General features: G+C 63.1%; 56 protein-coding genes (1 of these 56 running past the window's edge). 25 read left to right on the top strand and 31 right to left on the bottom strand.

What is annotated here, in order from left to right; genetic code table 11:
• Together ABWI03_RS04970 and ABWI03_RS04965 are read left to right on the top strand one after the other, a co-directional pair.
• Positions 1–29, top strand: the 3' portion of a protein-coding gene (locus ABWI03_RS04970; protein ID WP_095971255.1) for a response regulator transcription factor. 676 nt of this gene lie to the left of the window's left edge; the window shows 29 of its 705 coding nt (coding positions 677–705); the start codon falls outside the window, past its left edge; the stop codon is at positions 27–29.
• The gene (locus tag ABWI03_RS04965) at positions 26–1,369 is read left to right on the top strand and encodes a sensor histidine kinase (protein ID WP_298777340.1); all 1,344 of its coding nucleotides are present in this window, start codon (positions 26–28) and stop codon (positions 1,367–1,369) included. Before ABWI03_RS04970 ends, ABWI03_RS04965 begins: the two co-directional genes overlap by 4 nt.
• Positions 1,370–1,374: 5 nt before the next feature.
• Here ABWI03_RS04965 and ABWI03_RS04960 read toward each other — a convergent pair whose 3' ends face one another.
• The gene (locus tag ABWI03_RS04960; RefSeq protein ID WP_298777339.1) at positions 1,375–3,651 is read right to left on the bottom strand and encodes a SulP family inorganic anion transporter; all 2,277 of its coding nucleotides are present in this window, start codon (positions 3,649–3,651) and stop codon (positions 1,375–1,377) included.
• 325 nt (positions 3,652–3,976) lie between these two features.
• Here ABWI03_RS04960 and mgrA point away from each other — a divergent pair, with 325 nt between their 5' ends.
• Positions 3,977–5,008: an L-glyceraldehyde 3-phosphate reductase gene (mgrA, locus tag ABWI03_RS04955; protein WP_166809357.1), complete on the top strand. Its 1,032-nt coding sequence runs from the start codon at positions 3,977–3,979 to the stop codon at positions 5,006–5,008.
• A 13-nt stretch (positions 5,009–5,021) separates the two neighbouring features.
• Here the strand turns inward: mgrA and ppk2 are convergent, their stop codons facing one another.
• Positions 5,022–5,987: a polyphosphate kinase 2 gene (gene ppk2, locus ABWI03_RS04950; RefSeq protein WP_298777338.1), complete on the bottom strand. Its 966-nt coding sequence runs from the start codon at positions 5,985–5,987 to the stop codon at positions 5,022–5,024.
• Positions 5,988–6,197: 210 nt separating this feature from the next.
• Between ppk2 and ABWI03_RS04945 the strand changes: the two genes are divergently transcribed.
• Both ABWI03_RS04945 and ABWI03_RS04940 read left to right on the top strand, forming a co-directional pair.
• Entirely contained in the window at positions 6,198–8,615 is a 2,418-nt protein-coding gene (locus ABWI03_RS04945; RefSeq protein ID WP_095971259.1) for a lysylphosphatidylglycerol synthase transmembrane domain-containing protein, read from the top strand.
• The gene (locus tag ABWI03_RS04940; RefSeq protein WP_143538659.1) at positions 8,588–8,698 is read left to right on the top strand and encodes a hypothetical protein; all 111 of its coding nucleotides are present in this window, start codon (positions 8,588–8,590) and stop codon (positions 8,696–8,698) included. Before ABWI03_RS04945 ends, ABWI03_RS04940 begins: the two co-directional genes overlap by 28 nt.
• A 339-nt stretch (positions 8,699–9,037) precedes the next feature.
• Here ABWI03_RS04940 and ABWI03_RS04935 read toward each other — a convergent pair whose 3' ends face one another.
• From ABWI03_RS04935 to ABWI03_RS04925, 3 genes are all read right to left on the bottom strand, one after another.
• Positions 9,038–9,187 (bottom strand): hypothetical protein, encoded by a 150-nt coding sequence (locus ABWI03_RS04935; RefSeq protein ID WP_185564593.1) that lies wholly within the window; start codon positions 9,185–9,187, stop codon positions 9,038–9,040.
• Between the two features lie 4 nt (positions 9,188–9,191).
• Positions 9,192–10,358, bottom strand: a complete 1,167-nt coding sequence (locus ABWI03_RS04930; protein WP_124567555.1) for an LLM class flavin-dependent oxidoreductase — start codon at positions 10,356–10,358, stop codon at positions 9,192–9,194.
• Between the two features lie 94 nt (positions 10,359–10,452).
• Entirely contained in the window at positions 10,453–11,262 is an 810-nt protein-coding gene (locus ABWI03_RS04925; protein WP_296552451.1) for a helix-turn-helix transcriptional regulator, read from the bottom strand.
• A gap of 85 nt (positions 11,263–11,347) precedes the next feature.
• Here ABWI03_RS04925 and ABWI03_RS04920 point away from each other — a divergent pair, with 85 nt between their 5' ends.
• Positions 11,348–12,559, top strand: a complete 1,212-nt coding sequence (locus tag ABWI03_RS04920; protein WP_095971262.1) for a low temperature requirement protein A — start codon at positions 11,348–11,350, stop codon at positions 12,557–12,559.
• A gap of 10 nt (positions 12,560–12,569) precedes the next feature.
• Here ABWI03_RS04920 and ABWI03_RS04915 read toward each other — a convergent pair whose 3' ends face one another.
• The 7 genes from ABWI03_RS04915 to ABWI03_RS04885 form a co-directional block, all read right to left on the bottom strand.
• A complete protein-coding gene (locus ABWI03_RS04915) occupies positions 12,570–13,808 on the bottom strand; it encodes a helix-turn-helix domain-containing protein (protein ID WP_298777337.1) in 1,239 nt (412 codons plus the stop codon).
• A 105-nt stretch (positions 13,809–13,913) separates the two neighbouring features.
• Complete coding sequence (lpdA, locus tag ABWI03_RS04910; RefSeq protein ID WP_200316388.1) at positions 13,914–15,311, bottom strand: dihydrolipoyl dehydrogenase; 1,398 nt, start codon at positions 15,309–15,311, stop codon at positions 13,914–13,916.
• Positions 15,312–15,317: 6 nt separating this feature from the next.
• Positions 15,318–16,835 carry a dihydrolipoamide acetyltransferase family protein gene (locus tag ABWI03_RS04905; RefSeq protein ID WP_298777336.1) on the bottom strand — a complete coding sequence of 506 codons (1,518 nt, stop codon included), beginning with the start codon at positions 16,833–16,835 and terminating at the stop codon, positions 15,318–15,320.
• 2 nt (positions 16,836–16,837) lie between these two features.
• A complete protein-coding gene (locus ABWI03_RS04900; protein ID WP_070385568.1) occupies positions 16,838–17,887 on the bottom strand; it encodes an alpha-ketoacid dehydrogenase subunit beta in 1,050 nt (349 codons plus the stop codon).
• A 10-nt stretch (positions 17,888–17,897) separates the two neighbouring features.
• Positions 17,898–18,821 carry a thiamine pyrophosphate-dependent dehydrogenase E1 component subunit alpha gene (locus ABWI03_RS04895; protein WP_353798868.1) on the bottom strand — a complete coding sequence of 308 codons (924 nt, stop codon included), beginning with the start codon at positions 18,819–18,821 and terminating at the stop codon, positions 17,898–17,900.
• 235 nt (positions 18,822–19,056) lie between these two features.
• Positions 19,057–19,518, bottom strand: coding sequence for an RNA polymerase subunit sigma (locus ABWI03_RS04890; RefSeq protein WP_124567560.1), 462 nt, complete (start codon positions 19,516–19,518; stop codon positions 19,057–19,059).
• A gap of 63 nt (positions 19,519–19,581) precedes the next feature.
• Positions 19,582–20,145 (bottom strand): hypothetical protein, encoded by a 564-nt coding sequence (locus ABWI03_RS04885; protein ID WP_298777334.1) that lies wholly within the window; start codon positions 20,143–20,145, stop codon positions 19,582–19,584.
• Between the two features lie 253 nt (positions 20,146–20,398).
• Between ABWI03_RS04885 and ABWI03_RS04880 the strand changes: the two genes are divergently transcribed.
• Genes ABWI03_RS04880 through ABWI03_RS04865 form a run of 4 tightly spaced genes read left to right on the top strand, consistent with a single transcriptional unit; the run spans position 20,399 to position 23,572 of the window.
• Positions 20,399–21,055, top strand: coding sequence for a hypothetical protein (locus ABWI03_RS04880; protein ID WP_234036852.1), 657 nt, complete (start codon positions 20,399–20,401; stop codon positions 21,053–21,055).
• Entirely contained in the window at positions 21,048–21,608 is a 561-nt protein-coding gene (locus ABWI03_RS04875) for a hypothetical protein (protein WP_095971269.1), read from the top strand. The genes ABWI03_RS04880 and ABWI03_RS04875 overlap by 8 nt, the downstream gene beginning before the upstream one ends.
• A 12-nt stretch (positions 21,609–21,620) precedes the next feature.
• On the top strand, positions 21,621–22,298 hold the full coding sequence (locus ABWI03_RS04870; protein WP_298777333.1) for a response regulator: 678 nt from the start codon (positions 21,621–21,623) through the stop codon (positions 22,296–22,298).
• Positions 22,295–23,572: a sensor histidine kinase gene (locus ABWI03_RS04865; protein WP_095971271.1), complete on the top strand. Its 1,278-nt coding sequence runs from the start codon at positions 22,295–22,297 to the stop codon at positions 23,570–23,572. The genes ABWI03_RS04870 and ABWI03_RS04865 overlap by 4 nt, the downstream gene beginning before the upstream one ends.
• Positions 23,573–23,636: 64 nt before the next feature.
• On the opposite strand, the gene ABWI03_RS04860 is transcribed toward ABWI03_RS04865, so the two are convergent.
• The 3 genes from ABWI03_RS04860 to ABWI03_RS04850 form a co-directional block, all read right to left on the bottom strand.
• Positions 23,637–25,352: a glycerol-3-phosphate dehydrogenase/oxidase gene (locus ABWI03_RS04860; protein WP_298777332.1), complete on the bottom strand. Its 1,716-nt coding sequence runs from the start codon at positions 25,350–25,352 to the stop codon at positions 23,637–23,639.
• Between the two features lie 48 nt (positions 25,353–25,400).
• Entirely contained in the window at positions 25,401–26,909 is a 1,509-nt protein-coding gene (glpK, locus tag ABWI03_RS04855) for a glycerol kinase GlpK (protein WP_200316396.1), read from the bottom strand.
• Between the two features lie 65 nt (positions 26,910–26,974).
• Positions 26,975–27,802, bottom strand: coding sequence for an MIP/aquaporin family protein (locus ABWI03_RS04850; protein ID WP_124567820.1), 828 nt, complete (start codon positions 27,800–27,802; stop codon positions 26,975–26,977).
• Positions 27,803–28,041: 239 nt separating this feature from the next.
• Between ABWI03_RS04850 and ABWI03_RS04845 the strand changes: the two genes are divergently transcribed.
• A complete protein-coding gene (locus tag ABWI03_RS04845; protein ID WP_095971275.1) occupies positions 28,042–29,025 on the top strand; it encodes a sugar-binding transcriptional regulator in 984 nt (327 codons plus the stop codon).
• Here the strand turns inward: ABWI03_RS04845 and ABWI03_RS04840 are convergent.
• Complete coding sequence (locus tag ABWI03_RS04840; protein WP_235170110.1) at positions 28,960–29,763, bottom strand: TetR/AcrR family transcriptional regulator; 804 nt, start codon at positions 29,761–29,763, stop codon at positions 28,960–28,962. The two genes, ABWI03_RS04845 and ABWI03_RS04840, sit on opposite strands and share 66 nt — an antisense overlap.
• A 93-nt stretch (positions 29,764–29,856) precedes the next feature.
• Here ABWI03_RS04840 and ABWI03_RS04835 point away from each other — a divergent pair, with 93 nt between their 5' ends.
• Positions 29,857–30,810: an ATP-binding cassette domain-containing protein gene (locus ABWI03_RS04835; protein ID WP_298777331.1), complete on the top strand. Its 954-nt coding sequence runs from the start codon at positions 29,857–29,859 to the stop codon at positions 30,808–30,810.
• Positions 30,807–31,568 (top strand): ABC transporter permease, encoded by a 762-nt coding sequence (locus tag ABWI03_RS04830; protein WP_298777330.1) that lies wholly within the window; start codon positions 30,807–30,809, stop codon positions 31,566–31,568. Before ABWI03_RS04835 ends, ABWI03_RS04830 begins: the two co-directional genes overlap by 4 nt.
• Positions 31,569–31,659: 91 nt before the next feature.
• On the opposite strand, the gene ABWI03_RS04825 is transcribed toward ABWI03_RS04830, so the two are convergent.
• From ABWI03_RS04825 to pdxH, 5 genes are all read right to left on the bottom strand, one after another.
• Positions 31,660–32,022, bottom strand: coding sequence for an FKBP-type peptidyl-prolyl cis-trans isomerase (locus tag ABWI03_RS04825; protein WP_003940440.1), 363 nt, complete (start codon positions 32,020–32,022; stop codon positions 31,660–31,662).
• A gap of 37 nt (positions 32,023–32,059) precedes the next feature.
• Positions 32,060–33,358, bottom strand: a complete 1,299-nt coding sequence (locus ABWI03_RS04820; protein ID WP_020908786.1) for a citrate synthase — start codon at positions 33,356–33,358, stop codon at positions 32,060–32,062.
• A gap of 368 nt (positions 33,359–33,726) precedes the next feature.
• Positions 33,727–34,674 carry an aldose 1-epimerase family protein gene (locus ABWI03_RS04815; protein ID WP_298777329.1) on the bottom strand — a complete coding sequence of 316 codons (948 nt, stop codon included), beginning with the start codon at positions 34,672–34,674 and terminating at the stop codon, positions 33,727–33,729.
• 41 nt (positions 34,675–34,715) lie between these two features.
• The gene (locus tag ABWI03_RS04810; RefSeq protein ID WP_095971281.1) at positions 34,716–35,981 is read right to left on the bottom strand and encodes an MFS transporter; all 1,266 of its coding nucleotides are present in this window, start codon (positions 35,979–35,981) and stop codon (positions 34,716–34,718) included.
• Positions 35,978–36,691 (bottom strand): pyridoxamine 5'-phosphate oxidase, encoded by a 714-nt coding sequence (pdxH, locus tag ABWI03_RS04805; RefSeq protein ID WP_298777328.1) that lies wholly within the window; start codon positions 36,689–36,691, stop codon positions 35,978–35,980. Before pdxH ends, ABWI03_RS04810 begins: the two co-directional genes overlap by 4 nt.
• Positions 36,692–36,935: 244 nt before the next feature.
• Between pdxH and ABWI03_RS04800 the strand changes: the two genes are divergently transcribed.
• The 4 genes from ABWI03_RS04800 (at position 36,936) to ABWI03_RS04785 (ending at position 41,189) form a co-directional block, all read left to right on the top strand.
• Positions 36,936–38,063, top strand: a complete 1,128-nt coding sequence (locus tag ABWI03_RS04800) for a citrate synthase 2 (RefSeq protein ID WP_003940025.1) — start codon at positions 36,936–36,938, stop codon at positions 38,061–38,063.
• A gap of 63 nt (positions 38,064–38,126) precedes the next feature.
• The gene (gene serC / locus ABWI03_RS04795; RefSeq protein ID WP_007733484.1) at positions 38,127–39,248 is read left to right on the top strand and encodes a phosphoserine transaminase; all 1,122 of its coding nucleotides are present in this window, start codon (positions 38,127–38,129) and stop codon (positions 39,246–39,248) included.
• A gap of 197 nt (positions 39,249–39,445) precedes the next feature.
• Positions 39,446–40,351 (top strand): septation protein SepH, encoded by a 906-nt coding sequence (sepH, locus tag ABWI03_RS04790; protein WP_200316400.1) that lies wholly within the window; start codon positions 39,446–39,448, stop codon positions 40,349–40,351.
• Between the two features lie 52 nt (positions 40,352–40,403).
• Positions 40,404–41,189 (top strand): DUF6928 family protein, encoded by a 786-nt coding sequence (locus tag ABWI03_RS04785; RefSeq protein WP_298777327.1) that lies wholly within the window; start codon positions 40,404–40,406, stop codon positions 41,187–41,189.
• A 20-nt stretch (positions 41,190–41,209) separates the two neighbouring features.
• On the opposite strand, the gene ABWI03_RS04780 is transcribed toward ABWI03_RS04785, so the two are convergent.
• The 3 genes from ABWI03_RS04780 to ABWI03_RS04770 are packed head-to-tail and all read right to left on the bottom strand — an operon-like array spanning position 41,210 to position 42,902.
• Entirely contained in the window at positions 41,210–41,470 is a 261-nt protein-coding gene (locus ABWI03_RS04780; RefSeq protein ID WP_095968839.1) for a DUF2537 domain-containing protein, read from the bottom strand.
• Positions 41,467–42,273: a TrmH family RNA methyltransferase gene (locus ABWI03_RS04775; protein WP_003939731.1), complete on the bottom strand. Its 807-nt coding sequence runs from the start codon at positions 42,271–42,273 to the stop codon at positions 41,467–41,469. Before ABWI03_RS04775 ends, ABWI03_RS04780 begins: the two co-directional genes overlap by 4 nt.
• Before the next feature lie 38 nt (positions 42,274–42,311).
• A complete protein-coding gene (locus tag ABWI03_RS04770) occupies positions 42,312–42,902 on the bottom strand; it encodes a TetR/AcrR family transcriptional regulator (protein WP_253252768.1) in 591 nt (196 codons plus the stop codon).
• 70 nt (positions 42,903–42,972) lie between these two features.
• Here ABWI03_RS04770 and ABWI03_RS04765 point away from each other — a divergent pair, with 70 nt between their 5' ends.
• The gene (locus tag ABWI03_RS04765) at positions 42,973–43,521 is read left to right on the top strand and encodes a hypothetical protein (RefSeq protein WP_124567571.1); all 549 of its coding nucleotides are present in this window, start codon (positions 42,973–42,975) and stop codon (positions 43,519–43,521) included.
• Here ABWI03_RS04765 and ABWI03_RS04760 read toward each other — a convergent pair.
• The 3 genes from ABWI03_RS04760 to ABWI03_RS04750 all read right to left on the bottom strand — a co-directional run bounded on the left by ABWI03_RS04760 (position 43,505) and on the right by ABWI03_RS04750 (position 46,871).
• Positions 43,505–44,812, bottom strand: a complete 1,308-nt coding sequence (locus ABWI03_RS04760; protein WP_095968888.1) for an MFS transporter — start codon at positions 44,810–44,812, stop codon at positions 43,505–43,507. The two genes, ABWI03_RS04765 and ABWI03_RS04760, sit on opposite strands and share 17 nt — an antisense overlap.
• A 107-nt stretch (positions 44,813–44,919) precedes the next feature.
• Positions 44,920–45,351, bottom strand: a complete 432-nt coding sequence (locus ABWI03_RS04755; RefSeq protein WP_003939901.1) for a MarR family winged helix-turn-helix transcriptional regulator — start codon at positions 45,349–45,351, stop codon at positions 44,920–44,922.
• Positions 45,352–45,416: 65 nt separating this feature from the next.
• Positions 45,417–46,871 (bottom strand): NCS2 family permease, encoded by a 1,455-nt coding sequence (locus ABWI03_RS04750; RefSeq protein ID WP_095968837.1) that lies wholly within the window; start codon positions 46,869–46,871, stop codon positions 45,417–45,419.
• Positions 46,872–46,973: 102 nt separating this feature from the next.
• Between ABWI03_RS04750 and ABWI03_RS04745 the strand changes: the two genes are divergently transcribed.
• Together ABWI03_RS04745 and ABWI03_RS04740 are read left to right on the top strand one after the other, a co-directional pair.
• Positions 46,974–47,231: a DUF2530 domain-containing protein gene (locus tag ABWI03_RS04745; RefSeq protein WP_095968836.1), complete on the top strand. Its 258-nt coding sequence runs from the start codon at positions 46,974–46,976 to the stop codon at positions 47,229–47,231.
• A gap of 161 nt (positions 47,232–47,392) precedes the next feature.
• Positions 47,393–48,385, top strand: a complete 993-nt coding sequence (locus tag ABWI03_RS04740) for an iron-siderophore ABC transporter substrate-binding protein (protein WP_298777326.1) — start codon at positions 47,393–47,395, stop codon at positions 48,383–48,385.
• Here ABWI03_RS04740 and ABWI03_RS04735 read toward each other — a convergent pair.
• From ABWI03_RS04735 to ABWI03_RS04725, 3 genes are all read right to left on the bottom strand, one after another.
• On the bottom strand, positions 48,375–48,926 hold the full coding sequence (locus tag ABWI03_RS04735; protein WP_095968835.1) for a phosphatase PAP2 family protein: 552 nt from the start codon (positions 48,924–48,926) through the stop codon (positions 48,375–48,377). The two genes, ABWI03_RS04740 and ABWI03_RS04735, sit on opposite strands and share 11 nt — an antisense overlap.
• Positions 48,927–48,932: 6 nt before the next feature.
• Positions 48,933–51,605, bottom strand: a complete 2,673-nt coding sequence (locus ABWI03_RS04730; RefSeq protein WP_298777325.1) for a sacsin N-terminal ATP-binding-like domain-containing protein — start codon at positions 51,603–51,605, stop codon at positions 48,933–48,935.
• Positions 51,606–51,673: 68 nt separating this feature from the next.
• Positions 51,674–52,495 (bottom strand): DUF3027 domain-containing protein, encoded by an 822-nt coding sequence (locus tag ABWI03_RS04725; protein ID WP_166809488.1) that lies wholly within the window; start codon positions 52,493–52,495, stop codon positions 51,674–51,676.
• A 38-nt stretch (positions 52,496–52,533) separates the two neighbouring features.
• Here ABWI03_RS04725 and ABWI03_RS04720 point away from each other — a divergent pair, with 38 nt between their 5' ends.
• The 3 genes from ABWI03_RS04720 to ABWI03_RS04710 all read left to right on the top strand — a co-directional run bounded on the left by ABWI03_RS04720 (position 52,534) and on the right by ABWI03_RS04710 (position 55,622).
• Positions 52,534–53,364, top strand: coding sequence for a glutaminyl-peptide cyclotransferase (locus tag ABWI03_RS04720; RefSeq protein WP_206028810.1), 831 nt, complete (start codon positions 52,534–52,536; stop codon positions 53,362–53,364).
• A gap of 69 nt (positions 53,365–53,433) precedes the next feature.
• Positions 53,434–55,128 (top strand): MFS transporter, encoded by a 1,695-nt coding sequence (locus ABWI03_RS04715; RefSeq protein WP_253252766.1) that lies wholly within the window; start codon positions 53,434–53,436, stop codon positions 55,126–55,128.
• Positions 55,128–55,622 carry a DUF2771 domain-containing protein gene (locus ABWI03_RS04710; RefSeq protein ID WP_206028809.1) on the top strand — a complete coding sequence of 165 codons (495 nt, stop codon included), beginning with the start codon at positions 55,128–55,130 and terminating at the stop codon, positions 55,620–55,622. Before ABWI03_RS04715 ends, ABWI03_RS04710 begins: the two co-directional genes overlap by 1 nt.
• Positions 55,623–55,709: 87 nt before the next feature.
• Here the strand turns inward: ABWI03_RS04710 and ABWI03_RS04705 are convergent, their stop codons facing one another.
• Positions 55,710–56,123, bottom strand: coding sequence for a cold-shock protein (locus ABWI03_RS04705; protein WP_166809487.1), 414 nt, complete (start codon positions 56,121–56,123; stop codon positions 55,710–55,712).
• A 215-nt stretch (positions 56,124–56,338) separates the two neighbouring features.
• Here ABWI03_RS04705 and ABWI03_RS04700 point away from each other — a divergent pair, with 215 nt between their 5' ends.
• Together ABWI03_RS04700 and ABWI03_RS04695 are read left to right on the top strand one after the other, a co-directional pair.
• Positions 56,339–56,566 carry a hypothetical protein gene (locus ABWI03_RS04700; RefSeq protein WP_095968829.1) on the top strand — a complete coding sequence of 76 codons (228 nt, stop codon included), beginning with the start codon at positions 56,339–56,341 and terminating at the stop codon, positions 56,564–56,566.
• Positions 56,567–56,599: 33 nt separating this feature from the next.
• The gene (locus ABWI03_RS04695) at positions 56,600–56,989 is read left to right on the top strand and encodes a YccF domain-containing protein (protein ID WP_003939919.1); all 390 of its coding nucleotides are present in this window, start codon (positions 56,600–56,602) and stop codon (positions 56,987–56,989) included.
• Positions 56,990–57,049 lie beyond the last annotated feature (60 nt).

The raw sequence follows: 57,049 nt of genomic DNA, 5'->3' as shown, positions 1-57,049 counted from the left end.
TCGGGTTCGTGCTTCGGGAGAACCCGTGAAGCGTCGCCGCTTCTCACTACGAACTCGCGTTGCCGCGGCCGCGGCACTGGGGGCGACGTTCATCGTCATCGCACTCGGTGTGGTCGTTGCACTGGCCATCGCACGAAACAACTTGGCTCAGTTGGACCGTCGACTCGAGACGGCATCGACGGTCATCGTGGCCAATGCAGCAACAGCGGGACCTTTTCTCGGCGCGTTCGGAGACGGCGGCGCATTTTCCGTGACCATCCGCTCCGACACCGACGGAACCGTCAAATCCAGTACCCCGACGCGACTGCCCGAACTGCCGGTCGGTTCGGCGACCGTCGACGTGGACGGTACGAAGTACCGGGCATATACCGCCGAGGCCGACGGGATCAACGCCCTTGTCTCGCTGGCGGTTCCCTACGCCGAAGCGCGGGACATCACGGTCGATCAACAGCGTCAGGTTGCGTTCTTCGGCGTCGGGGCCGTGGCGGCCGCAGCTGCGTTGGGATGGTTGTTCGGTGGCCCGGCGGTGCGCCCTCTCGTGGAATTGACCCGTCGGATCGCCCGGCGAGATCCCGATCTCGCCACCGAGGTTTCCGGCATCCGTGAAGCGGACGAGCTTGCCGCAGCAGCAGAGTCGATGCTCAGCGACGTCGCCCGGGCACAGGCCGCGACCAACTCGGCCCTTGCTGCCGCTCGGGACTTTGCTTCCGCTTCGGCTCACGAACTCCGAACTCCGTTGACGGCGATGCGAACCGACATCGAAGTGTTGTCCATTCACGACCTCGACCACGAGCAGCGACGTGAGATCCTCACCGATCTCGCCCGCGCACAGGGCCGTGTCGAATCAACTCTGCGAGACCTCGAGCGCCTTGCAAAGGGTGAACTCTCGACGGCCGAGGATTTCAAAGACACGGATCTGACCGAGGTCTGCGACATCGCTGCCGACGACGCACGCCGACATCATCCTGGGCTCGACGTCAGCGTCGTCACGGTGGATTCCCCACTCCCCTATTGCATCCGGGCACTTCCTGGCGGAATCCGGTTGATCCTCGACAACGCGATCACCAACGCAGTCCGCCACGGCGGCGCGAGCACGGTGCGCATCACTCTCGCGCGCCCGGTCGATTCACCGGACACCGTCACGATCACCATCGACGACAACGGTTGCGGAATACCGGCCGAGGAACGCTCGAGCGTCTTCGAGCGCTTCACTCGCGGATCGACGGCAGGCAAGACGGGTTCCGGTTTGGGCCTGGCACTGGTGGCGCAGCAGGCGGCCCTGCACGGCGGGCGGACGACATTTCACGACAGTCCGCTCGGCGGGGCTCGCCTGCTGGTCGAACTCAGGGATCACCCCGGACCCGAATAGCCCCTTCAGGTCTCGATCAACTCGCCGATCCCTGACGCTGTCACTTCGATGACCCGAGCCGAGCCGATGTCGAAGAACAGTCCGGCGATACGCAGGCGACCATCCACACGGGCCTGACCGACCAGAGGATGGCGTTCGAGAGTCTGCAATTGGACTGCAACGTTGACCATTCCGAGCTGATCGACCTCCGAGAAACCCGCCTCGGCCGCAGCACGCGCCACCGGATGGCCACTCGTATATGCCTGCAAGCTCGTCTCCGCATGCCTCAGCCATTCACCGACAACTCCCGATTCCGACGAACTGTTCGTCAGGAGTGCCTGCATCGCGCCGCAGCCCGAATGTCCGCACACGATCACCGAACTGACACCCAACTCGTCGATCCCGAAGGCCAGTGCCGCTTCCACCGACGTATCGCGGCCGCCGGCAGGAACCAGGTTTCCGACGTTGCGCACCGTGAACAGGTCGCCTGGGCCACTGCTCGTGATGATGTTCGGCACCACTCGCGAGTCTGCGCAGGTAAGGAAAAGGGAGTCCGGATTCTGGCCGTCGCGCAACTGATCCATGTGCGGCCGTATCGCTTCGGCGCGATGGCGATGATAGTTGGACACCCCGTCCAGAATGGGCCGCAAGGCTGGCGGGCTGCTCAGATTCCTTCCCGAAGCCTGTGGTTGCCAACTACCCCAAGGAGCGAGCAATCCGCGCAGGTCGGTGACTGCGGCGCCGCGCTTCGGCGGACCGGTGGTCGCGCTCTCCATACTCACCGAGCCGACTTCGTCGATGATCACCGAACCACCTGCCAACTCGTACTGCCTCGCCCACTCTTCGATGACGTCGAAGACGGCATGGTCGAGGAAGTCGACGGACAACTCGACTGTGACGTCGGACCGTGGTGGGATTCCGGCGAGCACCGACGTGAGCTTGGGCAGCACCAGGAAGGTGCACGAGCCCTCGACCAGGACGCGCCACTTCCCGGAATCGTTGTCACCCAATTCTTCTGCGGTGACAGTTGCACGGATGACTCGCCACACCAGGAGGGCGATGGCCAGCGCCAATCCGATCAGCACACCCTCGAGCAGATTCAAGAACACGACGCCGACAACCGTGATGCCGTACACCCATAGATCACCGGTCCGTCGCGCCAACCGAATGTGCGCCAGCTTGACCAGTTGAATACCGATGACGATCAACAGTCCGGCCAGCGCAGACTTCGGAATCTGCTGCACCAACCCGGCCAGCGCAGCCGAGAACAGCAGGATCCACAGGCCGTGCATGATCGACGACGCTCGTGACCTCGCACCGGCTTCGACGTTGGTGGCGCTGCGTACGATCACACCCGTGACGGGCAGACCTCCGATCGCCCCTGACACCATGTTCGCAGTACCTTGGCCGAGCATCTCGCGGTCGAAGTTCGAACGCGGGCCCGAATGCATCTTGTCCACGGCCACAGCCGAGAGCAGACTCTCCACACTGGCGATCAGGGCGATGGTCAGGATGCCGGTTGCGACGCCGAGCCACTGTCTGTCCGGCAGCGCAGGCAGTCCGATCGAGTCCAGCAGGGACCCGTCGAGTGCAATACGCTCGACGCCGATCGGCAGCACGAGCGAAGCGAGAGTTGCCAATACGATGCCGACCAACGCGGCCGGAACTTTTCGGACGCCCGCGGGGAGATAGCGCCACCCGAGAAGAGTGGCGATGACGACGAGTCCGATCATCAAGTCCTCGACGTGCAAGGCACCGATCTGAGCGGGCAACTGCCGTAGATTGTCCAGCGCCGAGCTGGCCGAGCTTCCACCCAACAACACGTGAACCTGTTGCAGCGCAATGGTGATGCCGATTCCCGCGAGCATCGCATGCACGACCACCGGCGCAATAGCCAGTGCTGCACGGGCAATTCGACTGAGCCCGAACACGATCTGCAGAAGACCGGCGCCGACGGTGATCAAACAGGTGACCTTCCACCCGAACTTGCCGATCAGTTCGGCGACCACCACGGTCAGACCGGCTGCGGGACCACTGACTTGCAGCGGAGAACCTCCCACCGCTCCGGCCACCACTCCGCCGACGATCGCGGCGATCAGACCTGCCATGATCGGCGCCCCGGAGGCGATCGCAATTCCCAAGGACAGGGGAAGTGCCACCAGGAAGACGACCAACGACGCCGGCACGTCGTATCTGATCAGTTGCTCGAGATACCGCCGGCTTCCACCACCCGGCGGAGACGAATCCCCCAGGACGCTCTCGTCTGCGGATGATTGTGCGTGCACTACGGACTGCGTCGACATAGATCTCCTCGCCGGACCCCGGATCCGGCTGCTGGGCAACATGTTCGAAGCGAATCGGCGATCGGTATCGCCGATCGACTGTGACCATGGTAACCGCGATTCCTTACCGTCCCCTTAGATGCGAGCCTGGACGTGGTCGACGTCACCGCCGCCCGGCACTGTGACTCGAACCTGAACATCGGTCCAAAAGATCGATCGAATTGCTTTAAACCGCAAGCATTTTGACTGAGACACCTCCCAGCGACCAGCACACCCGAGCGCCATCGGCGATAATGGTCGGGAGTGAACGCTCAACCGCAAACACAACGATGTGAAGGCAGGCACCATGTCCGATCAGTACGTCGCCGCGCAGGACCGTTACGAAGCCATGCCGTACCGCCGAACCGGTCGGAGCGGTCTCAAACTCCCAGCCATCTCGCTGGGCCTCTGGCACAACTTCGGCGACGACGTACCGATCGAGAACCAGCGCGCAGTACTTCGGCGGGCATTCGATCTCGGAATCACCCACTTCGATCTGGCCAACAACTACGGGCCCCCGTACGGAAGCGCCGAGACGAACTTCGGCAGGATCCTGCGTGAGGATTTCTCTTCGTACCGCGAGGAATTGGTCATCTCGTCCAAAGCCGGCTGGGACATGTGGCCCGGCCCCTACGGATTCGGCGGTTCCCGCAAGTACTTGTTGTCGTCCCTCGATCAGTCGCTCGGCCGACTCGGCGTCGACTACGTCGACATCTTCTACAGCCATCGCCCTGACGCCGAAACTCCGATCGACGAGACCGCAGGCGCCCTGATCAGCGCTGTCCAGCAGGGCAAGGCCCTGTACGCGGGTATCAGTTCGTACTCGCCGGAGCGCACCCGCGAAATCGCCGCACTGCTCACCGCTGCGGGGGTTCCGCTCTTGATCCACCAGCCGAGCTATTCGATGCTGAATCGCTGGATCGAGCAGGACCTGCTATCGGCTGTCGACGATCTCGGAGTGGGCGTGATCGCGTTCTCACCACTCGCTCAAGGCATGCTCACCGATCGCTATCTGAACGGTGTCCCCGAGGATTCCCGTGCAGCTCAAGGTAAGTCACTGGATCCGTCGTGGCTGACCGACGACGCCCTCACCCACATTCGCGCGCTCGACGACATAGCGTCAGCTCGCGGCCAGTCGCTGGCCCAGCTGGCACTGAGCTGGGCACTTCGCGATTCGCGGGTCACCTCGGTACTGATCGGTGCGTCCAGTGTCGCGCAACTCGAAGCCAATGTCGGCGCGCTCGACAATCTCGAATTCAGTACAGACGAACTGGCCTCCATCGATCAGCACGCCAAGGACAGCGGCATCAATCTGTGGGCAGAGGCCAGTTCGATCTGAGTGAGAACTTCAGCTAGAGCTGAGGCAACTCCACGTTCACGTGCTCGCCCTCTTCGAACACGGCCGACGCCGGCCCGACGATCAAGGGATCCGGAGTACCGACAGCCCGGTGGTCCTTGTTGGGATAGTCGAAGCTGGCGAGCACGTGACGCATCGCCTCGAGGCGAGCGCGCTTCTTGTCGTTGCTCTTGATCACCGTCCAGGGCGCGTCTCCGGTATCGGTGTAGAAGAACATCGCTTCCTTGGCCTGGGTGTAGTCGTCCCACTTGTCGAGCGACGCCAGATCGGTCGGTGAGAGCTTCCACTGACGCACCGGGTCCGTTCGGCGGGCCGCGAACCGCGCCAACTGCTCTTCGCGGCTGACCGAGAACCACAGCTTGTGCAGATGAATCCCGGAGTTGACGAGCATCCGCTCGAAGTCCGGCGTCTCTCTCATGAACTCGAGATATTGCGTCGGCGTGCAGTAACCCATCACTCGTTCGACGCCGGCGCGGTTGTACCAGGACCGGTCCATCATCACTATCTCGCCGCCGCTGGGCAGGTGTGCGACATAGCGTTGGAAATACCACTGCGTCCGCTCGATGTCCGTGGGCTTCTCGAGCGCGACTACGCGGGCGCCACGGGGATTGAAATGCTCGGTGAATCTCTTGATCGACCCGCCCTTACCGGCAGCATCGCGACCTTCGAAGATGATGAGCACTTTCTGACCGGTTTCTTTGACCCACAACTGCAGCTTGAGCAGCTCGATCTGCAGACGCCGCTTCTTCCGCTCGTACTCGCGGCGCGACATCTTCTTCTCGTAGGGGTAACCCTGCTTCCAGGCATCCGAGAACTCTGAAGGCTCCAGCCCGCCGAGCTTGTGCTTGAGGCTCGAGAGCTCGTCGATCTCGGCTGCGTAGTCCTCGGTGACGGAAATTCTGGTCGACGGGGTCGGCAGGTCAGGAACCCGACCGTCCACACCGCTGGCGTCGGGGCTCATGAATACGCACTCCCTGTCGTCGAAATGAACGAACGTCCGGAAAGTGAATTTTACGCGCCGAAGCCCGCTCCCGCGGGTCCGAAGAGAATGTTGCTTGGCATCGAGGAGGTAACGACAGGTCCGGCTTCCCAGTCGCCGAACCCTCACGCGGTACCTTGATCGAGGTAACTGAGACGGTCGGTAACCCCGAGAGAAGAGAGTTCTGGCGAGATGCGAGTAGACGGACGGGAGATCCCGGTAACGGGAAGCCTCCTGCCACCACTGCACCGCCGTACGAGCGACATCATGCGGGTTGCGATCGCTGCTGTGCTGCTCGGCGGCGTGATCGCGGGATCTCTGATCACGCGAAGCCAGTGGGACGCCCTCGAAACGTCGGTGTCCAACATCGTCGGAGTTCTGTCACCGAGCCTGTCCGACACCGTGTACCTGCTCTACGGCATCGCAATTCTGGCGCTACCGTTCGCCATCCTGATCGGCCTGATCGTCGGGCGCCGGTGGAAGTTGCTGGCCGGATACGCCGCTGCCGGTCTGTGCGCCGGTGTCGCGCTGTCCTTCACCGGAACAGGACTGGCCGCACCGAAATGGCACCTCGACGTGCCTGACCGACTCGACGCCACCTTCCTGTCTCAATTCCTCGACGATCCGCGATGGATCGCAATGCTCGCGGCGGTGCTCACCGTCTCGGGCCCGTGGCTTCCGAAGAAGTGGCGACGAGCCTGGTGGACGCTGCTTCTGCTCTTCGCTCCTATTCATCTGATCGTCAGCTCGATCGTTCCCGCACGATCGATGCTGGGTCTCGCCGTCGGATATCTGATCGGCGCGGTGATCGTTCTCGCCGTCGGCACCCCTGCCCTCGAAGTGCCGTTGGACTCGGCAGTACGCGTACTCGCGCGGCGCGGTTACCGCGTCACCGCTTTCCGCGTCGTGAGTCCCTCGGGAATCGGGCCTCTTGTCATGTCCGCCGCCATCGACAAGGCACCGGACGACGAACCTTTCGACGAACTCGTCGTCGAGTTGTACGGACAGAATCAGCGAAGCAGCGGAGCAATTCGACAGACGTTCCGCTGGATCTCGTTCCGGAACCGTGAAACTCCGCCGCCCTACGGATCGCTTCGTCGCGCCGTCGAACACCGAGCGCTCATGGGTATCGCTTTCGCCGACATCGGTTTGGCCAGCTCCAAGGCCGTCGCCATCTCGGTACTCGACCGCGGGTGGGAGATGTACGCGCGCCCGAGTCCTCGCGGCATCCCCCTTGCCGTCGCCGTCGAGAACCAAGCGGGCGAGGAAGAATCCACCAAACTGATCGACGCGCTGTGGCAAACACTGCACACCGCTCACGTGCACCAGATGGCGCACGGCGACCTGCGCGCTTCGGAGATTCGTGTCGAAGGCGGAACCATCCTCTTCGGCGGGTACGCGTACTCCGAATTCGGCGCCACCGAAGTTCAGATGCAGTCCGACAACGCACAACTTCTCTTCGCCACCGCATCACTGTTCGGGGTCGATGCAGCGGTGGACGCCGCGATTCGAGCGCAAGGCGCAGACACGATTCTCGCCGCCTCCGGCCGATTGACCACCGCTGCATTGCCCAACCGCATTCGGCGGACCGTCACGGATTCCGCGAAACTGATGACCGAGATCCGGGACGAGGTCGGTGCCAAGAACGGGATCGAAAAGGTCGCTCCCGCACAGGTCACCCGGTTCAGTCGCAACCAACTGATCCAGCTCGTTCTGCTTATCGGTCTGGTCTACGTCGCCTACCCCTTCATCAGCCAGGTCCCCGCGTTCATCACCGAACTGAAGACGGCCAACTGGTGGTGGGCGCTGCTCGGCCTCGGCGTCTCCGCACTGACATACGTCGGCGCGGCAGCGGCCCTGTGGGCCTGTGCGTCGTCGATGGTCAGTTACCGCAACCTCCTGATCATGCAGGTGGCCAACACCTTTGCGGCGACCACAACACCGGCCGGAGTCGGCGGACTCGCGTTGAGTGTGCGGTTCCTGCAGAAGGGCGGGCTCGGTACCGTCCGTGCAACGGCCGCAGTCGCGTTGCAACAGACGGTTCAGGTGGTCACCCACGTCGGCTTGCTGATCTTCTTCTCGATCGTCGCCGGACGCGATACGAACCTTTCACACTTCATCCCGGGATCCACGGTTCTGTATCTGGCGGGCGGCGTCGCGCTCGGAGTTCTCGGTGCATTCATGTTCATCCCGAAACTCCGTGGGTGGCTGCGCGACGATCTGCGTCCTCAGATCACCGAAGTGCTGGGTGAACTGAGCCAACTCGCGCGAAACCCCACGCGTTTCCTCATCATCGTGGGCGGCAGCGCCGCAACAACTCTGGGTGCCGCCCTGGCTCTGTGGGCGAGCGTCGAGGCATTCGGCGGCGGAACGACGTTCATCACCGTCACCATCGTGACGATGATCGGTGGGACGCTCGCCTCGGCGGCTCCGACACCGGGTGGCGTCGGAGCCGTCGAGGCCGCCCTCATCGGCGGTCTGTCCGCGTTCGGACTGCCGGCAAGCATCGCGGTCCCGTCAGTCCTGCTCTACCGAGTCCTGACCTGCTGGCTTCCGGTGTTCTGCGGTTGGCCGACCCTGCGATGGCTGCAGAAGAACGACATGGTCTGAGCCGTTCCCGTTACTTCTGGCGAACGACGTGCGCCTGCAGTGCTTCACCGTCCTCGTCGACCCAGCCCTTGCTCTGCGCGTAGTCGACCATCGCGGCAACACCTTCGACGTCGGTGGTGCTCTCGCGAACACGGGCCACCGAGATGAAGGCATTACCACCGCTGACGTATCCGTAATCTCGAGCGTGCAAGAGCTCGTCCAGTTCGGAATCGGAGATGTCGGCAGTCACCTCGACGTGAAAAGCCTTCAGGTTATCCACATCGCGGACGCTGACGCGGCCGTTGTCCACCAGTACAAACATGGCTTTCCTTTCCTGGATCACCCACGACGATGAGTGCGTACCGATTACACGCCGGCGACAGGTCTGTGGATCCGACTCGCAGTGCCAGGCGTCGTCCACCGATCCTGTCACGATCTTGTGGTCACCACCGTCGACTACGGCGTCCGAGAATGTTGATCGCGAACTTCCGCATTCCTTCGATCAGGCCGAGAACTCCGACTGCCGATCCAGTGCCACCGCGGTCATCGGCGTATCCATCGACAACGACATGGTTGCCCTGAGGATCGTTCACGAGGTCAGCCCTTGTCTGCCAACTCTTGTGCGTACTTCTTCGTCATGTGGTCGACGGCGTCGAGTTGTGCCTGGGCATGCCCTTCCCGGACGGCGCGCGCATGAGCTGCCGCGTCGAGCGTCGCCTGCGCCTGTCCTTGGAAATGCGGAAAAACCTCCTGCGCGAACAACTCTGCCGAACGTCGTGTGTCCTGCGGGTTCGCCCAATCGTGGCCCATCTGCAGCATGCAGCCGAAACCACCGGACTGGTCCCACAGCCGTTGCACCTGACGCCTGGCCTGCTCCGGTGTGCCGATGACACCGATGCCGGCTTCGTTGATGAAGTCGATCATCTCGCTCAGACGCGCACCGGATACGGCCATCTGGGGGAAGGCCGCCACGTGCTGGAAATAGTCGAACCACTCCTCGATGCCGTATTCGACCTGCTTGCGTGCTTCCGCCTCGGTTTCGGCAATATGGAAGGGCCCGGCAAGAGACCACTGCCGACGATCCACCGTCGTCCCGTTGACCTCCGCGCGCTCCTCCATCACATTCCAGTGGTGCGCCAAGGCGTCGAAACCGTCGGCGGACAACGTTGCTCCGATGGAGAGCAGGCCCAGACCGTGCGTACCGGCCAGGCGAGGACCGGTCGGGGAAGCCACTGCGGCCACGGTGATTTCGATGCCGTTCTCCGAGTACGGAGCGAGCTGCAGCTTGGCGTCGTACAACTCGTGAGTTCGGGTCTTCGCGGACACCGTCTCGCCACGAAGAAGGCGCACGACGATGTCGAGGTTCTCCTGCAACAACTCTCGGGTGTCCGTCGGGTTCAGACCGATCATCGCCGAGTCGGTGGGCAGCGAACCGGGCCCGACTCCGAAGATGGTGCGCCCCTGAGTGAGGTGGTCCAACTGCATGATTCGATCCGCGGCCCACAGCGGGTTGTGATACGACAGGGATGTCACGCCCGTACCGAAACGAATCCGCGGCGCACGCTGCGAGGCTGCGGCGATCATGATTTCCGGCGACGCGATGATCTCGCTTCCGGCAGAGTGATGCTCACCGAACCACGCCTCGTCGTAGCCCAACCGATCGAGGTGTTCGACCAGTTCGAGATCGCGCTGCAGTGCAGCGGTGGGATTGCGTCCGGGGACGTGGAACGGGGCCATGAAATACCCGAAACGAAGCCTGCTCATGAGTTCTCCTAGTGCTCTGGGCCAACTCCTGGCCGTGCACCGAAAACGCTATCCGCGACGTGACCGTGGTCACAGTGCACGAAAGTGGACAATCTCAGCCGCGTTGGTCGGCAAGTTTCTGCTCGTAGACCAACTTCACGAACTCGGCACGGTTACGCACGTGCAGAACGGCGAAGATGCGGCTGACGTACTTCTTCACCGTGTCCGGACTCAGCGACAAGATCGCCGCAATTTCGTCGTTGGTGTGACCATCTGCCAACAACTCCGCGAGATCGATCTGCCTGGGCGTCAGCTTCTCTCGCCAGCCCGGCTCACGTTGACCGGGAAGCGTCTGACACAACAGCGACAACTGCCTGCCCAAGATGCCCAAACCCGCGATGTCGCGCCCTGACAGATCCTTGCCTTCGGAATCGAAGATTCCCACCAAACCGTGACCACCGTGGGCGAGCTCGAGATGCATCACCGACGCACTGTGCAGCCGCTTGCGATAGAGAAAATCTCGCAGGTAGGTCGCCGACTGCGAAGGGACATCGGCCAACTGCGTGTGCGTGATGGCCGGGGAGGCCAACAGCGTCGCCCGTGATTGTGCCGTCGCAAAGACGTCGTCGAGGTACCAATGCGCTTGGTACTCGTCGAGGATCGGCGTGATCCGCCCGGTCGTCACCGGATTCGGATCGGCGAAGGCCGTCGTGAAGGTAGGCCCGGAAAGGAACGTGGTGTTGGGGCAGCCGTAGTGATCGTGCAACGCCACCATGAGGAGGTTCTTGAGCTGATCGAGCGTTCTCGCCGCCGAGCAGTAGTCGAGGATGGCGAAGACACGGTCGTAGTCCGCCGCAGACAAAGCCACGTCACCGCCACCACGCACGTCTACCACCTTGCCGGAACTATGATCCAGATCACTCACCGAACAGCATAGGCACTGCGCTCGTGAAACGGACAAGTTCGTCGCCTACCTGCACTGTTGAGGTCGATACCGGATACTGACCCCTATGTCGGAACTCGGAAAAGAACCAGACGAGAAGCAGAAGGCAGTGCTGGAGCGGCACGCGTCGTGGATCGAATTGTTCTTCGACCTCGTCGTGGTTGCCGGTATCGGTCAGCTTGCTCACCTGCTCCACGGTTCGCCGTCGTGGTCGGATGTCGCGCTCTACGCCTTGCTCTATCTCGCGTTCTGGACCGCGTGGGCGACGTTCACGATGTACGGCAACGTCGCCGGCGATCGCGTCCGCATTCCGAGCATGCTGATCGCCATGTTCGGGCTCGCCGTCATGATGGCGGCAGTGGCCGGTATCCACGACAACCATGCGCTGGCCTTCGCTGTCGCCTACGTAGCCGTGCGTCTGCTGGCGAGTCGGGTGTGGCACAACGGCCAGATCGTCGTGGACTGGCCGATCGCCCAGATGTCGCTCGGTGTGATTCCGTGGATCGTCTCGTTCTGGTTCGAAGGCGACACCCGCTTCTGGCTCTGGACTGCCGGCGTCACCATCGACCTGCTGATCATGTTCGTCGTCTCCGGCAGCGCGATCATGGAAGACGCGCAGGAAAAGCTCGACCGCATCATCAAGGTGCGCGGGTTCAAGGACGGCCGGATGCCCGAACTCGAAGCCCTGCACTCCGATCGGGCGCATCTTGCCGAGCGGTTGGGGCTGTACGTCATCATCGTATTGGGCGAGGGTGTGATCCTCGTGATCTCGGCGGCCTCGAAGCTCACCTGGGACTCGACCGTGGTCAGCCTCGCCGTCGGGTCGTTCGTTCTGCTGTCCGGAATGTGGGCACTCTCGCTTCTCTACGGTCACGCCGGTGTTCCGCACCTGCAGCCCGAGAAGTTTCCCGCTCGCATCGACATGGCCCTGCACTGTTTCACCACCGGGGCTATCGCGGTTCTGGTCGCAGGACTCGGAGCGGCGACCGAACACGGCGCGGAACACACGCCCGCGAACCTGCGGTGGCTGTTGTGCGGAAGCATCGCAGTCTATTTCGGAATCAGCATGGTGGCGGGACTGTTTGCGCGATCGGACCGACGGTGGCTGCTCGGCTGGGCACTCCCCTGCACAGCCATCCCCGTCGTCATGGGCATCGTCGGCACCCACATGAGCGCGACGTGGATCATCTGGGTACTGGTCGCCACCGTCACCTGGCAGAACGGCTACGAGTACGCGCAGGTGCGGCGGTCGCGCCGCTCTGCTGTGCGCCTTTATTAACCCCCCGCGGTTAATAAAGGCGCACAGCAGGGACGGTCTTTACCCTCACCGCCGGGTCGAAGCGATAGGGCTGCGCCAACAGAATTCCGGCCAATCGCTTACGCAACCTCGACATCTCGGCCCGGACGGTCACCGTCTTGCGCGGATCGCCGAACAACTGTGAGGCGAGCTGCGAGGCCGTGAGGCCCTCGTGCGCCTGTGTCAGAGCCACGAGGATCTGCGAATGGCGCGGACTGAGGTCGATACTCCAACTCCCCATTGCCGAGGAGTACCGCAGTTCCATCGCGTTCGGATCTCGCAAATCCAATTCGACTTCGGCACACACCGTTCCGGACGCCGGGTTCACTCGAGGACGGATGAGCCACCCACCCGGAAGCGGCTCGCACATACACAATCCGAGCGTCGGGAGCCAATGCTCGCCGCTGCTCATCACTTTCGGCAGTGCGATTCGGTAGATCGGCGCCATCGAGTCCACCGCCGCGACCCAGCCGTTACGGTCCACGACCACGGTCGGCTGGCTCGCACGAGCCAGTGTCGACGCCGAGATCATTCGGAGCTGATCCAATCCGATTCGATGTTTCTCCCGCAGTGCGGATTCCGCCAGCCTGGCCACGCTGTCCACCAGTGCGAGAGTCGACGGGTGAACTGTGTCTGCTGCGCCGGCGACGTTGACGACGGCGATGGCCCGGCGACTACGCGGATCCCGAACCGTCGCCCCCGAGCAGGTCCAGGGATGCTGCGAGCGCGAGTAGTGCTCGGCCGAGAACACCTGCACTGCCGAACCCGAAGCCAACGAGGTACCGATTCCGTTGGTACCTACAGCTTCCTCGGTCCACGACGCGCCCTCGATCATTCCGAGGCGTTCGGCCCGATCCAGCATTCGACTGGGCCCGCGGCGCCAGAGGATGCGTCCGTGGCGGTCCGCCACCACGATCAGATTCGCGTCGTCCGGGCCGACGAGCGGTGCCAGGCCTTGTACCGCCTCGTCCAATATCTCCGTCATTCCGGCGGCGCGCCGGCTCTCTTCGATCTCGGATTCGCGTCCGGTCTTGGTGATCGAGCACCGCTCCGGATCGAGTCCGAGTGCGCGCAGCCGCGACCACGAATCGGCGATCACGGAGCGCGGGCGTGCGGGCGGTTTGCGCCCCGACATCGTTGCTTCGTACACGGATTCGAGAACACGTGCGTACTGCGCCGCGTCTTCACCACTACCCAGGGCCGGTTCGAGTCGATTCGTTGCGCCGATCACACTCCAGTCCTATGTGATGGGGTCACCGAAAGCGAGCGTTGCACCCGGTTGCAGAGTTGTCCGCGTGCGTGAACGTAGGACGACGTTCACGCACGCGAACGGTGCTCACGCGTTGAGGGGTCTCCCCAACGCCGAGAGCACAGACTCGTGCATTGCCTCCGAGAGCGTCGGATGAGCAAACACGACCTCGGCGAGATCCTCACCGGTGGCTTCGAGGGATCGAGCGATACCGAAACCCTGAATCTGCTCGGTCACATCCGGACCGACCATGTGCGCGCCGAGCAGTTCCCCGGTATCGGCGTCGAAAATCGTCTTGACGAAGCCTTCGGCCTCGCCGATCGCCAATGCCTTGCCGTTCGCCTGAAGGTCGAAGTGTCCGACCCGCAGCGTGCGACCCGTACCGGCGCACTGCTTCTCCGTCAGACCCAGACTCGCCACCTGTGGGCGGGCATACGTGCATCCCGGAACGTAGTCACGATCGAGAGGATGAACATCGGTCACGCCCGCGAGCTTCTCGACGCACAGGACAGCTTCGTGACTCGCCTTGTGCGCCAGACATGGAGCGCCCGCAACGTCACCGATGGCGTAGATCCCGAAAGCACTGGTACGGCACCACTGGTCCGTGACGATCGCACCGCGCTCGATCTCGACGCCCAGAGCCTCCAACCCCAGATCCTCGACGTTGCCGGTGATCCCGGCCGCCACCAACACCCGGTCCACGGTCAACGTCTGGACACCGTCGCTCGTCTGCACGCTCACCTCGACGGCATCGGCTCCGACAGTCACGGCCGACACCGAGGCTCCGGTGTGAATCGTGATGCCACGCTTCTCGAACTGCCTGCGAACGAACACCGAAATCTCTTCGTCCTCGACCGGCATGATGTGTGGTGCCATCTCGACAATGGTCACCTCGGTGCCGAGATCGCGGTACAGGCTGGCGAATTCGACTCCGATCGCGCCGGACCCGATCACGAGCATCGACTTCGGCAGCTCCTTGGGGACGAGTGCGTCGAAGTATGTCCACACCCGATCACCGTCGGGGACAACCCCGGGAATCGAACGCGGACGGGCGCCGGTTGCAATGATCACGTGGTCGGCTCGATACGTCTGACCTTCCACGGACACGACGCCCTTGTCCACCAACTTCGCGGTGCCTGAGATGACGTCGACGCCGTTCTTCTTCATCAGATAGGCAACACCGCCGGACAATCTCTCCGAAACCCCTCGGCTGAACGACACCAACTTCGAGATGTCGAACTGGACAGACGCCGAACTGAATCCGTATTTGTCGAGTTCGCTCAAGGTATGCGCGACGTCCGCGCCGTGAAGCATCGCTTTGGTGGGGATACAACCCCAGTTGAGGCAGATGCCTCCCAGGCGATCACGTTCTACCAGCGCTACGTTCAACCCCAACTGGGCGGCCCGGATCGCCGCCACGTAACCACCGGGGCCACCACCGACGACAAGAACGTCGTATTTCTTCGACGTATTGCTTTCCACCACAGCCCCTTACACCAACATCAGCGCGGGAGAAGCGACAAAGCGCTGGAGTTCCCGAAGGAAGGTCGCGCCCAAGGCTCCGTCGATCACCCGGTGATCGCACGAGAGGGTCACGGTCATCACGGTCCGGACGGAAACACTGTCGCCGACCACCACGGCCCGCTTCTCCCCCGCACCTACGGCGAGGATCGCTCCCTGGGGCGGGTTGATGATCGCGTCGAATGCCTTGATCCCGAACATGCCGAGGTTGGACACCGTGAACGTTCCGCCTTGGAATTCTTCGGGACGGAGTTTGCCGGTCTTCGCCTTGGTGGCCAACGAGAGCACCTCACCGGAGATGTCCGCCAACGACTTGGTGTTCGCACTACGCACGATGGGCGTGATCAGTCCGGTCGGAAGTGCAACTGCCACCGAGACATCCGCCGACGCGAATCGAAGGACCGCTTCGTTCGCTGCATCGAATTGGACGTTCACGTCCGGCACCTTCATCAGCGCAGCCGCGCAGGCCTTCACGATGAAGTCGTTGACCGACAGCTTGACCGCCGGGACAGTCGAATTGATCTCCTTGCGCAGAGCGAGGAGCGCATCGAGCTCGAGATCCGCCGTGAGCCGGAAATGGGGAGCCTGCTGCTTGGACGCCTGCAACCTGCCCGCGATTGCCGATCGCATGGGCGTGAACGGAATTGTGTCGTACTCGGGTTCGACGGCAATGGTTCCCGTCTGAGCCGCCGCTTCTGGCAGGAGCTGCGCGGAACGAGCGGCGTCGTGCACGTCGGCGACGCAGACGCGTCCCCGCGAGCCTGTCGGACGACAGTCGTGCAGGTTGACGCCCAGCGATCGGGCAGTTCTGCGTGCGACCGGGGTGGCAGGCACGGCACTGTCGTCGGCGGTTGATCGCAGCGGGAGGCCGGATCTCGTGGCCGGCGCTGCTGTCGCAACAGTGCCACCGGCGTCACGAATCGCGTCGTCGATGTCTCGGACACTGATCCGTCCGAGTGGGCCGGTACCCACTACGGCGGCGAGATCGATTCCGAGCGCTTCGGCACGTCGGAGTGCTCGAGGACTCGCAAACACGTCGCTCTGCGTCGTGCCCTGCAGAACACTCGGTACGACGGTGGAACCGGTTGGTGCAGGCTTTGCCACAGCAACCACCTTCGCAGCCGACGTAGCCGTAGGTGTCGCGGGTGCCGCCGGTTCGGCAGCTGGTGACGGTGACGGCTCTTCCGCCGGCGCTGTTGCGCCGCGGGCGGCGAGGAACTGCTCGATCTCCGCATCCGTCGTGGACGCATCGGCGGACACACCGATCACGGCGCCGACGGGCAGAGTCTGCCCCGGCGTGCCGACGATCTTGCGGAGAACACCGTCGAACGGTGCCTCCAGCTCGTTGGTGATCTTGCTGGTCTCGATCTCACAGATCAACTGGCCCTTGGTGAACGAGTCACCTTCCTCGATGAGCCATGCGTTGACCAGCCCCTCCTCCATGGAGAGCCCCCACTTGGGGATGTCGATAGCTTTGATATCGGCCATGATCAGGCTCTCACCAGCTTGCGAACCGACTCTTCGATGCGCGCCGCGTCAGGCAGCCAGGCTGTTTCGAGAGTCGGTGAGAACGGAACCGGCGTGTGCGGCGGCGTGATCAGTTCGATCGGCGCCTTCAGATAGTTGAATCCCTTGGTGGCGATCAGTGCGGCCACATCGTGCCCGAAACCGCAGCGTGCGGCAGATTCGTCGACGATCACCACGCGTCCGGTCGACGCAACGGATTCGAGGATGCCGTCCTCGTCCAATGGCGAGACGGTACGAGGATCAACGACCTCGACCGAAATACCCTCAGCTGCCAGCTTGTCCGCTACGTCGTTGGCGCGGTTCACCATTGCGGACAACGCAATGATCGTGACGTCGTCGCCCTGCCTGGTGTAGTTGGCGACGCCGAACGGAATCGCGTAGGGCTCGTCCGGCACTTCGCCTTTGAGGTCGTAGAGCACCTTGTGCTCACAGAACACAACGGGATCGTCGTCCCGGATAGCCTGGATGAGTAGGCCTTTGGCGTCGTAGGCGTTGGACGGGGCGACCACCTTCAGGCCGGGCACCGCGGCGAACACGTTGTACGGAGACTGAGAGTGCTGCGCAGCGGCGGAGAAGCCGGCGCCGATCATGCCTCGCACCACCAACGGGGTTCTGGCCTTGCCTCCGAACATGTAACGGAACTTGGCGGCCTGGTTGTAGAGCGCGTCGTAGGAAACTCCGAAGAAGTCCATGAACATCAGTTCGGCGACCGGCCGCAGCCCGGTCAGTGCTGCTCCCGCAGCCATTCCGATGATCGCGGACTCGGTGATCGGAGTGTCGATCACACGTTCCGATCCGAATTCCGTCCACAGGCCCTTGGTGACACCGAGGACACCGCCGAACGCCTCGATCTTCTTCGTTTCCAGATCGGGATTGGTACCGGCATGCCCGCCCCGTACGTCCTCACCGATGAGAACGACGCTCGGGTCGCGTTGCATTTCTTGGGCGATGGCCTCTTTGACGGCCTCGCGGTAGGTCTTCTTCGACACGTTCTCGGCTTCCACGCTTGTCATCTCGGGCTCCTCAGTACGACACGTAGACATCGGTCAGCAGATTCTCGACGGGCGGGTACGCCGCGGCGCGCGCCTTCGCTACCGCCTCGTCCACCAACACTCGCGACTGCTCGTCCACCGCGTCCAGATCAGCGGCACTGACCTTCTTCATATCGACACTGCTACGGAAATTCCGGAGCGGATCCTTGGTTTCCCGCAGGTGCGCAACCTGTTCCGCCGTGCGGTAAAGCTGTGCGTCACCTTCGAAGTGACCGTGCCAACGGAATGCCGCCGCCTCGATCGTGGTGGGTCCGCCGCCAGACCTGGCGCGCTCCGATGCTTCCGCCATCGCGTCGTAAACCGCGAAGAAGTCGGTGCCGTCCACCTTGACGGCAGGCATTCCGAAGGATGCAGCGCGGGCGGCGATGTCGGGTGCGCCCACCGCGTAGTCGGTTCCTGTTGCTTCACCGAATCCGTTGTTCTCGATCACGAAGACGATCGGAAGATCCAGCACCACAGCCATGTTCATCGCCTCGAAGACGGTTCCCTGGTTGGATCCGCCGTCTCCCGTGAACGAAGCAGCGATGACGCCGTTTCGGAGTGTCTTGCCACTCAGTGCTGCACCGATCGCCAACGACGGCGCGCCGCCGACGATTGCATTGGCGCCGAGCATTCCCACGGACAAGTCGGCGATGTGCATCGAACCGCCCTTGCCGCGACACAGGCCGTCGTCCTTGCCGAAGATCTCGGCCATCATGCCGTTCAGATCGCACCCCTTGGCAATGCAGTGCCCGTGACCGCGGTGCGTGGACCCGATGTAGTCGGCGTCGCTCAGGTTCTCGCACACTCCCACGGCGATGGCTTCCTGGCCCGAGTACAGGTGAATGAAGCCGGGGATGTCGCCGGTTGCATTCTCTTCGTGCAATCGATCCTCGAACGCTCGGATGCGCGACATCTTCTCGTACGCCTTCAGCAATGCATCCCGGTCCAACCCTGAATGAGGCTTGACCCCGGTCTTTTTCGATCCTGGCGTTGTCGGCCTCTGCGCCGTCCGTTGAACCACCGTCACACTCCTCGTTCTCGATCACTCGTCGCCATGCAGTGTCGTGTAGGTCACGGGCGAAGGGAAAGAGTTGCGTGAGGTTGCCAGGAGTTGCGAAGGGTTGCAGCTGTTGACTTTCGAAGTTGACTCAGGCGCCGCTGAGGCTGCCGCGTCTGATCTTGACCAACGCACGGTGTTGGACGAGTTCCACGGCGCTCGTTGTCGTTCTCAACGACAGCGCCGTCTCGCTCACGTCGAATCCGACAACGATGCGAGCTACGAGAACATTGCGTTCGACGGCCGACAGGTCGCCGAACGGCAGAGCGATTCGACTGGATGCAGGTAGTGAGTCGATTTCACGACTGACCGCGTCGTGCAGAAATGCGAGGAATGCTTCGCCGCCTCGTCTTCGTCGCTGGAACTCGGCCAGAATCGACCGGCAGATCCCGGCGGCAATACGGTCAGCATCGACCGGTCGCAGTTCGGCACGACAACGTCGCGTCACCACAGGCACGACGCGTTGCAGGAGTTCCGCGATCGCTCCCCGATCCCCGCGAGACGCATCGTCGGCAACACTGTCGATCGAACGCCCACCTGCCCTGCTTGCCATTCGGATCTCCCCCTGGTTAGGCCTTCGGACGAATTCCCGACTACTGCTTCGGTTTCGAACTCGCTAAGGGCGGATCGGTTCGGGGCAGACTCCGGTTTGTTCCCCGATGATGTTGATCTCGGCATTGGAACGCGGGTCGGCGCCGTAGTTGATCTGGTCGGTGCACTTCTCGGGGGGCTCGATCGCACCGGGCGGGAGCGGTGCCGGGCACGAACCCATCCGCTCTCCGATGCTGTTGATCTCCGCATTCGATCGAGGATCGCCGACGTAGTTGATCTGATCGGTGCACTTGGTCGACCCGGTACCTTGACCGGGGGCCGCAGGAGCAACCGCGCTGGTAGAGACGGGGGTCCAGGCCGGTGCCGCTCCACCCTCCGCGACTCCGGGGGCAGATGCGTCCGTACCGCCGCCCACCGAGTTCGAGCTTTCGACTGACTCCGAAGTGGTCGTAGAGGGCAACGGTGGTGCGGTCGTGGACGCCGCGACCACCGCCGTAGTCGTCGCGGGTTCGGGTGCAGTGGTGTCTTCGCTCGAACATGCCGTCATCGCGCACACCGCTCCGATCGTCAGTACCGCGAGCAGCACTTTCAGACGCCGAGTCCTGTTGGTCAGCAATACTTCAGGCATTTGCTCTCACCCTCCTCGATACGCGAATCAGGTCGTCCCACCCAGCGGTGAAAATCGACCTGACTCACTCTAGAAGCCTGATTCCATCGGTTTCGTAACAGAAATCCGGCGGTCGGGTACCAACTCTCGAGGGTCCCGACATTCATACGATTACGTAACGGTGGGTGGTGAACCCTCGATATCGAGATCACGTGTGATCGTATGAAAAGCGCATATGCCGATGAGACAGTTCTCAGCGGCCGGGGAGGGGAAAGTGTTGTATCGGAATAAGATCTGCGGCGGTCGAGCAGGCCGCACTCGCAGGCTGTTCGGTACGGCGCTCGCGACAGCGGCCCTCGGAACTTCCGTGCTCACCGGATGCGGGTCCCCCCAGGGCGTTGTGATCGAAGGCGACGTCGCTTCCACCGGGTTGCCCGTCACGCAGCCCGCCGACCTGGCCAGACGGGTTGCCGAGAATTCGAGGTTGGGCCGTGCGCTTCTCGACGATCCTGGGGTGTCGGAGGGTGTGAAGACAGAACTCCGATCGTGCCCTGACTGGTATCCGATCTCGGTCGGATCCATCCTTCTCGACCCAGGCGCACCTCGTATCGTGCCGGAGACCGAGCTCGTCGTCATGAACGTGTATCCGTGCCAACCGGCCCACCAGCCCGGTACCGGAGTGTCGATTTCCGTCAACCTTGCCGGCTATGTGTACCGCAGCGGCAAGGCCGGTTCGAGTGAAGACAATCCTGAGCTGGGTGAGCGTCTGTTCTCTGTCGAAGAGCGCGGAAAGTTCATCGTCAGCGGTCAACGCGCCGCGAGTTTGTCGGTCCTGGAAACGGATCCGCGGCCACCCGAGTTCGAATGTTGCCCGCGTCCGCCGCTGCGGACCGAGTTCCATTGGGACGGGATGGAGTTCGTCCGTGATTGATTCTCGCCGGGCGCTGCTCGCCGGTGTTTGCGTACCGCTCGTGATTGCTCTCGCCTCCTGTTCCACCGAACCCGAATCCGAACCTGCTCCGAATATCGCTGCATCACTCGACCCTTCGGATCTCTCGCAGGGCTTGAGCATCGATCCTGTTGCCCTCATCAGAGCAGACCCGGAGGTGTCCGATGTGGTCAAAGACAGCCTCCGACTGTGCGGTGATGCGAACTTCCCGTACGAAATCCGGTACTCCCACGTGACGGATGCCGTATGGCAGGATGCCGTCGTCAACGTGTTCACCTGCGACGCGGCCGGTATCTGGGGACGACCGGCGCCACCGGTCAGCTTCATGGTCGCCGGATTCGTCTACCAGATCGACGAATCGGGCGCTCACAAAGTCTTCGGAGTGCAAGACCCAGGACGCTACGTCGTCGGCTCAACCGGAGGATTGTCGGTCATGGTCGACCTGTGCAAAGACCCTGGCATTCCGGAGTTCTGTCAATCGTCGACTGCATACAAGTGGACCGGTGAAGGGTTTGAGAGTGTTCCGTTCCCATGAAAGCGAAGGCCGATGACCGATCCGTTGATTCTGCTGGTCGAAGACGACGCCGTCATTCGAGAAGCCACTCAATTGAATCTCGAACGCAACGGTTTTCGGGTGATCACCGCGTCCGGGGGGTTGACCGGAATGGAGCTGGCGGTCGACGCCAAGCCGGATATCGCCGTCCTGGACGTGATGCTTCCCGACCTGAACGGAATCAGCCTGTGCCGTCGTATTCGTGAGGAACTCTCGGCGCCGGTCATCATGCTTTCCGCGCGCGACGACCCGATCGACATCGTTCTCGGATTGGAAGCCGGTGCCGACGACTACGTCACCAAACCTTTCGACAGTGGAGTCCTGGTGGCTCGTATCCGAAGTGTGCTCAGGCGGGTCGACACTCATTCCGGTGTGGAGAAGGACATCGTGACTCTCGGTGATCTGGAGATCGATCGCGAGTTGGTGACGGTCACGCGTTCTGGCGCCGAAGTAGCACTGACCCCCACCGAGATGAAACTGCTCCTCGTCATGGTGAGTGTGCCGCGCAAAGTCTGGTCCCGCTCCGAACTGCTCTCGGACGTCTGGGATTACGACTGGGGCGGCGACACCCGCATCGTCGACGTGCACGTTCAGCGATTGCGCACGAAGATCGGCTCCGAACAGATCCGAACCGTCCGGGGATTCGGGTACACGATGGACAACCATCGGTGAGATCGCGGGACCTCGCGGCCAAGCTCCCGTCCACCGGCAGGCGGTTGTCGTTTCAGTGGAAGATCGCTGCAGCTATCACGTTCGTGATCGCCGTCGCGTCGATCACGCTCAGTACCGTGATGCATCAAACCTTTTCACACAACCAGGAGGACGCAGCGCGCGCAGCAGCTGATCGCAATCTCCAACTGGTGCTGCAGGACGAAACCGGCAGCATGCGTGCGCTGTTCCGCGCCACCACCGATGGTCTCGACGTTCCGGAAGAGTTGCGTCAGGCCGTGGCCGGCGGCAAACGTGCCACCTACCTTGTCGACAGCGGGGACCAACCATTTGTCTGGGCTGCAGCCGACGTCAACACCCAGGTGGTTGCGATTCGCGTCCCGTACACCGCGCAGCGGGAATCGATCGCCAGCGTCGATCGAACTCTCCGCAACGCCACCGTCGCGGTGATCGCAGCGGGCGCCGTCCTGGGCGTCCTGCTTGGGCTCGCGATGTCGTATCGACTGCGCTCGGCCGCCCGCGCGGCCCGCAAAGTGTCCACCGGGGCGGACATCCGCGTCCGCTCGGTCACATGGTCACTCTTCGACGACGAGATCACAGAGTTGGCAGACGCGGTCGACGCGATGTCGGATGCGTTGCGAGGACAACTCGACGCCGAAAAGCGCGTGACAGCCAACATCGCACACGATCTCAGGACGCCCATCTCCGGACTGGTCGGCGCCGCCGAGCTTCTGCCGCCAGGTAGGCCTACCGAATTGGTGCGCGACGGCGTCCACAAACTCAGAAGGCTCGCCGAGGATGTCATCGAGGTGGCTCGTCTCGACACCACATCCGAACAGGCAGACATCCAATCGGTGGAACTCGCACAGGTGGTGCGTCACGCGATCTCCATCACCGAGGTCGAGTGTGAAGTGAGTGTTCACGGCACCCCTGTGTCCTACACAGACGCACGTCGGCTGGAGCGGATCATCGCCAACCTGATCTTGAATGCTCGCAATCACGGAAAGTCGCCGATCAGAGTCGACGTCGACCACTCCCGTATCACGGTGCGAGACCAGGGCAACGGGTTCACCCAGGAATGGCTTCGTCAGGGGCCGAGGAGGTTTCAGACCGATTGCGTCGAACGTGGCTCGAACTCGGGCTTGGGCCTCGGCTTGACGATCGTAGTCGGGCAAGCCGCGGTCATCGGCGCTCGAATCGACTTCTCGAACCATCCGAACGGCGGCGCTGTGGTGACGGTCGACCTCCCGGAGTGCTCGTCAGACGAGTTCGATTGACACCGAGGCAGTTCGGCCGATCGGCCGGGACGCAGCGTCCCGGCCGATCAGTGGTGTCTCGGACTCAAACCTGTCCGACAGTGACTCCGGTGCGGACGTCCGGCGCACCCAGGCGTGCCGCATCAGCCGTCAGGTCGTCGGGTTGCTCCTGCGATTCCCGCTCGGCGGCCACACGCAACCGGTAGTGCTCGATCTCCTCCGCGATGTGCTCGGGAGTCCAACCCAGCACCGGTGCAACCAGTTCGGCTACTTCCGCGGCTGCGGCGTCGCCGCGGTCGTTCACCTCGATGGAGATGCGGGTACGACGGGTGAGGATGTCGTCGAGATGCTGAGCACCCTCGTGGCTCGCGGCGTAGTGAATCTCCGCCTTGAGGTACTCAGTGGCGGAGTCCAACGGCTGCCCCAGTTCAGGCCTCGCCTCGATGAGTTCGAACAACTCGTCAGCCAAAGTGCCGTACCGCCCGAGTAGGTGCTCGATGGTCGAAACGTGGAGCCCGGTGCGCTCAGCGGTGAGATGCCGATTGTTGTGTGCGGCAAAATAGCCATCGGCACCCACCAGCTGGATACGCTCGGTGCAGGACTTCGGCACCTTCTGTTCGAGTCCGTGTACCGCGGAATCGACTGCGTCCTTGGCCATCACGCGGTAGGTCGTGTACTTGCCACCGGCGACCACCGTCAACCCTCGAACCGGACTCGACACCGCGTGCTCACGCGAGAGAGTGCTGGTCGAGTCCGATTCGCCGAACAACAACGGACGCAGTCCCGCGTACACACCGACAACGTCCTCGTGCGTCAACTCGTCCTGGAGCAGCTTGTTGACATGTCCGAGGATGTAGTCGATATCGCTTCGGCTCGCTGCCGGATGCGCGAGGTCGAGGTTCCAGTCGGTGTCCGTCGTACCGATGATCCAGTGGCTTCCCCACGGGATCACGAACAGCAGACTCTTCTCGGTCCGCGTGATGATTCCGGTAGAGGAGTTGATGCGGTTTCGCGGGACGACCAGGTGCACACCTTTCGAAGCGCGAACCTGGAATTGCCCTCGCCCACCGACCATTTCCTGGATCTCGTCGGTCCAGACCCCGGCGGCGTTGATGACCTGGCGAGCACGGATCTCGAAGGCACGCCCCGTTTCCAGATCCACTGCCTTCACTCCGACGACGCGGTCCTCCTCGCGGAGAAAGCCGATTACGCGGGTGCTGTTGACGCACAGCGCGCCGTACTCGGCGGCCGTGCGCGCCAGCATCATCGTGTGGCGGGCGTCATCTACCTGACCCTCGTAGAACTTGACCGAACCCCGGATAGCAGAACGCTTTCCGGACGGGAACGATTCGAGTGTCTTCTTCTTGCCCACATGCTTGTGGTGTGAGGGAACCCCGCGGCCGGCGCCCATCACGTCGTAGACGCCGATGCCCAGACCGACGTACGGTCGGTCGATCAACTTCTCGAGCGGGTAGATGAACGGCACCGGCTTCGCGAGATGCGGGCACAGCGAGTTCAGAACCAGCGACCGCTCACGCAGTGCCTCGAAAACGAGCGCAAAATTGAACTGCTCGAGGTAACGAAGTCCACCGTGGAACAACTTGCTCGACCTGCTCGAGGTTCCGGACGCGAAATCGCGAGCCTCCACCAAGCCCACCTTCAGACCGCGAGTTGCGGCGTCGAGTGCGCTACCCGCGCCGACCACGCCACCGCCGATGACCAGGACGTCGAGTTCGGTTTCTTCCAACTTCTTCAGCGACTCCGCCCGCGAAGACGGACTCAATGCTTGTGCTGTGCTCATGAAAACTGTTCCTTCACTTGAAAATAGGTAGAAATGCGGGCGCCGCGATCAGTCTGCGTCGACCCAGTCGAGTGTTCGAGTGACCGCTTTCTGCCAGCCGGCGTACAACCGCTCGCGCTCGGTCGAATCCATCGACGGCGTCCAGCTCTTGTCCTTCGCCCAGTTGCTGCGGATGTCGTCCTCGCTCTCCCAGTACCCCACGGCCAGACCAGCGGCATACGCAGCACCCAAAGCCGTGGTCTCGGCCACGACAGGGCGGATCACCTCGACGTCGAGCAGATCGGCCTGGAACTGCATGAGGAGTTCGTTCGCTACCATTCCGCCGTCGACCTTGAGTACTTTCAGGTCGACACCCGAGTCGAGGTTCATCGCCTCGATCACCTCACGGCTCTGGTACGCAGTGGCTTCGAGCACCGCCCGGGCAAGGTGCCCCTTGTTCACGAACCGGGTCAGACCGACGATCGCCCCGCGTGCATCCGCGCGCCAGTGCGGTGCGAACAGACCCGAGAACGCGGGCACGAAGTACGCGCCGCCGTTGTCCTCCACGGAGCGTGCGTTCACCTCGATGTCGGCCGCGTTGTCGATCATGCCGAGGTTGTCCCGAAGCCACTGGACCAGCGAACCGGTCACGGCGATCGATCCTTCCAACGCGTACACCGTTGGCTGTTCGCCGATCTTGTAACAGACGGTCGTCAACAATCCGTTCTTGCTCATCACCTTCTCGGTGCCGGTGTTGAGCAGGACGAAGTTGCCGGTTCCGTAGGTGTTCTTCGCTTCGCCTGGAGAGAGGCAGGCCTGGCCGAAGGTTGCCGCCTGCTGATCGCCGAGGATTCCGGCGATCGGTACGCCGGACAGGGTGCCACGTTCACGAACGAATCCGAAGACCTCGGAGGAGCTGCGAATCTCGGGAAGCATGGACTCCGGAATCCCCATGTCGGCGCAGATCGCCGAATCCCAAGCGAGAGTGTCGAGATCCATCAGCAGAGTACGTGAGGCGTTGGTCGGATCGGTGGCATGCACTCCGCCTTGGACACCGCCGGTCATGTTCCACAACACCCAGGTATCCATCGTGCCGAAGCACAACTCGCCAGCTTCGGCTTTGTCGCGAGCGCCCTCGACGTTGTCGAGAATCCATTTGACCTTGGGACCCGAGAAGTACGTCGCCAACGGCAATCCGGTGACTTCGGTGTACTTCTTCGGCCCGTCCTCGCCGGCGAGTGCAGTACAGATTCGATCGGTGCGTGTGTCCTGCCAGACGATCGCGTTGTAAACGGGCTTCCCCGTAGCGCGCTCCCAGACCACCGCCGTCTCACGCTGATTGGTGATTCCGACGGACGCGATGTCGGCTGCGGTCAGGTCGGCATTCGCCAGCGCGCCGGCCGTGACGTTGCGGACGTTGTCCCAGATCTCGATCGGATCGTGTTCGACCCAACCCGCTTGCGGGAAGATCTGCGAGTGCTCATGCTGTTCGACGGCAACTACGTGCCCACTGTGATCGAAGATCATGCATCGAGTGGAGGTGGTTCCCTGGTCTATCGCGGCTACGAATTGCGCCATCGTGCTACCCCTTTTGGTGTCGAAGAAAGTGCGAGAGATTTACTGTCAGAGATGATGATTCGCCATCACGCCGCGATAGTGGCCTGTTCCTCGGGCGCCTTCTCCACCGAGTCGTCAGGCAGGAATCGTCCTACCAGCTTGTCGTAGAGGAACACCCCGATCGGAGCGCCGATCAGCGGTCCCACGATGGGCACCCAGAAATACAAACTCCCGTACTGATCCCGCCAGGCGCTGCCGTAGCCGGTGAGATACGACGCCAGTCGCGGACCGAAGTCACGGGCCGGATTGATGGCGTAACCCGCGTTGGTCGCCCAGGCGAATCCGATTCCCACCACGATCAGTCCGACGACAAACGGTGCGAGATTCGCGAGCGGCGGAGTGCCGCGAGAATCCGTCACGGCAACGATGAGGAACAGCAGGATCGCCGTGCCGATGATCTGATCGATCAGTGCCGAGCCGAGGCTGACCGGGAGCGTTCCGTTTCCGGGCATCGTCGAGAAGATCGTCTGAGTCGCCGTGGTGTGTCCGGGATCGATGGCATTGAGCATGTCGTTGTAATTCCACCGGACGATCAGGGCCGCGACAAAGGCTCCAGCGGTCTGTGCCAGCGTGTACGGCAATACCTTGCGCCAGGAGAAGTCACGGAAGATCGCGAAGGCAAAGGTCACTGCGGGGTTCAGATGAGCACCCGTCGCCCGGCCTGCGACATAGATGCCGAACATGACGCCGAGTCCCCAGGCCCACGCGATACTGTCGTGTCCGCCGAGACCCCCACCGCTCCCGCCGGACACAACCTGCGCTACAACTCCGACGCCGAACAAGATCAGGATCATCGTTCCGGCGAACTCGGCTGCCAACTCGCCTGGGAGCCCTAATCGCTTGGCTTTCTCCATCCCCACCCTCACTTCGTTGTGATGCATGTCATAGTTTGGATTGCTGCACCCGTAGCGTAATTCCCTTTGCACATTCACGCATAGCTCGTGCACATATGTGCAAATGCCTCATTTGCGCACCGTAACGCGGGTAACAGACAGACTTCTGGGACTTTGCGTGATCGAGCGCCTCAACCTGGTTCTACTCGGATAAGATTCGGTTCAGTGCTCTTGCACGTACGTGCAGACAGGACGAACCCATGGAAACTCCCACTTCCGACTCCGTTACCTCCGATCCGGCGGACCCGCGCATCTCCGACGCAGTTCAGGCCGCGCGTCTCTACTACTTCCAAGATCAGACGATGGCTGCCATCGGCCGCGACATGGGAGTGTCCCGATCCACCGTCTCCCGATTGATCACCTACGCACGCACCTCAGGTCTCGTCGAGATCAAGATCAGCACCCCGCACGGCCAGGCTCCACGCATCGAACGCGAGTTCTCGGAAAGGTACGGAGTGCGCGCCCACGTGGTGACCGTCCCGGAACTGGTGGGAGATCTCGAGCGACTCGAGAAGGTCGCGACTTTCGCCGGGCGCCTGTTGGCATCGTTCTTCGACAGCGACATGGTGATGGGGATCGCCTGGGGAACCACTCTCAGCGAAGTCAGCAAGCACCTTGCCCCCAAACGCACGTACAACTCGTACGTCGTCCAACTCAACGGCGCCGCGAATACTCGTACCACGGGAATCTCCTATGCCAGCGACATCATCAGAACGATCGCCGACGCCTACGGTGCTCTGCCACAAGGATTTCCGGTGCCCGCCTTCTTCGACTACCCGGAAACCCGGGAGCAGCTGTGGCGCGAACGCAGCATCAAACGCGTACTGGACATGCAGAAGCGAATGGATCTGGCAGTCTTCAGTATCGGCGTCCCGGGTGGCAATGTGCCGAGTCACGTCTACACCGCCGGCTACCTCGAACCCGATGAAGCAGAGGCACTTCGACGCGACGGAGTGGTCGGGGACATCGCAACCGTGTTCTTCCGGTCGGACGGGAGCTACCGCGGAATCGAACTCAACGAGCGCGCGAGCGGCCCGCGACTGGACCTTTTCGAGAAGGTCGCCAGGCGCGTGTGCATCGTCGCCGGAACAGCAAAACTGCCCGCGTTGGAGGGAGCCCTACGGGGTGGGTTGATCACCGACCTGATCATCGACGACGTCAGTGCCACCGCGCTGGTGTCCTGACCGCTGCACCAACTTCTCGATTCCGTCGAGCAGCAGGCCGAGCGAGAAACCGAAATCGAAAGCGTCGTCGCCGGCGGCCTCGCCCTCCGGACTGCCGTCCTCGAAGCCGCCCTCGTCAATTGCAGCGCTGAGGTAGGGAAAGTCCTCGCGATTGATCACTCGTGCGATGAGGGCGCCGTAAGCCACGTCGTCGTCTGCCGACTGTGCCGATCGCGACGCAAGGTCGGCCGAGAATCGGGCACGACCGATCACGAACAACGACACGTTGGTCACCACTTGGAACTTCGACGCGGCGCTCAGCGCGACACCGTCAAGCGCGCTCAGACCCGCGTCGAGCCACGCCATGTTGTTGGGTCCGGTCGGCGGAGCGGTAATGGGTAGCTTGAGCCACCACGGCCGACTCAGCATCGTGGCGTATTCGTGATTCGCCCACGCTTCGAGCTTGACGCGCCATGACACTCCGTCGGGAATTACCGGCGGTGGACCGATCACCCGATCCGAAATCAGTTCGATCAGTTCGTCTTTGCTCGCCACGTAGCGGTAGAGCGACATCGTCGTGAACCCGAGCGCTTTGGCCACGCGGCCCATCGACAGAGCCGTCACACCTTCCGCGTCGGCCAACTCGATCGCGGTGTCGAGAATGTGCTCGAGACTGAGCCCCTTCTTGGGACCCCGCGTTCCCGGCTGGTCCAGTCCCCAGGCCAGCTCGACTGCTCTCGGTAGCGCTCCGCGATCCATAAGCTCCCACTCTTCACTCTTGCCATCATCCTAGAACTGTGTACGCTATAAACACTCGTTTATGCCATACACAGTTCTTCCTTGGAGGTCTCGATGTCAGGAACGATCCCCGCAATCTCGGTCCGCGGACTTCGTAAGCGATACGGCGATCAACAGGTACTGGACGGACTCGATCTGTCCGTCCCGGCCGGATCGGTATACGCCCTCCTCGGCGCGAACGGCGCCGGAAAGACCACGGCCGTAAGAATTCTCACGACCCTCATCCCCTTCGATGCCGGCGAGGTCACGGTCGCGAGGCATTCGCTCCCTGGCGATCCACAGAACGTCCGCCGACGCATCAGCGTCACCGGGCAATACGCGGCCGTCGACACACTGTTGACCGGCTCCGAGAACCTGACTCTCCTGGGCGAGCTGAATCACCTGGGCCGGAGGAGGTCTCGACGACGTGCCGACGAACTTCTCGACCAGTTCCACCTGACGGACTTCGGCGACAAGCGAGCGGGCGACTATTCGGGCGGCATGCTCAGACGACTCGACATCGCGATGAGCCTCGTCGCGAAACCGGACATCGTCTTTCTCGACGAACCCACCACCGGCTTGGACCCGCGAAGCCGCCACGAAATGTGGTCGATAGTTCGTGACCTCACGGCGTCGGGTGTCACGATCTTCCTCACCACCCAATACCTCGACGAGGCGGACGAACTGGCCGACACCGTAGGCGTTCTCAGCGATGGGCGTCTGGTCGCCGAGGGAACACCGGACGAGCTCAAACGTCTCGTTCCCGGTGGCCACGTCGCGCTGCAATTCGAGAATCTGACCCAACTCGACCTCGCCGCGGCATCACTACCGCAGGCACATGCGAATGCCGAGACCTTGACCTTGCACATACCCTCCGACGGCGCGGTTCCGTCGATCAAAGCCATCCTCGACTCGATCGACGATCCGTCGATCACCGTCGAAAAGTTCTCTGTTCACACCCCAGACCTGGACGACGTGTTCTTCGCGCTCACCGGATCAGGCCAACCCGAGATTGCGAGCGTTCGATGACCTCCACCATTGCAGTCGATTCCGCGGTGATGCTTCGCCGGAATCTCAAACACGTTCTGCGTAGTCCAGATTCGATGATCACCGCGATAGCCCTTCCGGTCATGCTCATGCTGCTGTTCGTCTACGTATTCGGCGGCGCCATCAACACCGGTAGCGAGTACATCGACTACGTCGTGCCCGGAATCATCCTTCTGTGCGCCGGTTTCGGTGCCTCGACCACCGCGGTCAGCGTCTCGAGCGACATGAAGGACGGGATCATCGACCGTTTCCGGACCCTGGCGATCTCTCCGTCGTCGGTCCTGACAGGTCATGTACTGGCCAGCGTCGTCCGCAACGTACTGACTACGGCGATCGTGGTCGTCGTTGCGCTGATCATGGGATTTCGCCCGACAAGCGATCCGCTGCGCTGGCTCGGCGTCACCGCTGTGATCGTCGCCTTCGTCTTTGCCATGTCATACCTCTCGACGGCTTTGGGACTCTTGGCCCAGAACCCGGAGGCTGCAAGCGGATTCACCTTCGCCATCATGTTCCTGCCCTACGTCAGCACTGCCTTCGTGCCGGCCGAGACCATGCCGTCTTGGCTGCAGGGGTTTGCCCGGCACCAACCCGTGACCCCGATCATCGAGACAGTGCGCGGACTCCTGATGGGCACGCCGATCGGAAACAGTGCCGTCACCGCGCTCGCGTGGTGCCTGGGCATCGCCGCCGCGGGATTCGTGTGGTCGAACTGGCTCTACCGACGAAAGACCGCTAGCTGACCACACAAGAAAGCCCCACACCTGACGGTGCGGGGCTCTTTTGCTGTGCGCCTTTATTAACCGCGGGGGGTTAATAAAGGCGCACAGTGAATTACTTGGCGTCCAGCAGATCGATCACGAAGACCAAGGTCTTGCCGGAAAGCTGGTGCCCTGCACCGGCGGGGCCGTAAGCCAGCTCCGGCGGAATGGTGAGCTGGCGACGTCCGCCGACCTTCATGCCGGGAATGCCGTCCTGCCAACCCTTGATCAGGCCACGAAGCGGGAACTGAATGGACTCGCCGCGGCTCCAGGAAGAGTCGAACTCTTCACCGGACTCGAACTCGACACCGACGTAGTGAACGTCGACGGTGCCACCGGGAACGGCTTCGGCGCCTTCTCCGACGACCAGGTCCTTGATGACCAGATCGGTCGGCGCGGGGCCTTCCTGGAACTCGATTACGGGCTTGCTACTCATGGGTCCTCCTCGTTGAGGCGAAAATTGTGGGCAGGGGCTAGCGGGTGGTGATATCCCGATAGTCACGCTCGGTGTAGCCGGTGTAGATCTGGCGCGGGCGGCCGATCTTCGTAGCCGGATCCTCGTGCATTTCACGCCAGTGCGCAATCCAGCCTGGCAGACGGCCCATGGCGAACAGCACGGTGAACATGCGCGGCGGGAAGCCCATCGCGCGGTAGATGAGGCCGGTGTAGAAGTCGACGTTCGGGTAGAGCTTGCGCTCGATGAAGTAGTCGTCCGTGAGGGCGGCCTCTTCGAGTTGCATTGCGATGTTGAGCAGTTCGTCGTCGCCGCCGAGCTTGGCGAGGATGGTGTGCGCGGTTTCGCGGACCAGCGCAGCGCGCGGATCGTAGTTGCGGTAGACGCGGTGCCCGAAGCCCATGAGCTTCACGCCGTCTTCCTTGTTCTTGACCTTGCGGACGAACTCGGCCGCGGTGCTACCGCTGGCCTTGATCTCGTCGAGCATCTCGAGCACTGCCTGGTTCGCGCCGCCGTGCAGCGGGCCCCACAGTGCGTTGATGCCAGCAGAGACGGAGGTGAACAGGTTGGCGTCCGACGAGCCGACCATACGCACGGTCGACGTGGAGCAGTTCTGCTCGTGGTCGGCGTGCAGGATCAGCAGCATGTCGAGCGCCTTGGCGACCTCGGGATCACCCTGGTAAGGCTCGGCCGGGAAGCCGAACGTCATACGCATGAAGTTCTCGACCAGGTTCAAGGAGTTGTCCGGGTACAGGAACGGCTGACCCACGGACTTCTTGTACGCGTACGCCGCGATGGTCGGCAGCTTCGCGAGAAGACGGATGGTGGACAGCTCCACCTGCTCCGGATCCTCGGGATCGAGCGAATCCTGGTAGTACGCCGACAGTGCGTTCACTGCGGACGAGAGAACCGGCATCGGATGAGCGTTGCGCGGGAACCCGTCGAAGAACCGCTTGAGGTCCTCGTGGAGCAGGGTGTGTCGACGGATGCGGTCCGTGAAGGACTCGAGCTGGGCGTCGGTCGGCAGTTCGCCGTAGATCAGCAGGTAGCTGACCTCGATGAACGTCGACTTACCTGCCAACTGCTCGATGGGGTATCCGCGGTAACGCAGGATTCCCTTCTCACCGTCGATGTAAGTGATTGCAGAACTGGTGGATGCAGTGTTCACAAAACCGGGGTCAAGGGTGGTGTACCCCGTTGTGGCCAGCAGCTTTCCCAGCTCGATGCCGTCATTGCCCTCTGTTGCCCTGGCAATGGACATCGTGTACTCACCACCGGGGTAAGTAAGCGTGGGCTTTGTGTCATTGTCAGCGGGCACGAAGGATCCCTCTCAAGCTCGAACCAACGAGTAACTACATGCGATCAACTAGAAACTAGTCGCACGGGAGAGATCGTGCCGAAGGAGGGTCGCCCCACGGCTATTTTTCGGGCACTCAGGAACCCGACATACCGACCTGAACTGAAACACGTTTCAGCTCGAGTTTTCTCGCTTGTGTGACTAGAAGATTCAGTCTACGGAATCGCCGATCGACCGCGCTGATCTGCAGGCTTCGGCCCAGATCCGCGACAACGGCGAATGCCCGCCCTTTCGCCGACTCCTGCGTCAGTGACACACGAGACGAAAAACAGGTTGGTATCGACCGATACCTACTGGGCGTTACACGATCTCACACTATGAGAGCCGGATCACAGCGCTTTGATACCCCAGCTACCCGTCCACGTCTGCCCCGGATGGAGCACCAGTAGATCGATGCCCGAATTGAAGGCGTCAGGCGGGCAGGTCATCGGCTCCAACGCCAATGCACGGCCGCGGTCGGGATACCCCTTGTCGTTGGCGGGATCTGCGATGAACGCCTGAATCCATGGGAACTCGCGGTTGGTCCACAGGGCAGTGCCCGTTCCATCCGGCGCGAGCAATTCGTGCTGCGTGCGACCACTGCCGTCGACGACGTCCAATGCGCTGTACGGAGTGTCCAACTGAACCCCGGCAAGCAGTCTCGGTGTCCGGAAGTCGTAGTCCGTACCGGCGACTGCCTGTGAATAGGCGTTCGGCAGCATCCTCGCCGGATCGATCGGCAACCGCGTGCCCGCTGCCAGATGCAGAGCACATTCGTCGAGCGGAAAGTCGCCGGCGCGAATGAAGGTGTGCATTCCGAGCCCGAACGGCGACGAGGTCGCCCCCTTGTTGGTGGCCGTGTGAGTGACGGTCAATCCGTCGGCACCGACCTCATAGGCGATCGTCAGCTGCAACGGATAGGGCCAACCCTTGTGAAGTCCCACGTCCACCGACAGTTCGACGCGCTCGTACGTGTGGTCCACAAGGCTCCAATTGCGACGCCGGACGAACCCGTGGCTCGCGTTCCCCAGCGCAGGTTCGGTGATCTCGAGTTGATGCTCGATCCCGTCGAACATGAAGTGCCCGTCGCGAATTCGGTTGGGCCACGGCGCGAGAACCAATCCGGCCGACAGTGGTGGCTTCGATCCGAGTCCCCAGGTCTCGGTCAGCGCACGCCGACCGTTGGGACCCTCGTGATCGAGAAGCCGCAACCCGGCACCGGCCGCGGCGATCTCGGCGCGATAGCCGCCACCCCGGATCTCGAACCCTCCCCTACCCGTGCTGTGCGGCGCAGTCATACGTACCAGTTTCCACCACGAGCGACCGGTTAACCAGGACGTCAGACGGCGCGTCCCACCTTGTAGCGAACGAACGCGGGAAATGCGAGGGCAGAAAGGACTACACCGACGATCACCAGGAAGCCGCCGCCCGCTGCCGCGACACCGGTCCCGAACAAGAAGGCCGCACCGCCGTGCAGTACGTCACCGATACGCGGACCACCTGCCACGACCACGATGAACACGCCCTGCAGTCGTCCGCGCATGTCGTCGGTTGCCACTTGCTGAAGCATCGTGCTGCGGAATGCGGCCGAGACCATGTCGACCGCGCCGCCGAATGCCAGGAACGCAACAGCGATCCACAGCAGAATCACACTGGAACCAGGGCTCGCGAAGTACACGGCAACGCCGAAGCCGACCATCGACAGCCCCCACAGCGCGATGCAGACCAGCACGGCCCGCCCCTGGTACTGAACCCGCGGCAACCAGCCCGAGAAGACTCCGCCCAGAACGGCTCCCACGGACATCGCCGCGAACAGCAGTCCGAGCGCAAAACCACCGCTGGCGGGGTCGCCGAAGGATTCGTGTGCGATCTCCGGGAACAGTGCTCGCGACATCCCGAACACCATCGCGATGATGTCCACCACGAACGACGCGAGCAGAACCTTCTGCGTCGCGAGATACGTGAAACCGCCCAGGACCTCGCTCAATCCTGCCCGTCGAGACGTGCCGGTCGGCGGAATCGCCGGGAGCTTCCATACCGCCCACAGCGTGGCGAGAAGAAAGATCGAGTCGAGCAGGTACAGCAGTTGCAGACCGGCCGACGGTATGAGGACACCAGCCAGTAGCGGGCCGGCTATCGCACCGAACTGCACGACAGTCATGTTCAGCGAGTTCGCGGCAGGCAACTGCCTGCCCGGAATCAACCGAGGGATGATCGCCGCTCGCGTCGGCTGGTTCACCGCGAAGAACGCCTGTTGAACCGAGAACAGGCCGAGCACCAACCACACGTTGTTCACGTTCAAGGCGGCCTGGATCCAGAACAGCACCGACGTGACACCGAGTCCGATCGAGGTGATCATCAACAGCCGTCGTCGATCCATGACGTCGGCCAGTGCGCCGCCCCACAGACCGAAAACGACCAGCGGGACCAGACCGAAGATTCCCGTCAGACCGACGTAGGCCGAGCTTCGGGTGATCTCGTACACCTGTTGCGGTACGGCGACCACGCTGAGTTGAGCGCCGATAACGGTGACGATGCCGGCCGTCCACAGCCGTCGATAGTCGCGATTCTCGAGCGGAGTCGTGTCCGCGAGTAGCCGGCTCACGGCTGGAGACGGACGGCGGACCACTGTCCGTCGACCAGGCTCGTGCGAACTCGATTGTGCATGCGGTTCGCGCGTCCTTGCCAGAACTCGACGGACTCGGGCCGGATCAGGATCCCGCCCCAGTTCGGTGGCACCGGAATCTCGCCGTCCACGCCGAATCGGGCAGCGACCTCACGCAGTTGCTCGTCGAGATCGACACGCGAGTCGATCGGGCGAGACTGAGACGACGCCCATGCGCCGAGCTGCGAACCTCGAGGCCGGGTTCGCCAATACTCTTGCGTCAGTTGAGCACTCACCCGCTCGGTGGTGCCGCGGACGATCACCTGCCTGGCAAGGGTCAGCCATGTGAAGTTGGCCGACGCGTACGGGTGGGCGGCGAGGTGACGAGCCTTGTCGGATCCGTAGTTGGTGAAGAAGAGGACGCCGTCCTCGCTGAGCCCTTTGCAGAGCACGGTCCGCGACGCCGGACGGCCACCCTCGTCCACCGTCGACAGAGTCATGGCGTTGGGCTCCGGAGCGTCCGCTTCGACGGCGTCCACGAGCCATTGACGCATGAGGGGCAGCCAACCGGTCTCGACGACCGAAGTATCCAATTCCGCACTCATGCGGTCCTCGACGGACTCCGATTCGCTGCCTGCTTGCGGATAGCCCACACGCATGGCCGCGAGTTCGTTGTCCACCGCCTGCGGGTCCTGACGTTCATTCGACACAGCCGAGAACGCTACTCCCGGGTACTCACTGGCCAACGGCTACGCGGCACGCGCTAAAGTTTGCCGTGGCTAGACCCGACCCGGACCGCGAGCCGCACCAGCGACAGCACCGAATCGGGACGAGACGATTGCGCAGTACGAAACACGGTGCGTGCTCATCCCTGCGAGCACCGAGGCGCAGTCACTGAAGCTGAGGCAGTGCGACTGTAGACCTGGCGCACTCGAACGAGGAGAGTCCACGAGAATGGCAGCGAGCGCAGCAATACCGGACGATTTTGTGAGCGGACTCGAAGGCGTCGTCGCCTTCACCAGCGATATCGCAGAACCCGACAAGGACGGCGGCGCACTGCGCTACCGCGGAGTCGACATCGAAGACCTGGTCGGCCAGAGGGTCACCTTCGGCAACGTATGGGCCCTTCTCGTCGACGGACGCTTCGGCCCCGGCCTCCCGCCGGCCGAGCCGTTCCCCCTCCCCATTCACACCGGCGACGTCCGAGTCGACGTCCAGGCCGGACTGGCGATGCTGGCCCCCATCTGGGGTTACCAGCCGCTCCTCGACATCGATGACGAGACCGCCCGCGACCAGCTCGCCCGCGCATCCGTCATGGCACTGTCGTACGTCGCGCAGTCCGCTCGCGGCATCTACCAGCCTGCAGTCCCCCAGAGCCGTATCGACGAGGCCAAGACGGTCACCGAGCGCTTCATGGTGCGCTGGAAGGGTGAGCCCGATCCGGCACACGTCGAGGCAATCGACGCGTACTGGGTCTCGGCAGCCGAGCACGGCATGAACGCCTCCACCTTCACGGCCCGCGTCATCGCCTCCACCGGCGCCGACGTCGCGGCTTCGCTTTCCGGCGCCATCGGCGCGATGTCCGGCCCGCTGCACGGCGGCGCACCGGCCCGCGTTCTTCCGATGATCGAAGAGACCGAGAAGACCGGCGACGCCCGCGCACTGGTCAAGGGAATCCTCGACCGCAAGGAAAAGCTCATGGGCTTCGGACACCGCGTCTACCGCGCCGAAGATCCCCGTGCACGCGTGCTCCGCGCCACCGCGAAGCGCCTCAACGCTCCTCGCTACGAGGCAGCCGCAGCTCTCGAGCAGGCTGCACTGGCAGAACTGCGTGAGCGTCGTCCCGATCGCGCGATCGAGACCAACGTCGAGTTCTGGGCCGCCGTCATCCTCGACTTCGCCGAGGTTCCCGCGCACATGATGCCGGCCATGTTCACCTGTGGTCGCACCGCCGGCTGGTGTGCACACATCCTCGAGCAAAAGCGTCTCGGTAAACTGGTACGCCCGGCCGCCATCTACACCGGCCCGGCGCCCCGTACTCCGGAGTCGGTCGAGGGCTGGGACCAGATCAGCCACGCGTAGTACCCCGCTCGAATTCGCCAATCACGGTAGTACAGAACACAAGTGAAGGAACAGAAAGAAGCGATGACCTCCACACCGATCATCCCCGCCGACCTCAAGCCCGCCGACGGACGCTTCGGCTGCGGTCCTTCCAAGGTTCGCCCCGAGCAGCTGCAGTCCCTGGTCGAGGTGGGCGCTTCGGTGTTCGGCACCAGCCATCGCCAGAAGCCGGTCAAGAACGTTGTTGCCAGCATTCGGTCCGGCCTCGCCGATCTGTTCTCACTGCCCGAGGGCTACGAGGTCGTCCTCGGTAACGGCGGAACCACTGCGTTCTGGGATGCGGCTGCATTCGGCCTCATCCGCGAGAAGTCGCTGCACCTGACCAACGGCGAATTCAGCTCCAAGTTCGCTTCGGTGGCCAAGGCCAACCCGTTCATCGGTGACCCGATCGTCGTTTCCGCCGATCCGGGCAGCGCGCCGGTGCCGGTCTCCGACCCGTCCGTCGATCTCATCGGCTGGGCGCACAACGAGACCTCCACCGGTGTGTCGATTCCTGTCTCGCGCCCCGCGGGTTCGGAGAACGCCCTGATCGCCATCGACGCCACCTCGGGCGCCGGTGGACTTCCGGTCAACGTCGCAGATTCCGACGTCTACTACTTCGCTCCGCAGAAGTGCTTCGCTGCTGACGGCGGACTGTGGATCGCACTGATGAGCCCGGCCGCCCTCGAGCGCGTCGCGGAGATCAAGGATTCGGGTCGCTGGACGCCTGACTTCCTCTCGCTGCCCATCGCCGTGGACAACAGCTCCAAGGACCAGACGTACAACACCCCGGCCTTGGCCACCCTGCTGCTCTTCGCCAACCAGATCGAATGGATGAACAGCAACGGCGGCCTCGACTGGACCACCGCTCGCACCGCGGATTCGTCCTCGCGCCTGTACAACTGGGCCGAGGCCAGCGAGTTCGCCACGCCGTTCGTCGCTGATCCGGCACACCGCTCGCAGGTTGTCGGCACCATCGACTTCAACGACGACGTCGACGCTGCCGAGGTGGCAAAGATCCTGCGCGCCAACGGAATCGTCGATACCGAGCCGTACCGCAAGCTCGGCCGCAACCAGCTGCGCGTCGGCATGTTCCCCGCTATCGATCCCGATGACGTCACCGCTCTCACCAAGAGCATCGACTGGGTCGTTTCTCAGCTCGGCTGATTTTCGCATTGCTTCACCGCTCGGCCCCCGACATGACGTCGGGGGCCGAGCGTCGTTTGCCAGGCCTTGTGAGCTACCACACCGGTGGTCGGATCCGAGGTCATCTCGCCCTGCGTGTCCTGCCGAGTCCATGGTCACGAATGAATTACAGTTGAGCGCGGCGCAAAGTCGCGAGCCGGCGCGATAAGGAGGTCAATGTGCGAGAGCTTCGAGTGATCGGACTTGAACCCGATGGATCGCATGTGGTGTGCGCAGATGCTGAAACCGGCCAGAAATTCCGGCTTCCCGCCGATGACAAACTTCGTGCAGCTTCCCGCGGAGACGTGGCTCGACTCGGCCAGATTGAGATCGAAATGGAAAGCCAACTCCGTCCCCGCGAAATTCAGGCGCGCATCCGTTCCGGCGCTTCCGTAGAGCAGGTCGCCGAAGAAGCGAAGATCCCCATCAGCAAGGTCGAGCGCTTTGCGTACCCCGTCCTTCTCGAGCGTTCCCGCGCCGCGGAGATGGCCCAGGGCGGACACCCGGTCCGCGACAACGGTCCGACGGTCCCCACCCTCTCCGAAATCGTGACTCACGCATTCCGCGCCCGCGGCCACAGCATCGACGAGGCCACCTGGGACGCCTGGCGCGACGAGGACAATCAGTGGGTCGCCCAGTTGCAGTGGCAGGCCGGCCGCACCACCAACGCCGCGCACTGGCGCTACCAGCCCGACGCGCACGGCGGAACGATCGTCGCGCTCGACGACGCGGCATTCGACTTGATCGATCCCGACTTCGGTCGCCCGCTCCGCGGCCTGGTACCGGTGGCATCGAGCGAGCCGGAACAACTCGAACTGTCCCGATTCGACGTCGAACCGGTGGCGGAGATCGAGCCCGAGCCCGCAGTGGTCCCCGAGCGGACGGTAGTGGCGGAACGGATCGTGGCGCCCGAACCGATTGCTGTCGAGCCGGAAACCGTCGTCGCCGAAGAGGTTCCCGAGCCTGCACCGGATGTGACCCCGAAAACCGCTCCGCAGCAGACGCAGACCAAGGACAAGCGCGGACGGCCTGCTCTGCCCTCGTGGGACGACGTACTCCTCGGGGTCCGCAGCAGCGGTCGCTGACCCGAAGGAAAGTATTCTTCTTTCGAGCGAGGCTGAGGAGAGAGGGCTGCCGGTGGCTGCACGGGTATCGACGATCTGGTTTCTGGGCGGCGCAGACGCTCGCACCGAATTGAGCAAGTACCCACAGCCTGATCAGACCGAGGCGCTGAAAATCGCCATGTCGCTGTACCCGGACAAGGAGTTCGAGTCGCTCGGGCCTCAGCCGCTGTCCATCGCCGCGACGGTGAGCCCCGGGTACGTCTTCGTCGGCGCGTACGGCCGAGTGAGTGTCGTCTGCAGCTCCGAACTCAGCACCTTCGTTCCCTCGAAACTACCTGAGTCCTGGCACCTTTCAGCCGAGGGTGGCTCGACGCTGTTGATCAGCTCCGTCCCCGAAACCGCGCAGGGTTCGTTTGCGCTGTGGGAGGACGGCGAGCTACGACGCTCGTTCAGTGCCATCCCGATCGACATCGTCGAAAATCTGGGGATCCCGCAGACCTGGGAACGGGAATTCTGGGCCGGCAACCATCCCCTGCGTTACCCGCCCGGGATCCTGCCCGATCCGCAGTCACTTCCGTTCCACCCACAACAGTTCGCGGAGTCTGCCAACCTCGAGTGGCTGGGATTTCGATACACCGGCGCGCCGCGAGAGCACGAACTCGACACGACGCAGATTCGCCTGTGGGGCTTCAAGATTCATCGCCCCGGCGAGGCACCCAAACCTGCGCCCCCAGCTCCCGCACCGGTACCCGAGCAGGCGCCGACAGAGGTGCCCATGCCCGAGAACCTGCCGCCGATCCACGACGCACCGGTGGCCAAGCCGCGCGGCCGCCTCGCTCGGTACTTCGGGTTCAAGTAGCGCGAACCGGCATCACACGGTCATGCGGCTATCGCTGCGATCCATCCGAGCGGAACTCCGGCCGCTGCCCCGAAGACCACCCATCGCCAGACGGGAATCGCTCGCCAGCGCCACACGGTCGGCGCAAGTCCGCCTACCGCAATGAGATTGACGACGACTGCCAGGAGCACGTTCACGTCGCCGAGCGCGATGCAGAACGCCGCGACGGCGCTGGTCGAGAGCATCGCGGCGAATACCGACACCGCGATTCCGGTGAACCAGGGCGTGCGGTCAGAAGTCACCGGCCGGTCCTGACACGTTCGTAGAAGGCCATCGCCGCTGCGGTCGCGACATTGAGTGAATCGGTGCCTGGCGCCATCGGTATCTTGGCGCGAATGTCGGTGGCCCGCATCGCATGTTCGGTCAGACCTGGCCCCTCGGCGCCCAGCAGTAGCGCCACCTTCTCTCCGGTCATCGCTTCGGCCAAAGTGACCGCTTCCGGATTCGGAGTCAAGGAGATGAGCTGAAAACCGTTGCCACGCAGCTCATCCAAGTCGTGTGGCCACTTTGCCACATGCGCGAATGGCACTCGCAGCACGTGCCCCATCGACACACGGACCGACCGCCGGTACAGCGGGTCGGCACAACCCTTCCCGAACAGAACTGCATCGACACCGAGCCCCGCCGCGTTGCGGAACATCGAACCGAGATTCTCGTGATCGTTGACGCCTTCGAGGACCACTACGGTCTTCGCGTCCTTCAACACGTCCGAAACTGCGAGCGGCGCCGGGCGTGCTGCTGCAGCGAGGACGCCACGGTTGAGGTGAAATCCGACGACCTCGGCCATCACTTCCGCGCTCGTACGGTAGAACGGCACGTCCACACCGTCGAGATCGTCAGCGAGCTCCAGGAGCCGTCGTTCGACGCCGAGGAGACTGATCGGCTCGAACCGCGAGGTCAGCAGTCGCTGGGTGACGAATACTCCCTCGGCGATGACCAGCCCCTTGCCCTCCGGCAGGTCAGGGCGCCGATCCGAGGAGTTGAGATCGCGAAAGTCATCCAGCCGGGGGTCGGCGGGATCTGAGATGTCGATGACGTGAACCACGGGTCTATCGTGCCGAGCCCCCCACCACTACTCCCGACCTAGCGCAACAGCGTGACGAAATGCGCGTCGAGCACCTGGCTGATCACCTCTGGATTGGTTCGCTCGGGATTGTCGACGCCGTGCGACGCGAGCCCGTCGGCGAGCGCATGCAATCTCATCGCCTCGATGTCGACCGAGGCACCCGGCCGTAGAAATCCCGCTTCAAACGCTGCGTCGACGAACGAACGAAAGTGCCCGAACAAGGTCCGATCCGTCTCGTCACGCACTGCCGTCAACGCCGAATCGGTTTGAGCGGCAGCAGCAAAAGCCTCCCAGACCTGCATTTCTTCTCGCCGGTCTTCGTCGAGGGGAACGAACTGATCGGTGAACTGACGGATGGCGCGGCGGATGTCGGGATCGAAGTCGATGCCGGCAATCCTTTCCTCCACCCGGACGGTCACGAGCGTCATCGCGAACAGCAAGAGTTCGGACTGCGTCGCGAAGAAGTGACGTAGCGACCCCGTCGACATCTGTGCCTCGTCGGCCACGGCGCGGACGCTGGCGCTTGCGACACCGTCGCGTCGGATCACACGCCACACGGCCTCGGCGATCTCTTCACGCCGCTCATCCGGACTGCTACGTTTCACCACTTCACAAAACTAACACAGCTGTGCTAGTTTTCAAGCACTAACACAGTCGTACTAGAAATGAGCTGATGTCATGATCGTCCACCTCATCATCGCGTGCGAAATCATGTTCTGGGTGTTCATCGCCGCAGGTCTCGCCGCCCGCTATCTGCTGCGCCGCAAGACTCTGGGCGCCGCACTGCTCATCTGCGCACCCCTGGTCGACGTCGTGCTGCTCGTCGCCACGGCCCTCGATCTCCGGGGCGGCGGCGAGGCGAACTTCACCCACGGACTTGCTGCGGCCTACATAGGCTTCTCCGTAGCATTCGGACACAGCCTCATCTCCTGGGCCGACGCCAGGTTCGCCTACCGATTCGCCGGCGGCCCGGCACCGGTGGCGCCACCAAAGTACGGGAGCGCGCGAGCACTGCGCGAATGGCGCGAGTTCGGCAAAGCTGCGATCGCCTGGGCCATCGCGTGCGGACTTCTCGGCGCGGCCATCTTCCTCGTCGACGACCCCGCCCGTACGGGTGCGCTCGACGGATGGATCAGCAAGCTGACAGTGGTGCTCGCGATCTGGGGAGCAATCGCCCTGAGCTACACGGTGTTTCCCAAGCGCGAGAAGGTCACGGCGCGCGGCTAGCCTCGACCGCCTGTTCGGTCGCGTCGCACACGATCACCGGACGCAGGACGAAAACCGGCAATCTGCCACCGTCTTCCGGTCGCGCAAGACGAAGTTTCAGTCCTTCGCTACGTAGCAGGTACACCCCGGCCGCTGTGCCCGAGACGAGCGAGATCACTCCACCCACGATCAAAGGCGCACGGGGATCCACGGAGTCGGCCAGCCAGCCCAGCAGTGGACTTCCCAGCGGTGTGCCACCGAGGAAACTGAGCATGTAGATACCCATCACGCGCCCACGCATCTCGGAAGGCACCGACATCTGCAGGATGTTCATCGCGGACGTCGTGAACGTCAACGTCAGTGCGCCCGTGGGAATCAACATCAGCGCCACCAACGCGTAGGTGGGCATCAATCCCACCGCGACCTCGAACACACCGAAAGCCACGGCGGCACCGAGGAACGTCCGCAGTCGCGGCGCTTCCTTCCGTCTTGCGGCATACGCAGCGCCGGCGAGGGTGCCCACGGCAAGCGTCGTGGACAGCAGTCCGTAACCGTCGGCCTCGAGACCGAACGTGTTGCGCGCCATCACCGCAAGGCTGATCGCGAAGTTCAAACCGAACGTCGAGACCATGAAGACGGACACCATGATCACGCGAAGGTCCTTGCGGCCCCACACGTATCGGAACCCGTCGCGCACCTGTCCCTTGGTACGCGGGGCCGGTTCGGACGGGATCAGCTCCTTCTTGTTCATCAGGTAAAGCGCGATGAGCACCCCACCGAACGTCGCGACGTTGAGCAGGAACACCCACCCGGTACCGATCAGGTTGATCAAAACACCCGAGATGGCCGGTCCGACGATGCGGGCCGTGTTGAACGTCATGGAGTTGAGCGCGATGGCGTTGGACAGGTGTTCCTTGCCCACCATTTCGATAGTGAACGACTGACGCACCGGAGCGTCGAGCGCCGAGACACAGCCGAGGGCAAAGGCAATCAGGAAGACGTGCCACAACGCGACGAGCCCACCGACGTCCAAAACACCCAACACCAGCGCGCACACCGCACTCGCCCACTGGGTGAAGATCAGGATGCGACGCTTGTCGTACCGATCGGCCAGCACACCGCCCCACACCGACAGGAACAGCGTCGGGCCGAACTGCAAGGCCATGACGATGCCCACCGCCAGCGCGTTGCCGTCCGAGAGCGTCAGTACCAGCCAGTCCTGGGCGATACGTTGCATCCACGTGCCGACCAGAGAAACGATCTGTCCGGAAGCCCAAAGGCGGTAGTTACGGTTGTGGAGCGCGGCAAACATGCCGGAATCGGGGTCTCGGGGCACCCCACCATCTTGCCCCTCGAGTAATTCGTTCGGGCAACGACCTCTGTGTAGCGGAGCTACGCAACAACTACTCGGTCGCGGAGCTACTCCGTCTTGTTGACCATCTCCGTGATGATCTCGACGGCCCCGCGCAGCGTCGCGAGTTCTTCGCCGCCCAGCCCGGCCAACTGCTCGTTCATCCACGCCTCACGCGCATGGGTCTCGTCCGCGAGCAACGCCTGCCCGGCGTCGGAGAGATTCACGATGATCTGACGACCGTCCGTGGGATGCGGCGAGCGCTCGACCAGACCGAGCTCGGCGAGAGAAGCAACAACACGCGTCATCGACGGCGGCTGAACTTTCTCACGTGCTGCGAGTACGCCAGGAGTCATCGGGCCGTACTGATCCAGGCTGGCCAAAGCCGACAGTTGCGTCAGCGATACCTGAGCGTCGACTCTGCGGCCGCGCAGATGCCTGGTGAGACGCACTACAGCCAGGGAAAGATCGCTGGCCAGCGCACGAGTTTCGGTGGTCACGCGTCAGACAATACGTCAAGAGCTGACCGGTAGCTCACGTAATCGAATACCGGTCAACCCTGATTTCACGTCAGGGCGTCGGTAATGGGTCCGACAGTGAAGTAGGCCACAAAAAGTGCCGCCACGATCCAGAGCAACGGGTGGATCTTCTTGATACCACCGCTGGCAGCGTGCAGGACCACCCATGAAATGAAGCCGACACCGATGCCGTTGGCGATCGAGTAGGTGAACGGCATGACGATCATGGTCAAGAACGCCGGGAGAGCCACCGAGAACTTGGTGAAATCGATGTCTCGGACCTGTCCGATCATCAGCGCACCGACGACGACCAGAGCGGGTGCAGCTGCCTCGATCGGCACGACGGAGTAGAGCGGCGTCAGGAACATCGCGACGAGGAAGAGCAGTCCGGTGACGACATTTGCCAGGCCCGTGCGGGCACCTTCGGCGATACCCGACGCGGATTCCACGAACACGGTGTTCGACGACGCCGAAGCGCCACCGCCGACGATCGCGCCCGCGCCTTCGACGACAAGCGCGCGGCCGACGTTGGGGAGGTTTCCGTCCTTGTCGGTCAGGCCGGCTTCCTTACCGAGGCCGGTCATCGTGCCCATGGCGTCGAAGAAGTTCGCGAGTACGAGGGTGAAGACCAACAGGCTGGCGGCCAGAACACCGATGCGTGTGAATGCGCCGAAGATGCTGACGTCGCCGACCAGGCTCAGATCAGGCATACCGCCGAGCATGTCCGGGATTGCGGGGATGCTGAGGTTCCAGCCCTTGGGGTTGGTGCCGAGCGAGGGTCCGACGTCGGCCACTGCCTCGATGATCGCGGCGAGGATCGTCGTGACGACGATGCCGATCAGCAGTCCACCACGAACCTTGCGCACGACCAGAACACCCATGAGCAGCACACCGAAGATGAACACCACGGTCGGCCACGACGCGATGGAGCCGTTGATTCCGAGTCCGACGGGAACCGTCGTACCGGCAGCGTCGGGGATGCGGCGGACGAACCCGGCGTCGACGAGCCCGATGAAGGCGATGAACATGCCGATACCGGCCGCGATCGCGGACTTCAAAGCCGAGGGAATCGCGTTGAACACCGCAGTCCGGAAACCGGTGAGCGCCAACAGAACGATGATCACACCGTCGATGACCACCAGGCCCATCGCCTCGGGCCAGGTGACCTGCGGTGCGATGGTGACCGCGAGCAGGCTGTTGATGCCGAGACCCGCGGCGATCGCAAACGGATAGTTGGCAACGACACCGAAGACGATGCTCATCAGGCCGGCCACCAGAGCGGTGACCGCAGCCACCTGGTTGACCGGAAGGATGTTGCCGAGAACGTCGGTCTTCGCCGCAGCGTCTTCAGCCGAGAAACTGCCGAGGATGAGAGGGTTGAGGACCACGATGTAGGCCATCGCCACGAAGGTGACGACACCGCCGCGAATCTCGGTCGAGATCGTCGACCCTCGTTCGCTGATCTTGAAATAGGTGTCGAGGATCTTGCCGGGTGCCGCCATGTTCGTTCTTTCCCCATCGCTGTAGGTCGCCGTGTGCCGGCGCACATGAAGCCGGTCGCACTAGGGAGAGTAGGCCACCGGGGTACGGGTAGCGTTAATTTTGTGACGGAGACTCGCAACACAACCAGCCTGATCGGCAAATTGTCCGCACCCGCGCCGGCACTGATCATCGGCACCGTGTTGTGGGTGATCGCCACGATCGTGGTCGCGGTGAGCGGCGATCGTTGGTCGGACGCCCTCCCCATCTGTTACGCGGGTATCGGAGTCGGCTTCCTCGGCTTCGCTCTGTTCTCGATTCAACGACGCGCAGCTGTGCGCGGAGACAAGGGCGCACAACAGGGCGCCGGCCTGGTCGACTGAACGGGTCGATTCAACGCTTTTCAGTATGGTAAGCCTACCCTGCACTTCTGTGCCGATCCTGGCTCGCCGACGCTGAAAGGAACCACGTCACCGTGAAGACCCCCTCCCGAGACCGATGGAAAAGCAGCAACCGTTCGAAAAGTCGAGCACGTTGGACGAAAATGACATCCGTTGCTCTGGTCGTGCTGGTCGGCACAGCACTCGTCTCCTGCAGTTCGGACGAGGACGACACTTCGAGTGGTTCGTCGGGTTCCGGTGGCGGCGCCTTCCCCGTCACGATCGATCACGCCTTCGGTAGCACCACGATCGATTCCGAACCACAACGGATCGTCACCGTCGGCTACAACGACGAGCAGGCCCTGCTGGCCTTGGGCATCAAGCCCGTCGGAATGGTCAACCAGTACCCGGGTGAGCCGGACGTCAACCGCACGTGGCCATGGGTCACCGGTCCTTGGGGCGGAACCGAACCGACCGTCGTCGGCAGCAATCCCGAAACCACGATCAGCGTCGAAAAGATCGCCGCGCTCGAGCCCGACCTGATCCTCGCTCTCTACTCGAGCATCGACAAAGACCTGTACAGCACACTTTCCGCGATCGCCCCCACCGTCGCGAAGGACCCGGCTTACGGCGACTACGCAACTCCGTGGCAGATCACGACGAAGACCGCGGCGAAGGCAGTGGGTCGCGAAGCCGACGGCGAGAAGTTGATCGCCGATATCGACAAGCAGTTCGCCGACGCCAGAAGCGCACACCCGGAATTTGCAGACCAGACCGCGGTGATCATCAGCGTCGACGCGACCCCGGAGTTCTACGCCTTCTCGTCCGAGGACGCCCGCGGACGGGTCCTCGGCAGTCTCGGTTTCAAACCTGCCCCGGCGGTCGAGGCCTTGATGAACGGTGAGTTCTACGCGCCGATCTCCACCGAACGACTCGATCTCCTCGACGTGGACCGTCTCGTTGTCATCGGCAATCCCGATGCCGCCCAGGCAGTCCGAAACAATCCCGGCTTCCAGCAACTCGACGTGGTCATGAACAACCGCGTCGTCTACGTCAACGACGATCAGGCCCCGCAGGTCGGCGCGGCCCTGACCGCGAGCTCGGCGCTGAGCTTGCCGTGGGCCACGAGCCAACTACTCGCCGAACTCACGAAGTAACCAGCGCCCGGCGCTTCCTGATCTGCGCGGTCCCCCAGATCCATACGCCGGCCCACACCATCCCGAACGCCCAGCCTGCCAGCACATCGGTCATCCAATGGGCAGCAAGATAGACGCGGGAGAATCCGACGGCGACCGTGTACAGGCCGAGGCTCGCGAGCATTGCCATCTTCGCGAGCCTCGGCAAGGCAAGCCGAAGGATCACGGCGGCAACCGAAGTCGCGAGGATCGCACTCATCATCGCGTGGCCCGACGGGAACGAATACGAATCGATTTCGATCAAACGCTCCGGAACGGGTGGGCGGGTCCGGGTGAAGATGCGCTTCAATCCGCTCATCACGAGCAGACCGGTCAACATCGACCCGGCGATCAGCAGAGCTTCGGTGCGTAGTCCCCGAACCAGAAGCACGATGGTGAGCAGCGTCGCGATCAGCCACGACGCGAGTGTTCCGCCGCTGTCGGTGATGACGTCGACTACGTCGACGAGCCACTCCGTCCGCTGACTCACCGCGCTGTCGAGCACCCACTGGTCGAAAGACATCTGCCCTCACATCCCTTGCGGCAGGGTCCACGTGCGCATCACGTGATGAACGTCGTCCGAGTCCACCCACCACGGCACGGTCACCGTCGCCTCCACCGCTCCCGTCAGTTCCACGGTCAGTTCGTGATGAATCACTAGCTCGCCGCCGGGAACCTCACGGCCGAGGGCTGCGAAGCCGAGAACTGCCTGTGGTTCGTTCGCCCACGTAGTCACGATGCCGGTGCTGCTCACTCGACCGTGAACGGACGTAGACGCCGTCGCGACGTCGAGCAGATCCGCCAATGCGTCAGCCGTATCGAAACTGCCGAGCACCACTCGTTGTGCAGGTAGTGCCGCCCCCAGCCACGGTCGGTCGAGGACAAGAGCGTCGCCGGGATCGACCAGATCGCCGGAAAGCCCGCGCACGAACGGCGGCAGGTGCAGTTCCTCCAGGTCGAGAACCCGTCGCTGCGCTGCCTCGCCCAGCAGTCGGTGTGTCCGAGCGACGACCGCGGAGGCCGGCATCCGCAGTGGGTCGGCAAGCCGATCGAGTAGCAGCTGAGCCAGTTCCGGATCGTCGACGGTATCCGATGCCAGCAATCCGGAGAAGAATCCGGCGTCGGGGTGTTCGGCGGCATCGAGCAATCCCTCGAAGGTGCGATCTCCCGGAGCGCGCAGCAAGCCCAGCACCTCACCGCTCAGTTCCGCATTCGAACGCAACCACCACGCCGTGTATCCACGACGGTCGGTGAGCAGCGCCCGTGTCGCCGGTGACTCGACCAGCAGCGACAACGCCTGCGGCCAGCGGTCTTCGTCCACGAGATCGAGATCGCGCACGGCTTCGACGCATTCGGGGTCCTCGTCGAGGGTGTCCCACCATGCGTCTTCGGCGTCGAGATCGTGATCGGGGCCGGACGGCAATTCCTCACGGACCACCGTGAAGCTCCACCCGACACCGACTACCCGTAACGCCTGCTCCCCCACCTGTTGAACGAAATCGGCGTCGACGATGCCGAAGGGAGAATCCTCGACCAGGACGCTTGCGAGTGGAGCTCCAGGAAGCAGAAGTTGGTCGGCGGACCGCAATTCGCCATCCGAATCAGGAAGCAGCACTTCACCGATCCACGACGGCAGCGCTCCTGGCGCCACATGGGCCGCCAGTCCGAGCACCACCTGCGCCAAGTCCGCCGCTACCGAATCATCCTGATCCGCAGCATCTTCGATCAATGCTCGCAGTGCCGGATCGGACAGCAGGTCGGTGGCACTGGCGGTCTGCGCTCCCAATCGAGACAGCAACGGGTGCGCTGCGACAGGATGAACCAACCTCGTCCACTGCACCGACGGTGCGTCTTCGCCCAGTTCGACGCCGACGACGACGGTCCGCGGACCGGTCACCGTTCGTCCGTCGGAAAGCGGAACCGGCAGTGTTCCAAGCTCTTCCACCGCGAGAGTGTCGATCACCAAGGGTTCGAGAGCCGAATAGAGTCGATTCCACCACTTCGGTTCACGTTCCACGCCGCTGAGCAGTTCGGCGATACGCGCGAGCCCGATGCGGTGCGTCGAGACCGCCGCGAGCGCTCGCTCGTGCTTGGGCCCGGAGAGTTCGGGGACGACCAGTCCGCCGATGATGTCGGTGAGCAACGCGGCGAGTTCGTCACTGAGCCCGGGCACCACGGACGCTCGCTGCGGCGCGCGGTCAGGTTCCCCGACCACCGGAAGCCACTCGTTTTCCTGCAGCTCCTTCAGAAGCGCTTCGCGCAGAAGCGAATCCGTCTCACTGCGGGCGAAGGCCGGAATCGGGACGAGCGCCGTTCGCTGCCGAGGAGGGAGAGCCGCAAGGAACTTCGCATACCCCTCGGCAAGCGGAGCGATCGGTGCACCGGGCATGAGGCGTCGCCGATCGGGTTGCATTGCAATGTCGGCAATGACGATCGCGGGGATCGACAGTTCCTCGTCGGATCGCGTCGGCGCCCGCAGGACGTCGCCTGCGACCGGCTCGACGACCCCGTCGCGGACCGGAACCAACCATCGTGCGTCAGCCGCCGTGTACTGCCACCACGTGCGATCACCGATGGAGATCTCGACGAGACCGGATTCCAACACTCGTTCCGATCGCTGAAAGATCTTCTCGCCCACACGAATAGATCCGAGAGCCGGAAGTTCGAGAAGCAGGTCGACGGCCTCGCGCGTCATCTGCGAAAGCAGCGCTGCGGCATCGACTTCCGGCCGAAGCGTCAGCACCACTTCCGAATCGGCACCGTCGCTCGGTAATTCGCCCGAGGGCCACACCAAACGAAGTACGGGGACACCGGTTTCCGGCACGGGGAGCTCGCGTGACTCGATCTCGCGCAGCGTGTGTGACGCGGAGAACCGAATCGATCCCGTCGACGAGCGCAGCTCCACCTCGTCACCGACCGAGAGAACTGCCGAGAATCCGACTCCGAACCGGCCCGTCACACCTTCGTCGGTGTCGACCTTGTTCGACGCTCGCAGCGCGGTGAGTGCGTGGACGCCGGATTCGTCCAGCGGACGGCCGGTGTTCGCCACCGTCAGAGTCCGACCGTCCAGGTCCACCCACAGTGAGCCCTCGATGCCCTCGCGCGCCGCCGCATCGGCAGCGTTCTGCGCCAACTCGGTGAGCAGACGGTCGCGGTACCCGGCCTTCGCGAGGTCGGATTCCGCAGCCGCGTCTTCACGCAATCGCGTCGGAGATTCCGACCACGCGCGCAGCGTCGCCTCGCGGAGTGCGTCCGTGCCGAACGGATCTTCTACTCGGTGGATACCGAATCCTCAACTGCAACAACGCTCGACGGGCGAGCGGGCATGGCAATCAGCTCGACTGCTCCGTCGTCGAATGCGTCGAACTGCGGCGATCCCGCACCGAGCGGCAGGCTGGTGTCCGAGTGCGCGCCACAACCGTAGGACGCACTGACCACACGGCCGTCTGCGGAGAGTTCGTTTCCGCACACGCCGAACGCTGCGTGCAACGAACCGGCGAGCGGCAGGAAGAAACCACACAGCCCACACGTCGACGGAGCAGCCTTCGCCATCTCCGACTCCGGGCCGAAGTCACCGTCGAACCAACGCTGCGCGGCATCGAGTCGACCCTCGAGGCTCATGACCTGTTTGCGGCCGAGCCCGATTTCGAGAGCTACCTCGTCGACTTCCGGGTCACCGGTGGCGACGTAGCCGGGAACGAGCCGAGGATCCTCGGCCGGCGGAGCCAGTAGGTCACCGACGGAGAGATCGCCGGGACGGATCCGCTGATCCCATGGCAGCCATTCCGGCGCAACCAACGCGTCGGGACCTGGCAGCAGCGCCAACTCACTGACCGTTGCGTGGGTGTCCTCCGGTCCGGCAGCGACGACGACCGCCCACTGCCAACCGCGGTATCCCGGAATGTCTGCTGCAAATCGATGGGTGGCGGCAAATTCGTCCTCCGACGTCACGCCGAGGTATGCCCCCACACCGCCTTCATGCAGGTCGACGACTGCCGTTCGGGCAAGCTCGACCGCATCGGCCAGTACTGGGCGCGGCACTGCACGCTCTGGAGAAGTAGCAACACTCACTCCTCCAGTTTGCCGCACCACCGCAAGTCCGCAACGCACTGGGCTGCCATGCTGGGCAGATGAGTAGGTCACACGCCAATTCCGTGCGTACTTTCGCAGTGGTCGCCGTGATCGCGTCGGCCTTGGTGGGGTGCTCCGATTCCCCCGGTACCCCCGACAACCTCACGACCGAAACCGGCTCCGTCGAGATCGTCCGAGTGTCCGCGCACGATCCCGGCGCATTCACGCAAGGCCTCGAGATCGACGGAAATCGCCTCTACGAAAGTACCGGGCGCGTCGGGCAGTCCTGGGTCCGCTCGAGCGAGATCTCGGACGAGCAGTCCCCCGCTTCGGGACCGGAGATTGCACGTGCCGATCTCGACCCGCCGTTGTTCGGTGAGGGCATCACCATCGCCGGAGACACACTGTGGCAACTCACCTGGAAGGACGGCGTCGCAATCGCCCGGGACAAGAACACTCTGAGCGAACGTGAACGGTTCCCCCTCGACACCGAGGGATGGGGAATCTGTTCACTCGGGGATCGGCTGGTCTCCAGCGACGGTACGGCCAGGTTGACCTTTCGCGATCCCGAAACCTTCGCGTCGATCTCCACGATCGACGTCACCAGAGCCTCGGAGTCCGTCGGCAAACTGAACGAACTGGAATGCGCCGAAGACGGCTTCGTCTACGCCAATGTCTGGACCACGGACACCGTCGTCCGAATCGATCCGGCGGACGGGCGCGTCACCAACGTCTACGACGCTTCGCCGCTACGCGAAGAACTCGTCACGGATGGATCGACCAGCACCGTCGACGTTCTCAACGGCATCGCGCAGATTCCCGGTACCGATCGATTCCTGCTCACCGGCAAGTATTGGCCGCAGATGTTCGAAGTCCGTTTTGTTAACTGAGTCCGACATGACACAGGACTCGCAGGGGTGTGCGTGGTAGCCGCGCCGACACTAGGACAGAATTGAGTGGTGACCGGACCGCGCGAACCCTACGACCCCGAAACTCGGCGAATCCACGACGAGCCGGAGGGGCAACAGGTGCACCCCGGTTACGACAATTACCCACCTGCGGCCCGCCCGGACAATTACCCGCCCTCGGCCCGTCCCGCTGCCCGTCGCACGCCGTTGCCGCCGCTGCATCCGATTCCCGAATCGCGGGCAGACTCCGATTCCGCGGCCGGTTCGAAGGCGCCGGGTGCGGACGCTCCCAAGGCTCCCCCGATGCCTCGCAAGCTCACCGTCACTCGCGTCGCAGCGATGCGCAGCCGCGAACTGACGAACAAGGGCATCGCGACCTTCCAGCGCGCAGCGAAGGCCGACGGCGCGGACAAGTCCGGTCTGACTGCTCTCACCTACGCAGTGATGACGAACAACGCGACCGACGCGGCGATCTCCGTCGCTCTCGCCAACACGCTGTTCTTCTCGGCGGCGACCGGTGAGGACAAGACCAAGGTCGCGCTCTATCTCCTGATCACGATCGCTCCGTTCGCCGTGATCGCACCGCTGATCGGTCCGATGCTCGACCGCTTGCAGCGCGGCCGCCGCATCGCACTCGCGTCGTCGTTCGGAATCCGGACGCTCCTCGCGGTGATCCTGGTCTTCAACTTCGACAGTTGGATCCTCTATCCGGCCGCGCTCGGAATGATGGTGCTCAGTAAATCGTTCTCGGTGCTCAAGAGTGCGGTGACACCACGCGTCCTACCACCGGAAATAGACCTGGTGCGCGTCAATTCGCGTCTGACGGTCTTCGGTTTGATCGGTGGAACCATCGGGGCCGGTGCTGTCGCAGGTGCGCTCGCGCTCGCTTTCGGTTCCACCGGAGCCTTGTGGTTCGCAGTCGCCGTCACCGTCTTCGGCGCATATCTGAGCATGCGAATCCCGTCGTGGGTCGAGGTCACCGAGGGTGAGGTTCCCGCGACCATCACCTACCACCCGGACGAGGCACACCACGCCGGCAACGCCCCGCCACAGCCGAACGCGAAACCGGCCAAGGTCCGACAGCCTCTCGGACGCGCCGTGATCATCGGACTCTGGGGCAACGGGACCATTCGCGTACTCACCGGCTTCCTGACGCTCTACATCGCGTTCGTCGCCAAATCGCGTACCGATCACGAGCCACTCCAGCAGGCCATGATGCTCGGCCTGGTCGGCGCGGCAGCCGGTCTGGGTAACTTCGCCGGAAATGCCACGGGTGCGCGCCTCAAGCTTGGCCGGCCCGCATTGATCGTGCTCCGGTGCACGGCGTCGGTATGGGTCATCGCGGTGATCGCAGCTCTGACGGACAACCTGATGACCGCCGCCCTTGCCACACTCATCGCCTCGGCCGCCAGCGCACTCGCCAAGGTCTCCCTCGACGCGTCACTCCAGCACGACCTGCCCGAGGAATCGATCGCGTCCGGATTCGGTAGATCCGAGACGGTTCTGCAGTTGAGCTGGGTACTCGGCGGCGCATTGGGGGTTCTGCTTCCGACCGAATACTGGATCGGGTTCACTGTTGTATCGGTGTTCCTGACGATCGGGCTCCTGCAGACCTTCCTGAGCTACCGAGGAAGCAGCCTCCTGCCCGGCCTCGGCGGGAAGCGACCCGATCTGGCCGAACAAGAAGTGACCGAAGTGATTTACACCGGTAAATCCAACCGAGGACAAGGAAGTACTCCGCAGTGATGATGCGCTCGAGAACAAAGAAGATCGTGGCAGCGATCAGTGTCCTGATGGTGGTGGCACTGGTTGCTTACGTCTCCGTTCTTTTCGTGATCATCAAGAACATCAACGACGACCCCGACAAGCTGCCGGTCATCACTGCATACGCACACGGCACGACGATCGAGACCAACCCTGCCGGGTTCTGCACCATCGATCTGTCCCAGTGCGCCCAGGTGGGCGACATCTACGCCCTCGATGTTCCCGCGGGCTACCCGCTGCAGCTGTCGTTGTCGACGGACGTTTCGGATGCGCAGTGGGCACTGCTCGCCGTCTACGAGGACGCCGACGGCAACCAGACCGGTGAGCCCCGAGTCTTCGAGCCCGGCGAGGCCTTGGCCGTGACGGTCGAGTCTTCGAGCGATCCCGTCAAGCAACTCGTCGGCGTCGAAATTCACCTCGCGGTCGGTGAGGGAAGCGAACAGGGACTGTTGATCTGGTCGATCAAGACCGCCTGATCCTCTGAACATGAAAATGCCCTGCACACCGATCGGTGTGCAGGGCATTTTGTTTCGAAGCCGTGTACGGCAGCTCGCATCGAGCGATCAGGTGTCGAGCTCGCGAGCGACGGCCCGGACGACCTCGGAGATCCGCTGAGCGGTCTTGCGGTCCGGGTACTTGCCGTTGCGCAGATCCGGCTGGACCTTCGCCTCGAGCAACGTGATCATGTCCTCGACCATGCCGTGCAGCTGGTCAGGGGTGTGCTTGCGCTCGACGGGCTCGCGACGCGACGCCGTAGCACCGCGCAACGACGGCGCCGGCTCGAGCACCTTCAGGCTCAGCGCCTGCGGACCGCGGCGGCCTGCAGCCATGCCGAACTCGACGCGCTGGCCGGCCTTCAAGCCTTCGACACCCTCGGGGAGGGCGGAAGCACGGACGTAGACGTCCTCGCCCTCTTCCTGCGACAGAAAGCCGAAACCTTTTTCGACGTCGTACCACTTCACCTTGCCGGTCGGCACCGCGTTCACCTGCTCATCACTCGACTGGGGCATCTGCCCCAATGTGCTCGGGAGGCTCCCGGAAGAGCCTCATGGCCTTGCTCGCATTGCTTCCGGTGGAAGAATGCAAAAGAACGCGCCCCACACTTGCTTCAGCGGGGCGCGCAGTCTGTTACCAGTCTACCTGTGACCAACCCGTGTCGGCACCCAGGTTTACAGGCACTATCCTCGTAGGTGTGGACCCTCAACCGAACCCGCGCACTTCCGGCACCGGAAACGGTCTGTTCCGTACGGCGATGGCACTCTTCATTGTCGGATTCCTGGCGATCGTGGCCATCTTCGCAGTCCATATCTTCAGCGACACCCCACCCGGCCTGGCCTTGTACCTGGTGGCACTCGCGTGCCCGATCGGCTTCATTCTGGCCATCGTCTACACGCTCAGATCCGGTCGACGCGTGCGCTGATCACTCCCGCCTCCAACCGAAAGGTCACTGACCATGAGAATCCTCCTGAACGTGATCTGGCTGGTGTTCGGCGGCTTCTGGCTGGCGTTGGGTTACTTCGCCGCAGGCATCATCTGCTGCATCCTCATCATCACGATTCCCTTCGGAATCGCAGCATTCCGCATCGGCATCTATGCACTGTGGCCGTTCGGTAAGACCGTCGTCGACAAGCCGACCGCTGGCGTCGGTTCGATGATCGGCAATGTCATCTGGGTGATCATCGCCGGTATCTGGTTGGCGATCGGACACATCGTCACCGCCGTCGCGATGGCAATCACGATCATCGGGATTCCGCTCGCGGTCGCGAATCTGAAGATGATTCCGATCTCGCTGATGCCGCTCGGCAAGGAGATCGTCGACGTGGACCGCGTCAATTACGCGTAGCCGTGGACCGCGTCAATTACGCGTAGCCGTGGACCGCGTCAATTACGCGTAGCCGTGGAT

It is taken from the genome of Rhodococcus baikonurensis, from assembly GCF_040489275.1.
Classification (GTDB): domain Bacteria; phylum Actinomycetota; class Actinomycetes; order Mycobacteriales; family Mycobacteriaceae; genus Rhodococcus_F; species Rhodococcus_F baikonurensis.
This window is presented reverse-complemented; position numbering and strand designations above follow the sequence as displayed.

What these genes read in the sequence shown, in the direction of transcription:
- ABWI03_RS04960 (WP_298777339.1), bottom strand. Translation starts at nt 3,651, where the DNA reads ATGTCGACGCAGTCCGTAGTGCACGCACAATCATCCGCAGACGAGAGC.
- mgrA (WP_166809357.1), top strand. Translation starts at nt 3,977, where the DNA reads ATGTCCGATCAGTACGTCGCCGCGCAGGACCGTTACGAAGCCATGCCG.
- ppk2 (WP_298777338.1), bottom strand. Translation starts at nt 5,987, where the DNA reads ATGAGCCCCGACGCCAGCGGTGTGGACGGTCGGGTTCCTGACCTGCCG.
- ABWI03_RS04945 (WP_095971259.1), top strand. Translation starts at nt 6,198, where the DNA reads ATGCGAGTAGACGGACGGGAGATCCCGGTAACGGGAAGCCTCCTGCCA.
- ABWI03_RS04940 (WP_143538659.1), top strand. Translation starts at nt 8,588, where the DNA reads ATGGCTGCAGAAGAACGACATGGTCTGAGCCGTTCCCGTTACTTCTGG.
- ABWI03_RS04930 (WP_124567555.1), bottom strand. Translation starts at nt 10,358, where the DNA reads ATGAGCAGGCTTCGTTTCGGGTATTTCATGGCCCCGTTCCACGTCCCC.
- ABWI03_RS04920 (WP_095971262.1), top strand. Translation starts at nt 11,348, where the DNA reads ATGTCGGAACTCGGAAAAGAACCAGACGAGAAGCAGAAGGCAGTGCTG.
- ABWI03_RS04905 (WP_298777336.1), bottom strand. Translation starts at nt 16,835, where the DNA reads ATGGCCGATATCAAAGCTATCGACATCCCCAAGTGGGGGCTCTCCATG.
- ABWI03_RS04900 (WP_070385568.1), bottom strand. Translation starts at nt 17,887, where the DNA reads ATGACAAGCGTGGAAGCCGAGAACGTGTCGAAGAAGACCTACCGCGAG.
- ABWI03_RS04895 (WP_353798868.1), bottom strand. Translation starts at nt 18,821, where the DNA reads ATGTCGCGCATCCGAGCGTTCGAGGATCGATTGCACGAAGAGAATGCA.
- ABWI03_RS04890 (WP_124567560.1), bottom strand. Translation starts at nt 19,518, where the DNA reads ATGGCAAGCAGGGCAGGTGGGCGTTCGATCGACAGTGTTGCCGACGAT.
- ABWI03_RS04885 (WP_298777334.1), bottom strand. Translation starts at nt 20,145, where the DNA reads ATGCCTGAAGTATTGCTGACCAACAGGACTCGGCGTCTGAAAGTGCTG.
- ABWI03_RS04870 (WP_298777333.1), top strand. Translation starts at nt 21,621, where the DNA reads ATGACCGATCCGTTGATTCTGCTGGTCGAAGACGACGCCGTCATTCGA.
- ABWI03_RS04860 (WP_298777332.1), bottom strand. Translation starts at nt 25,352, where the DNA reads ATGAGCACAGCACAAGCATTGAGTCCGTCTTCGCGGGCGGAGTCGCTG.
- glpK (WP_200316396.1), bottom strand. Translation starts at nt 26,909, where the DNA reads ATGGCGCAATTCGTAGCCGCGATAGACCAGGGAACCACCTCCACTCGA.
- ABWI03_RS04850 (WP_124567820.1), bottom strand. Translation starts at nt 27,802, where the DNA reads ATGGAGAAAGCCAAGCGATTAGGGCTCCCAGGCGAGTTGGCAGCCGAG.
- ABWI03_RS04845 (WP_095971275.1), top strand. Translation starts at nt 28,042, where the DNA reads ATGGAAACTCCCACTTCCGACTCCGTTACCTCCGATCCGGCGGACCCG.
- ABWI03_RS04840 (WP_235170110.1), bottom strand. Translation starts at nt 29,763, where the DNA reads ATGGATCGCGGAGCGCTACCGAGAGCAGTCGAGCTGGCCTGGGGACTG.
- ABWI03_RS04835 (WP_298777331.1), top strand. Translation starts at nt 29,857, where the DNA reads ATGTCAGGAACGATCCCCGCAATCTCGGTCCGCGGACTTCGTAAGCGA.
- ABWI03_RS04830 (WP_298777330.1), top strand. Translation starts at nt 30,807, where the DNA reads ATGACCTCCACCATTGCAGTCGATTCCGCGGTGATGCTTCGCCGGAAT.
- ABWI03_RS04825 (WP_003940440.1), bottom strand. Translation starts at nt 32,022, where the DNA reads ATGAGTAGCAAGCCCGTAATCGAGTTCCAGGAAGGCCCCGCGCCGACC.
- ABWI03_RS04815 (WP_298777329.1), bottom strand. Translation starts at nt 34,674, where the DNA reads ATGACTGCGCCGCACAGCACGGGTAGGGGAGGGTTCGAGATCCGGGGT.
- ABWI03_RS04800 (WP_003940025.1), top strand. Translation starts at nt 36,936, where the DNA reads ATGGCAGCGAGCGCAGCAATACCGGACGATTTTGTGAGCGGACTCGAA.
- serC (WP_007733484.1), top strand. Translation starts at nt 38,127, where the DNA reads ATGACCTCCACACCGATCATCCCCGCCGACCTCAAGCCCGCCGACGGA.
- ABWI03_RS04765 (WP_124567571.1), top strand. Translation starts at nt 42,973, where the DNA reads ATGATCGTCCACCTCATCATCGCGTGCGAAATCATGTTCTGGGTGTTC.
- ABWI03_RS04760 (WP_095968888.1), bottom strand. Translation starts at nt 44,812, where the DNA reads ATGTTTGCCGCGCTCCACAACCGTAACTACCGCCTTTGGGCTTCCGGA.
- ABWI03_RS04750 (WP_095968837.1), bottom strand. Translation starts at nt 46,871, where the DNA reads ATGGCGGCACCCGGCAAGATCCTCGACACCTATTTCAAGATCAGCGAA.
- ABWI03_RS04740 (WP_298777326.1), top strand. Translation starts at nt 47,393, where the DNA reads ATGACATCCGTTGCTCTGGTCGTGCTGGTCGGCACAGCACTCGTCTCC.
- ABWI03_RS04735 (WP_095968835.1), bottom strand. Translation starts at nt 48,926, where the DNA reads ATGTCTTTCGACCAGTGGGTGCTCGACAGCGCGGTGAGTCAGCGGACG.
- ABWI03_RS04720 (WP_206028810.1), top strand. Translation starts at nt 52,534, where the DNA reads ATGAGTAGGTCACACGCCAATTCCGTGCGTACTTTCGCAGTGGTCGCC.
- ABWI03_RS04710 (WP_206028809.1), top strand. Translation starts at nt 55,128, where the DNA reads ATGATGCGCTCGAGAACAAAGAAGATCGTGGCAGCGATCAGTGTCCTG.
- ABWI03_RS04695 (WP_003939919.1), top strand. Translation starts at nt 56,600, where the DNA reads ATGAGAATCCTCCTGAACGTGATCTGGCTGGTGTTCGGCGGCTTCTGG.